Consider the following 56,191-nt stretch of genomic DNA (forward strand, 5'->3'; position numbering starts at 1 on the left):
GACGCCGATGCCGATGCTGATGCGGATGCTGACGCTGATGCGGACGCCGACGCGGATGCTGACGCCGATGCGGATGCTGACGCGGATGCGGATGCTGATGCGGACGCAGACGCTGATGCAGATGCCGACGCTGATGCAGATGCGGATGCCGACGCTGATGCGGATGCTGACGCCGATGCGGATGCTGACGCCGATGCAGATGCAGATGCGGACGCAGACGCTGATGCGGATGCCGACGCTGATGCGGATGCAGATGCGGACGCAGACGCTGATGCGGATGCCGACGCTGATGCGGATGCCGACGCCGATGCTGACGCCGATGCCGATGCTGACGCCGATGCCGATGCTGATGCGGATGCTGACGCTGATGCGGACGCCGACGCGGATGCTGACGCCGATGCGGATGCTGACGCGGATGCGGATGCGGATGCGGACGCAGACGCAGACGCTGATGCGGATGCCGACGCGGATGCAGATGCGGACGCTGATGCGGATGCGGATGCAGATGCGGATGCAGATGCCGATGCGGATGCCGACGCCGATCTCGAGCCAACCGATGATGTCGTAACGGCTCAGGTGAACATTTTGCCGACGGTGACGGAAGATGTGCCACTCGGCAGTGATACCTATTTGGCTGTCGTCAGCCTCGCCGGTCTCGATCTGCAGCTATTTGCAGATGCGATCGAATTCGATGTCGAGACGGGTCACAAACAGGATCTGGGCTTCGATTTCAGCGGAATTCTTGGAGCAGGGGTTCTTGGTGATTACAGCTTGGTCGTGCAGAAATGGGATGCCGCCACCCAACAATGGACCGGTATCGATGGTACAGGCCCCGCCACGATCTTGTCTCTCTCGCTGTTTGGCGGAACGAGCGGAACCGTTCAGGGGCTGGATCCAGGAGAATATAGAGCCTTCATGGGGTTCACCGGCCTGCTTGGCGTGGGTGTTGGCGGTACCCTTACTCTGGAAGGGACGGATTACGACTTCACCGAAGTCGGAGGATATGAGGCCGTCGAGGTTACCGGCAACGTCATCGACAATGACAACGTGCCAGCCGGGACAAGTGTCCAGAGCGTGGATGGCCAGACGATCGATCCGGGCGGAACCACTATTCAGGGCGACTTCGGGGAGCTCGTGATCCTGCCGGATGGCTCCTATACCTATACGCCCTTCGAGAGCGGTGCGGGAATCGGTCAGGTGGACCGGTTCGAATATACGGTGGTCGATGCCGCCGGCAATACCGGCACCGCGACGCTCTACGTCCAGATCGGCAGCGACGGTGTCACCATGACATGGAACGACACCGATCCCGGCCTGCCCGCGACATTTGAATTCGCTGCCACCGGCGACGCTGCAAGCGCTTCCGTGGTGTGGGATAATGTGAGCAATGACGAATTCTTCAATGCCAGCGGCTCCAACCTGCTTTCGGGCGGCCTTGGGCAGACCAGCAACTATGTCAGCAACAGCTTCGTCATCACCGACAGCATGGAAGTTTCCGGCAGCGTCAGCGTGTCGGTGCTCCTTGCGGCGCTGTCCAACGGCGTGCTCTATCTCGAACGGGAGACGACCCCCGGCACTTGGCAGACGGTGGCGAGCGATTCCTTCAGCATCGTCCTTGGCGGTCTCGGCATCGTGGCGTCGCTTGATCTCGCCACAATCGACTTCACCGCGGGGACCTATCGCATACGGTCGACATTGAGCGGAACGCTGGTCAACGTCTCAGCAACCGTCACCACCAATGTCGATGTCACATATACCGACCAGTATGAGGTCGGGAGTATAGCCGGCGACGATGGTAACCTTCTCACCAACGACGAACTGGGGTCTACCTTCACGGCGTTCCAGATCTTTGACGGCACGAGCTTCGTCAAGGTGACCGGTGCAATGAGCATACAGGGCACCTACGGGACGCTCACCGTCGATGCCGACGGCAATTACAGCTATGCGCCGGACACGACGCTCGCGCATTTCACCGAGACGCAAACGGACACCTTCACCTATCAACTGGTGCATCCCTCCGGCGCGGTGGAGCAATCCGAGCTGGTGGTTACCGTTGAGCCCTCCGGTGCAGGTGTGCCGGATCAGGCAATAATGTTCGTCGCGGATGACGTCGCCGGGCTCGATAGCATCGACGTTGCGGCAAGTGAATATCCTCCGGCTTCCGATCGGGAGAGCGATGATGATCTGTCGCAGCTGATCGAGGAGGATGGCGGCGAACTGACCGTCCCGCTCGATGGCCTCGCCTCCCTGTCGGAGCCAGACGATGCGGACGCAGACCTGACCGCCGCGGAAGAGCTTACGGATATAACAGGTATGCCCGATCCGCTGGAGCTGCCCGTCGATCCGCTTGGGCATCTCGCAACAGAGGACGAATGGAATTCCAACACTTCGCATGTGGTCTGAATGATTTGAGGGCGGTAGGTGGACATGATGGTCCGCCTGCCGTTGCGAGGAGCATCTATGCCTGTTTCCGACATGATGGCGGAATCCTGCCCTGATACCAACGCTGCCGGTCTCGATATCGCGAGCTGGAGCGAAGCATTCCAATATGTGGCGCGTCATTATGGCGTGCCGTTTTCTCCCGGCGGTGCACGGCAGCTTGTCGAGGCGCTGCGGGCCAGCGACACTGAAGATTGCCTCACCCGCATGGCGGACAAACTCGGTCTGCGGATAAAGCATGCTGCACCGGCGCCACGGCTGCTGACCAGCTGGCGGCTGCCGGTAATCCTGCAGCTTGCAGACGGGGCGGTGGGCGTCGTCATCGCGCTTGCAGCAAACAAGGAAGCCTCGGTTATTTTCAGCGGTGACGGTGGCTGTGCCACAACGCTGCCGCTGGACATGCTGCTGTCCCAGGCCGATTTTGTCATCGTGGCACGGCCGCAGCGCGGGACGGTCGACGAGCGTGTGGACAGCTATATCGCGCCTTACCGCGAACATTGGTTCCGTACCATCGCGTTCCGGGACATCGGCTCCTACGGCCATGTTATGCTGGCCTCGCTGGTGGCCAATGTCCTGGCGCTTGCGGGTGTCATGTTCTCCATGCAGGTTTATGACCGGGTCGTGCCGGCGAAATCCTTCAACACGCTTTATGTGCTGTTCATCGGCGTACTTCTGGCTGCCCTGTTCGATTTCATCATGCGCCGCCTGCGCACTCGCATCATCGACATCGTGGGCAAGCGAACCGACATGCGCATTTCGGATCTCGTGTTCGGTCATGCCCTGCGAGTAAAGAACCAGGCGCGGCCCACATCCACCGGCACCTTCATCGCCCAGTTGCGTGATCTGGAGCAGGTGCGCGAACTCCTGACTTCCACAACGGTGGCTGCGGTTGCCGACCTGCCGTTCTTCTTCCTCTTCCTCTTCATCTTCTGGATGATCGGCGGGCCGCTGGTGATTATTCCCGTCGTGGCACTGATGCTCCTGATCTTGCCGGGCCTACTGGTGCAGCGCAGGCTGCGGTCGGCCGCCAACGAGGCCATGCGGGAATCCTCCCTGCGGAACGCCATGCTGGTTGAGGCCGTGCAAGGCATCGAGGACATCAAGACGTTGCAGGCCGAAGATCACTTCCAGCAGCGCTGGAACCACTATAATGCGGTATCGGCCGATGGGCAGCTTCGCCTGCGCTCCATCACCAACGGCCTTGCGGCGTGGAGCCACACCGTCCAGACCGGAACTTTCGCCGCCGTCGTTTTCGTTGGTGCGCCGATCGTGATGGAAGGCGATATGACGACCGGTTCGCTCGTTGCCTGCTCCATTCTGGGGTCACGCATGATGGCGCCGATGGCGCAGCTAACGCAGATCCTCGGCAGGTTCCAGCAGGCGCGGGTCGGGCTCAACAGCATCGATTCCATCCTGCGGATGCCGTCTGATCATCCGGAAACCGAAACGCGGGTCAGCGCGCCAAACCTGCGCGGCGCCTACAAGATCAGGGGTGCCGCCTTTCATTACGGCAGCGGGGCCGGAAAACCGGCGCTCGCGATCGGCGATCTTACCGTTACCGCCGGGGAAAAGGTTGCGATACTGGGCAAGAACGGCGCTGGAAAGTCCACCTTGCTCCTGGCGATGGCAGGCATGGTGGAGCCGGCGGCCGGCGAAGTGCTGCTTGACGATCTGGCGCTTTCACAGATCGATCCCGCCGATGTCCGCCGCAACGTCGGCCTTTTGACGCAGGACACGCGCCTTTTTCACGGAACGATCCGGGAAAACGTCATGCTGGGCGCGCTGCACGCACCGGAACCGTTGCTGCTCGAAGCGCTTGCCATGACCGGCGCCGACGACTTCGTGCGCAGGCTTCCCCGTGGGATGGATCATCCGATCCTCGAGGGGGGCAGGGGCCTTTCCGGCGGGCAGAAGCAGGCATTGCTACTCGCGCGCCTGCTGATCCGCGATCCGGCCATCGTGTTGCTGGACGAGCCGACCGCGGCGATGGACGAGGCGACCGAGCGCCAGTTCATCGGCCGCTTCCAGTCCTGGAGCGCGGAGCGAACGGTGGTCGTCGCCACCCACCGTATGCGCGTTCTCGAGCTGGTTCAGCGCATCATCGTGGTCGAAAGCGGACAGGTCGTGCTTGACGGAAGCAAGGAGGAGGTTCTCAACACCCTGCGCGGTGTCAATAAGGTAGCTCCAGCGAACGGCATTCGCCGGAAGATACCGGAAAAGAAGGCCGCCGGCACCGTGGCCGGCTTCCCCTTCAAATCGACGGAGGAGGTTTAAATGGCGGCCATCGGCGATCGCGATTTTTCCGGCCGGGGCGGATGGGCCTTCGGTGATGACGACGGGCGAAATCTGACCCGTTCCTCCCGCGTGGTGCAGCTCTTCGTCGCCCTTTTGACGGCCCTGCTGGTCTGGGCCTATTTCGCCAGGCTGGACGAGGTGTCCTCCGGCGATGGCCGGGTGGTTCCGACCAGCCGTGAGCAGGTCATCCAGTCGCTGGAGGGTGGCATTCTCGCCGCACTGCATGTGCGGGAAGACCAGGTGGTTGAACCCGGGCAGATTCTTGCCCAGCTTGATCCGACCAGAAGTGAATCGGATGTCGAGGAGAGCGCGGCTAAATATCGCGCGGCGCTGGCAGCGGCTTCCCGCCTGGAAGCGGAAGTCAACGGCACTCCTCTTACCTTCCCTGCGGCTCTCAGTGCCTATTCTGCACTCACAGCCGCGGAAACCGAGCTCTATACGGCACGTCGGCGGGCGCTGGAGGAATCCCTGCACTGGGTGGAAGAATCGCTTGCGCTTGTGCGCAGCGAACTGAAGCTCAACGAGGAACTCAGGTCCGTTGGAGCAGCAAGCAACGTCGAAGTCATCCGCCTGCGCAGGCAGATGGTGGAACTGGAACTGAAGAAGGTCGAGATCAAGTCCGAATATGTGGTGCGCGCCCGCGAGGAGCTGACCAAGGTGAATGCCGAGGTCAATTCGCTGTCGCCCGTGGTCACCGGCCGTGCGGACAGTCTCGCCCGCCTGACCCATCGCTCGCCGGTGCGTGGCATCGTCAAGAATATCGAGGTTTCGACGATCGGTGGCGTTGCGCCGCCCAATGGCAAGCTCATGGATATCATCCCCCTCGGGGACGAGCTTCTTATTGAAGCGCGCATCTCGCCGCGCGACATTGCCTACATCCATCCCGGCCAGCGCGCCAGCGTGAAGATCAGCGCTTACGACTATGCGGTCTATGGCAGTCTGGACGGGCAGGTGACGACCATCTCGCCCGATACGATCCAGGACGAGGTTGACCGGGAAATCTATTATTATCGCGTCTTCATCAAGACGGAGAAGGATGCGCTGGTCAACACCGCAGGCCGGGAATTCCCGATCGTGCCGGGCATGGTCGCGACAGTCGATATACATACCGGCGAAAAGACGGTGCTGGAATATCTCGTCAAGCCCTTCAACAAGGCCCGGGAGGCTTTACGTGAACGTTGAGACCGGAGCGATTCTTGCGACGATGCCGCAGGACGTGAAGGAACGTCTCTCTGGCATAAGGACCTTCCTGCGCGGAAAAGTCCAGCCTTTGGAAATGCCGTTTCCAGCCGTAACGCTGTTCTTCTCCGTTTCGGATGGTGACAGGCGAGCGCGTGTCGTGAATGCTTCCGGCCCATCGCTGGAATCGGCATGGCAAAAGGGCGCCCACCTGCTTCTTGCAGCGATGAAAGCGGATGGTATCAAGGGGCACTGGATCCGGGTGGACTGGCTAGAGGTTGCGGAAGCGACCACATGGCCCCGTCTGCGTGCTTTGCTCGCCAAGGTCAAGCGCAATTACTTCCGCTTTGGTATCGCGCTTGACCCGGCGTTCCATTTCGCCTTCACGGAACAGGAGTTGAACGCCAATGCGATGCTTTACGGCGGCAATACCATCGACAACGCCGTGCTCAACGAGAAGAATTTCAGCCTCTATGCCAAAAGCCGCCATGAAGACATGCCGCCATTGCGGTTTTCGGATGAGGAAGCGATTTTCCTTTTTACCACCAAGGGCGTTTTCTGCGACGAGACCGGCCGGTTGCATCCGCTCGACAGGGAAGGTCTCGATGCCGGGAGGCGCAGGATTGAGAGGCTCGACGGCGGCGTGGTGCTGTCGCTGCTGCGGGATTCATCCGCTTATCTTGCCCGGCAGGTCAATGAGGACGGCTCCTTCATCTATGGTTATCATCCCTGCTTCGACCGGCGCATAGAAGCCTATAATGCGCTGCGCCACGCCAGTACAACCTATGCCATGATCGAGGCCTGGGAGGTTACGCACGACCCGAAGCTGAAAGGCGCAATCGAGCGTTCCCTGAAATATCTCGCAGGCACGCTCGTAAAGCCGGCCACCCTTCCGGATGGCGAGGAGGCCGCGTTTCTTGTCGAAGCCGACAATGAAATCAAGCTTGGCGGCAATGCCGTCGCGATACTGGCGCTCGTCAAATACGCAACTGTCAGTGGCAAGGATGAATGGCGGGCGCTGGCGGAAAGGCTCGCGCGCGGCATCCGGCACATGCAGGACAGCAGGACCGGGGCGTTCGTGCATGTCCTTAGTTTCCCTGATCTGGCCGTCAAACAAAGGTATCGCACCATCTATTACGAGGGCGAGGCGGCATTCGGGCTAATGCGCCTTTATGGCCTCACGCGTGACGCCGTTTGGCTCGCGACCGTCGAGAAGGCGTTCGAGCATTTCATCGCGAAGGATCATTGGAAACACCATGACCACTGGCTCGGTTACTGCGTCAACGAACTCACACTGCACCGGCCGGAAGAACGTTACTTCCGTTTCGCTGTCCGCAACATTGCCGGATATCTCGATTTCGTCGAAAATCGCATCACCACCTTTCCGACATTGCTGGAACTCATGATGGCGGCGCGCCAGACCCTGTCGCGGATCGCTGCCGATCCCCAATTACGTCGGCTCCTTGACGAAATCGATCTTGCGCATTTTGAACGTGCCCTTGAAAGGCGCGCGCACCACCTGCTCAATGGTCACTTCTGGCCGGAAATGGCCATGTATTGCCGCAAGCCCGACCGTATCGCGGGTTCCTTCTTCATCCGCCACCACGCATTTCGCGTCCGGATCGACGATGTCGAACATTATCTGTCCGGTTTCGTTGCCTATCGTAGTTACCTCAGAGAACGGAAAGCGTTCCGCGAACTCGTCCGTCAACAAGCGGCACCCCGCAATCGCCTTGGTCGCCAGACGGAGAAGCCCGTGGCGTTACCGCAGCAGAGGGAATGGACGGCGGCCGATGTCGAGGCCGCAACGGGCGGAACCTGGCTTCGCCACCCACCCGAGGGCTGGACGGCAAAGGGACTTTGTATCTTCGCGCCGGCCATGCAGCCGGAAAGCATGGTTGTTTTGCGCGCCCGCGAGGGCGACACGGGCGTGCCGGTGCAAGCCCTTGAAGGACTGCCTAAGCCGGCCTGCCTTGTTACCACCGACCCTGGGCTGGTGATTGACCGCGATGTCCCGGCACTTCAGGTGGCGAATGGCATGCAGGCCGTTCTGGCGATGGGAGACTACGCCCGCAGCCGGATGACGGGCAATGTGCTGGCCGTGACCGGCAGCGCCGGCAAGACCACTGTTGTCGCCATGCTCGCGCATGTGCTTTCCGCCTGGGGTGGCGTCGGCAAAAGCCATCACAATGCAAACCTGCCGGCCGGAGTCGCCTGGAACCTGGCGTCGATCCCGTGGGACACCCCACACGTCGTTCTGGAACTCGCGATTGGCAAGATGGCGGTAAGCGCGCGCATGGCGCGCCCGAAGGTTGCCATTTTCACCAATGTCCTGCCGGCTCATCTGGGAGAAACCAGCACGGTTTTTGACATTGCAAAAACGAAAAGCGCGATCTTTCTCGGCATGGCGCCGGGCGACAAGGCGGTTCTCAACCGCGACATGCTGGAATGGGACACGGTGCATGATGCTGCCCGCGGGCGGGGGCTCGATATTCTCACCTACGGGACATCGGATACGTGTCTATTTCAATTGTTGCATTACGATGTCGCCAGCGGGCAGGCCCGTGCCCGGATCAAAGAGCAGGAGATTTCTTATCGCGTCGGGGCGGCCGGACGGCACATGGCGCTGAACGGGCTTGCGATCCTTGCTGCCGTATCGGCGCTGGGCCATCCTCTGGAGCGTGCAATTGCCCAACTCGACAGTTTTGCCGCTTTGCCAGGACGTGGTGAAGAGATCGATCTGTCGCTCGGCGGGCGACGGCTGAAGGTGATCGATGACGCCTATAATGCCAATCCGGGTTCGATGCGCGCGGCGCTAGAGCGCCTAAACGGTCATGAAGGCGGCAGACGGCGGATTGCAGTTTTGGGCGAAATGGCAGAGCTCGGCTCTGGTGCGGCGGCCTATCACACCGAACTTGCTACGTTTCTGCGGGAAAGTTCAATCGATCAGGTCTATGTTACGGGTGAGCTTTACACCGATTTCTGGGATGCTCTTTCGCCGGCAAGGCGTGGTGTCCATGCAGGCTCACGGCAGGCGCTAAAGGAAATCCTCCGCGACCGGCTGGCAGATGGCGATGTCGTTCTTTTCAAGGGCTCGCACAGCACCGGAATGCATGAGCTTGTAGCGTGGCTGAAGAAGACCGCTGATGGCAGCGCCGCCGCCTGAATCGATCGGCTGAGCAGGACCGGGTACTATTTGAACTGTTCAAGGTCCATCTCATGGACGGCACGGCGGATTTCGACCCCAGACCTGCCTTGGGCAATCAGGGCGGCGGCGAGGCGACCATGATAGGCCAGCAGATGCCGCTGGCGATCTGTCGCCTGAGCGTAGATATGATGCGGTTCGAAGCCGGCGGAACGCAGTCTTCGGACATAAAAAAGCTGGCTGAAAAACGGTACGACCCGATCCTCAGGATCCGAAATGACGTAGATGTCTGGTCTGGGATTCGTCGAAATGCGCTCGATCTCCGTGACGGGATCATAAAACTCAGCGGCGTTGTAAAGCAGTTTGCCGGGGATCTTGCGGCGCCGTTCCCAGAAGGCGGAAACCTGCTTTACGGAAAGCAGACCGGAAGTGATGACAGCTGCCGAGACGTCCTTGCGCCTGTTCATAAGGCTTGCCACGATCTGTCCGCCGGCGGAATGGCCGGTCAAGATGAAGGACGATATGTTGTACTTTTGCCTGATCTGGTCGAGTGCGCCATCCATAAGAGTGATTTCGCGCGTATGGCGGCGATTGTTGTGATCGCCCGAGGACCCGTAGATGCCGGGTCGTGCCATGAAGATGACCGGATGTCCGGCCTTTTTGGCCCAATCCGCCATCTCAGCCGCGATCGTGGCGGGGGACTGGCGGATGTAGGAATCGGTGATGAAACGCACGCCCTTCGCATTGCGCAGCATCACGTCGCCACCGAAATAAACGAGGACTGTCGGGTTCCCCCCATCGACCAGCGCCTCCGGATAATAACGAATGCAATCTCCCTTGCCTTCCGCCTCGACCCATAGTCCGCCGGGAACGGCGGCACAGGCCTCCGGTGACGTGAAAGAGCCGTTTAACGCCTCATAGGGGCTGAAGGCCTCGTCGTTAAGGAAGACGGTGAGTTCGCGCGGCTTCGGCAGTTCGAAAGGGCCCAACCGCGGTGCATCGGCCAGCGCCGATTGCGATGCCCCGGGGATTGCCAGCGCGAGCAGCGCCCAGCGCACGATCCACCAGGCAAGCCTCGGTTCTTCCTTGGTCATGGATACTCCTCCGCCGGCTTGTCCCTCCCTCTGATGAAGCTAATGACGTGTAGGCGACGGGGAGGGATGATCTCCTATTGAAGCCACTTGCAATTAAAAAAAGTATGTTAAAGCGTTTCACAATTTAACGGAACCACATCCGGCGTTTTCGAGATCTTTTTGGCATTCGGCGGACCGGGTGGTTTTGACCAGCCTGTCGATACGACGCCATGTGTCGTCTTGTGCCGAAGATACAATCTAAAGCCAACCATCATGAGAAAGGCCGACGAACCTAGGGTGCCGGCCTTTCCTTTGAACATAATGGAGCGTGCGCCGTCAGCTATAGCGCATTACATCGCCGGCAGAATGGCAATATCGCGAACTTCGTTGTCGAGTCCCGTAATCGGGCCGACTTCTGTCGCTGCGCCTGTCTCCAGATTGACCGTATAGAGTGTCTTGGATGCAGCAAGATATGCGGTGTTCTTGCCATCTTCCGTGCCCTGTATATCGAAGGCATAGGTTGCAGGCTTGTCCTTGAGGCCGAGTTTGCCGATCGCCTTGAGCGTGCCATCATTCGGCTTGGTCTGCTGGATCAGCGCGCCGATCGTGGCATCGACATTGTACATTGCCGTTTTTTCCGGCTTGCCGATGGAATTGGTGTAAGCGGCTGCGACGATATTCGGGGTCTCGCCCTTGTGCATGTCGCCATCCTCAAAGGCGAGCACGCCATCGACGGTGACTGCACCCGTATCCGGATGGACGCGGTGGTTGGTCGTGCCAGTCATGAAGCGCAGACGATCGGCCATAGGATTGAAATCGACGACGACAGGCGCCTCAGTGATGGTTAGCATCTTGTCCATTTTGGCGACGTCGGTCGCGGCACCCGTTTCAAGATTGATAGAAACGATGCGGTGATCCGGAGTGACGCCGATTACCGTCTTGTTGCCAGGGCGGAAGTCTATGCCAACAAGCTTGTCGACGCCGGTCACGTCCATCTTCTTGGTGACGGCGGGCTTTTCCGTATCGAACATCACAAGGGTTTTGTCGCCGGTCAGGCCGAGGACGGGGGCAGCGATTGCAGTTGACGCCATGGCGATAGAAGCGGCGGAAGCGATCAGTGCGAAACGAATGGTCTTCATGTCTTTCTCCCGGGTTGAACATGTAAGAAGTCGTCCGGCACTCGGCTCTCGACGCTTCCTGATTTTAAGACACGCCATCGATGCCGTTTGGATGCAGATCGCAAAAAAATAATTTCGACATGCATCCATCCGACCATTCAGGGGGTATAGCTTTGGAAGCCGACCCCCTTCGTTGTCGGCATTGGGAGGATGCTGATGGACGCTGCGGCGAACGATCTCGATACGGCACTCGCCGCCTGCGCAAAGGGTGATCCCAATGCGCTGCGTTTGATCTTTGATCGCGAGGCGGGACGCCTGATCGCAGTCGCCGAGCGTATCGTCAAGCGCCGCGAACTTGCCGAAGAGGTCGTGCAGGATGCCTTCATTCGCATCTGGACCCATGCGCACCAGTACGATGCTGAGCGTGGTTCCGCACGAGGTTGGATCTACGCCATCGTTCGCAACCGTGCGCTCAACCTCCTGCGAGATGGAAAGCGCGAGCACCCGGTCGAGGACGCGGAAACCCTGCGCGAAAGCGAGCAGGCTGACGAAGTGATGGCGGCCTGGCATAAGCTCGATCGGAATTCGCGCCTCTACGACTGCCTTGGCGCGCTCGACGAAACGAAGCGGCGCGGCATCCTGATGGCTTATATCGGCGGCTACTCGCATGGCGAAATCGCGGGCCGGCTGCGCATTCCGCTTGGAACGACAAAATCCTGGATCAGGCGTGGCCTCTCGGCCCTGCGGGAGTGCTTGGCATGACCTACGACCGCAATGACATCCCCCATATTGCCGATGAATATGTTCTGGGCCTGATCGAAGGCGCCGACGCTGCGGAGATCGAAGTTGCCATGGAACGCGATGCCGAATTGAGAGCTGCAATCGCAGCCAGCCGCGAGCGCTTCCTGCCACTGGACACCGGCGTCGCGCCGGCGACCGCTTCTGAAGAGCTTTGGCAGCGCATCGAAGCAGCCTTACCAGTCCAGGATCGAACCCGCGCAATCCCTGTCAACTTAAACGCCAACGATAATAGCAGAAGCGGATGGCGGATGGCGGCGATCTCAGCTATCGCTGCCGCCTTTGTGCTCGCCCTCGGTCTTGCCTACACCTTAACCCGGACGCTCGAGCCGCTTGTGGTTGCGGTGCTGATTAACGAGGCGGGAGAGGTCCAGGCGGTCGTCGAGGATTTCGGGAACGAGCAAGCCACGATCCGGATATTGACGGACTTCAGCGTACCCAGGGACAAGACGATCCAGGTCTGGACCTTGCCGTCCAGAGACAGAGGGCCAGTATCGCTCGGCTTGATCGACGGTGTACGATCGACGCACTTGGCTGTTCCGCAACTGCCGACCCCGAGGGGTGACCAGCTCTACGAGATTACCTTGGAAGACGCTGGCGGATCTCCAACCGGGCGGCCGACGGGACCAATACTGGCTAAAGGCTTGGCGAAGCTACTGCGATAACAATCCCGCACAGATATCTCTGTGCTGCGCATGTTGAAGACTATTGCATTTCCGCAGAGCGATGAGCCTGGATGCTTGAAACGAAGATAGGGCAGGGGAGGGCCTTGTTGCAGACATTTCGTTTTGCTGTGAAAAGGCCTTCCCACGCCTTAGTCGCACGGTTTTGACGCCGAAATTCTGCGCGAGAAAGCCACCCCTAGCCTCAGCCCGTTGCCTTTACCGAATGGCCGGCGGCCCGCAAAAGCGCCATAAGCACCGGCCCCAGAGAAAACTCACCGCGCTTTGCTCGATTGGTTAGATCCCTCAGATATCCGCCAGGCGAATTGATGTGGCCGCCGCGCTCGAGAATGCAGGCTATAGTTACCGCCGCATTTTCGGGACCCATCACCTCACATGCTTCCTGATATGCCGACGGGCTGACCCCAAGCATGGATCGAACCACCACGGCGGCCGTCATAAGCTCGCGCCAGTTTCCGATCTGGCCTTCAGGGCCGTAGTTCGAAATCTCCGGGCAGGCCCGCAGGACGAGACCAATCGGAAAAGCTTTGATCGGCACATGCTGGGCCTGCTTGTTCTCGCTCGGCTTCGCTCCCTGCTCCTTTTCGGAGCCTGGTTCAAGTTCATTGGTGGAGTTGGTATTTGAATTCTGTATGTGACGCTCAAATTGGGCATCATTGCCGGTCGTTTTTGATGAAAAATCATCTGAATCCAGTCGTTTGAGGATATTCGAGCGCAAACTCTCCATCTCGGTGCCGACGCGCCTCAGATCATCGAGTTCCGGATTCCGGGGAATCGTTCCGACAAGGGCCAGATATTGTTCTTCGAGCTCCGTCCAGTCGCCGTCTGCACCTTCGTCTACAGCGGCCGTGATCAGCTTGCGGATATCCCGCCTGCATATTGTGAGGTTTTCCTTTGCTCTTCTGAAAGCGATGCGATCAGCAGCCACCTGCTGGGCAAGACATGCCAATTCCCCTGCACGCGTCAGAAGCGGCGAAATATCAAAGCCGAAGGCGTGTTCGATCGTTCCCGCGTCATCCTTGCGGGCATAGCGCTTGCCGTTTGCGCTATCTCTGCGAATGATCAGTCCCGCCTCGACCAGGAGGGCAAGATGGCGGCGCAAAGTCGCGCCTGCAATGCCATGTGCGCGAATTGACAGCTGAATGTTTGACGGAAAAACGATGAGCTGAGCGTCCTGGCGAAGCTCGTTCTCAGGGTAGAAGCTTAAAAGCGCATCGAGGACCGCAAGGCTGCGGTCATGAAGGCCGAGTACTTCTCGTGCCTCTGAGGCATCGCGGAAGACTTTCCACTTGTCTGCCGACGCGCCTTCCTTGATTGTGGTCGCGGCAATCTGCCGTTTCACAAGTTCGAGCGTTACCGGTCGCCGCCCGAAGGGCGTCGTCACTTGTCCACCTTCCATGTCCCTGCCTCTCTAAAAAAGGCAAAAGATCAACGCTCACCAAAACGGTGCCAAAGACTCTTGACTAGGTAACATGGAAATGCGATTCTCTAGCTCTCACACAACGAGAAGGGCTTCCATGACGGCAACGTTTCGGGGGCCTTTTTCTTTTGCGCGTTTTTCCTTCCTTAAAACCGTTCGAAGTCTGCTTTTCGGCTTCGTTTAAATCTTTGATCGCTCGCTGGCGAACCGCTTGGCGAGCGCGGGTAGCTCCGCTTCGATGAAACTTAGAAACTCCGCGCCGGCCGGAGTGTGCGCCGAAATGCGGATATCTTTGCTCGTGCGCAGCAGGCTGCCAAGCGTCTCGCCTGCGGCTCCTGTAATCGTCTTGCCTGCCCTCTGAATTGGCGCTGCAGGTTTCAGGGCATTGAGGGCTGCCAGAAACTTCTGATCTGATCCCACCCGCTTTTCCGAGGCGGAGGACAGGGCCTTACGCAGTTCTTCGTGGAGGTCAGGCTGTTCCGAGAATGCTTTTGCAAAGTCCGCCCATCGCGGACGACCGACCTTTGCCGCCCGGCCGATCGCCTCGATGATGTCGACAGGAACGGCGCGGTAAACCGCCCGCATTCGCGCCAGTTCCGGGTCATCGATTGACAAGGCTGCCTTGATATCACGGGGCTTCACACCGGCATCGTCCATGCGCTGCGCAAAAAGCGCGCGTTCAATCCAGGTCAGATCCTGGCGATCGGCATTTTCAATACCTTGCGCGATGACGAGTTCGACGTCTGAAATCTCGACTTCGATTGCCTTGACCGGAATACCGAGATCCCTGGCTGCCTGTAGTCGGCGATGGCCGTAAATCACCTGATATCGCTCAGGGGAGGAAGGCGACTTGCGGACCTGGATCGGAACCTTTTGACCCTCTGACCGGATGGAATTCCTGAATGTCTCGAAGTCCGACGCGTCGTCATCAGGGAGACGATCGGGAAAAGGAGATGGGTCGATCTTCGAGGGATCAAGTTCGCGGATTGCGCCGCCGCCCGCCTCAACGAGGGCTTTCAGACGATCGCGTTCCGATTTGATGTCATCGATTGCCCGATGGGCCGCACCTATTACGCCGGCACCAACGCGCGCGGGTGCTGCCGGTTGCTGCGGGGCGGGAGGGTTATCAGTCGACAACCGGTTTTCAAGCTCCGCCGACAGAAGGCCAAAATTTGCGACGATGGATTTACGCGATGACTTGTTTGTCATGTGCGTCCCCAACTGGTGTTGATGAGTTTCACGATCGCTTCGTTGACAGCGTCAACTGCCTCACGAGCACGCTTGTGCGTATCGCGGCCGATCTGGCCCATTTCGAGTTCATAGATGGATCGCTTTGCAAGTCCCGCTGCCTCGACAGCCGTGCTTTCGATCAGGGTCGGCAAAAGCACATCGCTACCGAACAAATGGCGCATCAAGGCCACCACCTGCGATTGCGGCGCGTCATTTGGATCGTGGCGGGTCACGAGATAGCGAATGAAATCCTGATCGAGCTGCGCGCCATTTTCATTCAGAACGCTGATCAGATCGCCCATCATCAGCAGGAACTGGCTCATGGAGGCAACATCGAGCATGGCCGGGTGCACGGTGATGATCATGCTGGTTGCGGCGTAGATCGCGCTTAACGTCAGGAACCCGAGCGACGGCGGAGTGTCGAGAATGACGACGTCGTAATCCTGGTCGACCTCGGCAAGTGCGAGCTTCAGACGCTCGAAGAAGATTGCTCCTGAACCGGTTTTCTGCGCAAGAACCCTCGGTGTCTCATGTTCATATTCCATGACCTCGAGGTTACCGGGTATCAGATCGATGCCCTCGAAATAGGTCTTGCGAATGATGTCGCGGATCGATCGGCGCTCAGCGTCGTCATAGCGCAGCGCTGCATAGATGGTCTCATTTGCGCCGACGTCAAACTCCGGCTGTGCGCCGAAGAGAGCCGAAAGTGAGGCCTGCGGGTCAAGATCGAGGGCAAGGACACGATAACCCTGCAATGCCAGGTAATGAGCAAGATGCACGCAGGTCGTCGTCTTGGCACTACCGCCCTTGAAGTTGGCGATCGCAACGACCTGGAGATGCTCGCCCTGACGACGGCGCGGTAAAAACCGCAGCGCCTCTGAAGGCTTCTGGCTTGCGAAGAATTCACGCAACTCGTTGATCTGGGCAAGCGTATAGACCCGATGATTGTTTTCCAGGCGACCAGGGATCGGGCCTCGCCCTTCACTCGACATGAGTTTGAGGGTGGAATCGGGTATGGATGTGAGCTTGGAGACTTCATTTGTCAGGAAGGGTCGCAAACTTTTTTCCGACTTCGGCGGATACATGCGCGTGCGAAGTTCCTGCAATTGCTGCGACAGAAGGCTTGCGTGGCGCGCGATCTTGCTGCCTGCATCTTCCTTCCGAATATTCGCTGTTTCTGCTCGTTCCGCTATCGCCATAATTTCCTCTTGGCGGGCCATTGCCGGTTTGCCGACCGTTGTCCGCTAAGGATACATCACGATTCTGTATTCGCGTCCAGATGAGCGAGGCGAAATGATACCTGACGACACCCGCGTGGATCAGACAAACTCAAACTTTCTGAAATAATATCAGACACTTGTTTCATAATACTGAACCGAGAGGACCTAACTCGATTAGGCCCTATCTTTGCCCTTTGGAAGCGCCGCGACTTTTTTTGTACCGCAAAAGGCAACTTGCAAAGATCCAAGGTCCGAATCGGCGCCCGCTTGAGATTGCAGACCTGGATGGCCAAAACAACATCATAAACATAAGACCAACGCTGCCTGGTTGAATGAAAAAGGAAACAAGAGGGAGTCCAGCAGTTTCGCATGCCGGCGAGCCTAATACGATGATCATCACGAAATTGAATCGATCCGCAAAGATCGATTCATAAATGTCGTTGGACGGCGGATTCCTTTTACGGGAATCTTGGTCATGATCACACACCACTTCCATCTCTATTTCGAGCGCAAGGACCGTTCTTTAAATATGGCGCGCTTTTATGTGTTGTCGATTGAACGCGATCTGTTCGGTGACGTGTGCCTGATGCGGCGCTGGGGCCGCATTGGCGTGAGGGGACAAACCATGGTCCAGAGATTTGGACAGGAAATCGAAGCTGTCGCCATGTTTCTGGAACTTGCCCGCCTTAAGCAATCAAGAGGTTACAAGACATTACCGCTCGCACCGCAGGCTACTTAAGAAGTCCAGCCCTCAAAAAGCAATGATACCGCCGCACCGCGATTATCGGTCATTGATCGAGGCTGATCACAAACGTCCCGGCCGAGCAAAAATTCTGCCGATCGTATTAAGCAGGAGTTGAGCGGCAAGAATGGACGTCGAACCGGTGTGATCGTAGTCGGGCGCAACCTCGACGAGATCGACACCGACGATTGTACCGCGCCTGGCGAGGCCGGCAATCAGCTCAAGCACTTCATAATAGATGAAGCCTCCATGGCTCGGCGTACCGGTGCCCGGCGCGATCGACGGATCGAAACCGTCGATATCGATCGTCAGGTAATATCGTTTGCCAGCCGGGATACGCTCGAGAACAGCATCGACGCCAAGTTTGCGGATCTGGCGTACCGACAGGATGTCAGACCCCTGCGCGCGGGCATAATCGTAGCCTTCCTTGGCGGTCGAAGAGACGTTGCGGATGCCGAGCTGCGTCATGCCTGTGACCCACGGCTTTTCCGAGGCGCGGCGCAATGGGCTGCCATGACCGAGGCGTACGCCATGACGCTCGTCGACGAAATCGAGATGTGCGTCGAATTGCACGACGTGGATCGGCTCCTGCTCGCTGAAGGCGTTGATGCAGGGAATGTTGACGGAATGGTCGCCGCCGAGGATGACCGGCAATGCGCCGGCGGCAAGAATCTTGCGGACGCCGAACTCAATATTGGCGTGGCTCGTGACCGTGTCGGTATGGACGATGTCGGCGTCGCCGAGATCGACGATGCGCACGCCTTCCAGATAGGTGACGTCATCTTCGTGGTCATAGGCTCCGGCATGGCCGAAGGCGAAAAGGGTGGAGGCCTCGCGGATGCCCCGAGGCCCGAAGCGCGCGCCGGAACGCCACTGCGTACCGAAATCAAAGGGTGCCCCGAGGATCGCGACATCCGCTTCGATCTGATCCCAATTCTCCACATAGGGGCTCTTGGCGAAGGTCGAGATGCCGACGAAGGGCAGGTTCAGCCGACCGTTGTCGTAGCCGTGGGCAGTCATGGTCATTCCTTTCAGGCACTAAAGCGCGCGTTCGCGCCAGGTTTGCAGAAATTGGGAGAGGCGCGCACTTTTAGGCGTGCTGAAAAGCGTCTGCGGCGATCCTTCCTCGATGATCCGGCCGCCATCCATGAAGACAACACGATTGGCGGCGTGAGCGGCAAAGCCCATTTCGTGGGTCACGATCACCATTGTCATGCCCTCGGCCGCCAGCGCCTTCATGACCGACAGGACCTCGCCGACCAGTTCCGGGTCGAGCGCCGACGTGGGCTCGTCGAAAAGCATGACCTTGGGCTTGACTGCCAAGGCTCTGGCGATCGCAACACGCTGCTTCTGTCCCCCGGACAGGCTTTCGGGCCGACGGTCCGCAAATGCCGCCAGACCGACCTTGCCAAGCATTTCGCGGCCGATTTCCTCAGCTGCGGATCGCGAAAAGCCGTGCACCCGACGAAGGGCGAGGGTGACATTGCCGAGAACGCTCATATGCGGCCAGAGATGGAAATGCTGGAACACCATGCCGATGGGGCTGCGTACCTCTCTCAGTTCCCGGATGCCGGCGCGTTCCCGGCCAAGCGGCGTTTCACGCCATCCGAGCATCTTGCCGAAGATCAGGACCTCGCCCGCGTCATAGGCGTCAAGAAAGGCAAGCGAGCGCAGTAATGTGCTCTTGCCGGACCCGGAAGGGCCGATGATGCAGGTGACATCGCCGTTGTGTATATCGAGATCGATGCCACTCAGGACAGTCTTGTCGCCGAAACGTTTTTCGAGTCCACGAACGGAAATCGCCGCTGGTCGCGTCATATCAGGAACCTTTCACGGCGAGGCGACGCTCAAGAGCGCGTCCGAGCCTCGACAGGAGTTCAACGAGCGCCCAGTAGAGGAGGGCGATGGTGAGGTAGGGGGTAACGACGGCAAAGGTGATCGAGCTGATGGTTCCCGCAACTTTCGTCAGTTCTCCCAGCGTGATGACCGAAAGGACAGCCGACTCCTTGAGAAGCGCAATCGCCTGGCCCACACAGGGCGGCGGCGTGAGGCGAAGAGCCTGCGGCAGTTCGATATAAAGGAAGCATTGCTGCTGGCTCAGGCCAAGCATTTCGCCCGCTTCACGCTCTCCTTTGGGAACGGCATTCAGCCCCGCCCGAAAAATCTCGGCAAACGGTCCGGCGCCATAGACACCCAGGCCCACGATACCGGCCACGTAAGGGCTGAGCAGAAGCCCGAATTGCGGACCGCCGTAATAAAGAAGAAAAAGAACCAGCGCGAGCGGGGCGACCCTGGCAAATTCCACATGGGCCCTGACCGCCAGCGACAGCGGACGAAAGCGGCTTGGAAGGGCTGCTGCGAGCACGACGCCGAGGGTGATGGCGATGACCATGCCGCAGAACGACACCGTGATGGTCGTGGACAGTCCGGCGAGGTACAATGGTACATCATTGATGAAGCCGGTCATTGGCCGCCACTCCGATGCGACAGACGTCGTTCCAGCGACAGGCCCACGGCTGCGAGAAGCACACCGATCGTGACGTAAAGAATGAGCGCAGAGGCATAGGCGTCAAGCGGTCGAAAGGTGGAGGCGGCGACCTGCTGGGCACGGCGCGTCAGATCGCTGACGGCAATCACCGAAACGAGAGAGGAATTCTTTACAAGGGCCTGCATCTCGCCAATGAGCGCCGGCAGCATGGTGCGGAAAGCCTGGGGCGCCTCGATATGCAGGAAAATCGTGCTGGGAGAAAGGCCAAGCATTTTTGCCGCCTCGACTTCGCCCGGTGGGATAGCCTGAAGGCCGGCCCGGTAGATCTCTGACTGGAAGGCCGCTGTGTTCAGCGCCAGGGCAACAATCGCAGCAACGGTTGGGCTGAGCTCAAGTCCCAGAAAGGGGATAATATAGAATATGATCAACAACTGGACGAGTATCGGCGTTCCCCGCCAGAAGGAGATATAGACCCCGGCCGGCACGCGGAGCCATCGATTGCCCCGCACGGCCGCTGCTAGCATAAGGGCGAGCGGCGCGCCGAAAAGAAGCGCCGCCAGACTGATTGTCATCGTTGTGGTCAGGCCATCGAGAAGCGCCGGCCAGATATGTGCGACTGTCTTTTCCATGATCTGCCGTTTCCGCTCGTTTATTCAGCGGCGGGAAGAGCTTGTGGAAGTTCCATCGGTGCGCCGAACCATTTCTTCTGAAGCTCGGCGAGCTTGCCGGATGTGTTCAGCTTCACCAGTTCACCATCGATCAGCGCATTGAGTGCGGCGCTGTTTGCATCGTTCCGGCCCGCCCAGGAAAAATAGGTCTTGGGGCCGAATGTCGGCAGCACGACTTCAAACACATCGGGACGCTGGCGCGCCGCTTCGAGAAGGTTTGGAAGCGAGTTGACGACAGCCTGGATGCGCCCGGCTCCAAGATCGGCATAGGCCTCCGAAAAGTCGGTATAGGTCGAGATGGTCACGGCGGCCTTGCCGTTGCCCTTCAGCTTTCCGGCAAAGGTCTCAAGCGCGGCAAGCTGTGCCGAGCCAGCCTGCGAACCGACCGCTTTTCCGCCGATGTCTTCCGGCTTGGTGATTGCGGTGTCACCCTTGCGCTTGAGAATGGCCATGGTGGCATCCGCAATAGGTGCAGAGAGGTGATAGGCCTTCATGCGTTCCGGGGTGACGGTGACTGAGGTGACGACATAGTCAAAACGGCCTGCCGCGAGACCCGGCAGAATGCCTTGCCACGGCAGGTCGAGCCGCTTTAATTCGACATTCGGCAATGCCTTCATGACCTCTGCCATGATGTCTGCCGAGTAGCCGACGATCTTGCCGTCTTCAACGAATTCGAATGGCGCAAAGCGCGCCTCGGTGGCGACAGTCAACAGCTTGTCGGATTTGATCTTTTCGAGAAGGTCCGCTGCCCGCGCAGTGGAGGTCGAAAACGCGGCAACGAGCGCTGCGCCAATTAGAAGAGCTTTGGAGGTCGATAGACGCGTCATGATTCCGTTCCCGTTTTTTCATTGGTGATGAAGGGAGGAAATCATGGACAACAGCGCAAAAAAATAAGAAAGAGATGGAGTTCACATCAGAAAATATGATGTAAGGCGTGCATATGCTTCTGGCCCAGTCCGACCTTCGATCTCTGACCGTTTTCCGCGCCGTGGTGGAGCACAAGAGTTTTCTCGGTGCACAGATAACGCTCGGGCTCAGCCAATCGGCGGTGAGTTTTCACATCAAGGCGCTGGAAGACAGGCTCGGCTTCAAACTCTGTCGTCGTGGGCGAGGCGGGTTTGAGCTAACCGATCGTGGCGCTATCGTGCATGAGCAGTCAAAGTCGTTATTTCTGGCGCTCAATGCCTTCGAAAGCGATGTCGGCAGCTTGAAAAACCGCATTACCGGAACATTGAGGCTCGGGCTGGTCGACAACACGATCACAGATGCGGACCTTCCCATCCACCGCATCATCGCCCGCATCAGCGACAGGGCGCCGGAGGCGCGGCTGGAACTGGTCATCGATTCGCCGGATGCGCTTTTGTCCGAAATTGCAAATGGCGGCCTCGACATCGCCATTCTGCCGGAAACCGAACCGTATCCGGGCCTGAAGCTGTCGCGCCTGCGGGACGAGACCCATTCCCTCTATTGCGCAAAGGGCCATCAGCTTTTCTCTGCGCCCGACAAAGAGATTTCGGTGGAGCAGGTGGAGAGTTTTGATTTCGTTGTCCGACCTTATGCCAACATGCGGGAGCTGCAATTTTTTCCCAAGGCGCGCGCAAGGGCATCCGCCTCCAACATGGAAGCGCAGGCAATGTTCGTCATGTCGGGCCGCTACCTTGGATATTTGCCGGACCATTATGCGGCGGACTGGGTGCAGAAGGGTATTTTCAGGCCGGTGTTGGCAGAGGAGGTGCGGATCAAGTCGCCCTTCATCATCGCCACCCGCCTCGGGGAGAAGCCGTCCACCGTCCTCGACTTTTTCATCCGCGAACTCGCCGGATTTGCCTCCGAAGCCCTGCACCGAAGGCCGCTCGCCGGAGAGCGGTAATGCGAGACGTCCAACGGGGAGGGGGTCACCCCGATTGCCAACGTTCCAACTCAGCAAGTGTGTAGCGCGGAGTTATGTGCTGCGGGCAATTCCAGTCGAATGCCTCCACTTGGAGGAGGACGAGACGTTCAACCCGGGCGTGATAGTCGGGCATCGTTAGCCTCTTCGCCAGCGACGGGTCGTCCGCGGCGTCGATGATCCGCATATGAGCGAAAATTTTCAGGCGACGACGGTTCGCATAGTCCATCAGGAATAGCGAGACACGGTCATTCGCTGCCACATTGCCTGTGGTGATATATTGCCGGTTACCGCGAAAATCGGCAAAGCCCAGCAGTGTCGCGTCGAGTGCGTTGAGAAAACCGGCCGGCCCGCCCCGGTACTGGACGTAAGGCCAACCCGTTTCTGAAACGCTCGCGAGGTAGAAACCATCGCGTTCGCGGATGAAGGCTGCTTCTGCAGGACCGAGGCGCTGGCTTCCGGGCGTCTCTTCGGCGCCACCACGCGAGGAAATGCGCGCCCATTGCTCGGCACTTCCATAGCGAAGCTGCGCAGCCGCCACGGAGGACGTGGTCGCAATATCAAGATATTTGCTCATTTTCCATTTGTCTCCAAAGGGCCCAAACCAGATCAGTCTTGCAAAGCCCAATCTGCAACCTGCCAGCGGATTTCTCCACGGTCGGCAACAACATGGCCTAAACCAGGAAACGGCATGTGCGTGGCGGCAATGAGCGCGCCGTCCGAAGCGGCGCGAGGGAAAAAGCGGTCACGCATTGCCTTGGCGGCAGCCTGGTCCTGCTCGAACAGAAAGAACACGTCGGTCGCTCCCGGGTGTACAACCGGGAAGATCATGTCTGAGACCATGATCAGGCTCTTTCCCCCATCTTCGACCCGAACGCCGATATGGCCAGGGGTGTGGCCGGTCAGGTCGACGATGGAGACGCCGGGTACAATTTCACGCTCGCCATCAATCGCCTGAAGTCTAGGGTAAAGGCGCACAACCTCTTCCGCCATCTGAAAGCTCGTTTGGAGAAATTCGGGAGCGCCGCTGCGCTTGGCGGGGTCCGTCCAATGCTTGACGTCGCGCCGATCGATATAGACTTCCGCGTTCGGGTAATTATTCTTGCCGTCGGCGATCAGGCCGCCCATGTGGTCCTGATGCATGTGGGTCACGATGACCGCATCGATCTGGTCAAGCTGCAGACCAAGCCTGCCGAGTGCTTGCGGAAGGTTACCGGTTTGCCCGATCGAGCCCGCAGCACCGGCATCAATCAGGATGCGGCGCTGGCCATCATCGACAAGATATTGGTTGAATAGAAACCGCACGCCACTTGGCCTGGCGGTGAACTGGGCGACTGCTGCCCGCTCAACCTCGGCCGGGTCACGCCCGGGGAAAAAATTGTAGGGCATGTCTGCATAACCGTCCGTCAGCGCCGTCACTGTAAAGCGACCGATGCGGATCTGCGCCAGCGGCGTTACGCTGGCAAGCGTCGTGGCAGGTTGCGGTGTTGCGGCAAGCGCTTGGGCGCCTTGGAGCAGTCCTGCCCCGAGGAGGCCAAAAGGAAGAGCGCTGGCGAAGGCACGACGCGAAAGTTTGGGCATGACGTCTTTCTCCTTGTTCTCGCGATGAGGGAAGGTCCTCGACACCATGAAGCTAGAATATCCAAAACTGTTATTGTATCCTACGACTTCAGGAGATTCCCTCTCATTTTATGGAAGGATAGGATGGACCGGTTCGATGCGATGTCAGTACTGCTCGCAGTGGTCGATGCTGGCAGCCTCTCGGCGGGGGCACGGCGCCTGCAGGCGCCGCTCGCCACCGTCAGCCGCAAGGTCTCCGACCTCGAAAAACATCTTGGCGCGCGTCTGGTGCTGCGTACCCGCCGAGGCTTGTCCTTGACGGATGAAGGACGGAACTACGTCGCCGCATCTCGGCGCATCCTGGACGAATTGGACGCGGCGGAGCGGCAAGCCAGCGGCGACTACGGCGCGCTGCGCGGAGGACTGCATGTGACCGCGCCAGTTGCGTTCGGCGAACGCCATGTTTTGCCAATTGCGCTGGAATTCCTCAAGGAACAACCCGAAATCGATATGCGGCTGACGCTGACGGACCGCCAGATAAGTCTGGCAGATGAGCATGTTGACGTCGCTCTTCGCATCGGACATTTGGCCGACAGCGCGCTGATCGCAACACGTGTCGGTGCAGTTCGCCGGATCGTGTGCGCCAGCCCTGACTATCTCACCCGCCGGGGCGTTCCACAAGACCCCGACGACCTCGCCCACCACGACGGTATAAGCTTTCAGGGCTTCGCAACCGCGCCTGAAGTGCGTTACCGCCGCGACGCGACCGTCTTCAATGTCGAGCCTCGCCCGAGACTGGCGGTCAATACGACAGAGGCCGCAATTCAGGCGGCCGTATCGGGCATCGGCGTCATCCGCGTGCTCTCCTACCAGGTTGCGGCCCAGTTACGTTCCGGCGCCCTGCAGGAAATACTTGTGGCGTTTGCGCCCGAACCGCTACCCGTGAACGTCGTCTACGGACCAGCAGATCCTTTGCCAACGAAGGTTCGATGCTTCCTGGACTGGATCACGCCCCGCTTGCGCGATCAGATAGGCCATTAACTCCGATCCCGACCGACGACCGATTTCCATCATTCCATGGGATCAACCGCACAAGGCCGCCTCATTTCGACGGAAGCGTCCGTACGGTCAGTTTATTGCCGTCAGGGTCGCGAAGATATGCAACGAACGCACCGTTCGGGCGCGCCGTGGGCGGGCTCTCGATTGCGGTCCCGCCATGTGCAACACCGGCGGCATGCCAGGCCAGAACATGGTCGGGGGTCATCGCCGCGATACCGATTGTTCCACCGTTGGCAGCAGTCGCCGGTTTGCCGTCAATGGGTGTCGTGATCATCAGCCGCCCACCTTCATGGATGTATATCAGTCGGCCCCTGGCGTCCATCTCGCCGGGCTTGCCGCCCAGAGCGAGGAAGGTAGCATCGTAGAAATCTCTTGCGCGTTCCAGGTCGTTGCTGCCGATCATGACGTGGGTGAACATGCTTTGTCTCCTCTGGACTGTCCGTTCGTTTTCGTGACTTTAACGGTCGAAGTTGCTCAGATATTTCGATGGTGACGTTCCGAGCGCCTTTTTGAACATGGTAATAAACGCCGACACCGATTCATATCCGAGATCACCCGAAACTTGCTGTACTGTTGCCCCCGCTGCCAGGCTTCGGATTGCGACGATCAATTGCAGCTGTTGGCGCCAACGGCCAAAAGAAAGGCCAGTCTCGCGCTGAACGAGACGCGCGAGTGAATTCTCGCTCATTGCCACTCGTGTTGCCCACTGCGCCATCGTACTCCGATCAGCCGGATTATTCGCGAGTTCCGACGCAATCTGCACAAGCCGTGATTCATCCGTCAGCGGCAGATGAAGATACTCTACCGGCATCCGCGACAAGGCCGAAAGAAGCAGCGTCGTTACGAGTTCCTGATGAGCCATCGCAACCTCAGACTGATCGGCCATGTCGATGATCAGTTCCCTGACCAGTGGCGACAGGGAAAGCGTGCAACACCGGTTCGGCAGATCGGCAGCCCCAGGCTCAACGAACAGGAAGAACAAACGCGCGTTGGCTGTGGCGACATTGCTGTGAGGCATGCCCCCCGGCACCCAGACGCCGCAGTGCGGCGGGACCATCCACATGCCGCTTGGAACCCTGCATGTCACACCGCCGCGCAGAGGCATGACGAGCTGACCCTTGCGGTGTTGATGTTCGGGCGCCTCGCGTTCGTTTTGCGATACGTCGATCCTCACAGCGCGCGCAGGCGCAGGTGAGTTTTCGAGATCATGGTCGGCCAAGGCACCGGAGAGGGATATTTTCGCCTGGTGGGATTTAGTTATCATCTGATGGTATATCTAAATTCTTCCGAGCGCTTTGTCGATAGGGTCATCCGGCAACGAGGCTGGAGAACGATATGGCACCTCAAAAACTCGACGACCGCTTTTGGTCTGACATTGTCCGGACTGAAATTCGTCGGTCCCTCAAAGACCCACGCATTCTTTGCATCCTCCCTCTGTTTCGAACGCGGACAAAGTCGCCCGCTCACCTCATTAAAAAGATCTTGAACGGTTTCCTTCCGAAAGCCGGGGCGCTTCCTGGCCGTCATCCACGGGTCGTTTCGACCGATGCGCGCCAGGAACAGGCCGAAGCCTACCTGTACGCCTGCCTTGCAGCACCGTTCTTCTGCTACGTTTCGCCAGCGATCTATGGTCTGCCAACCTGTGATGATCAGGCCGTGCAGCAAAGCATCTCCAGTGCGGGAGACGACATTTGAGCGCCCGACCAGTTGTTACCAGCGCAAACGTGATCTTCTCGCTGAAGACGTTCATTGCAGCCATGCTGGCATATCTTCTAGCTCTCAGCTTTGATCTGAACCGGCCGTATTGGGCAGTTGCAACCGTTTATATTGTCGCTCATCCCCTGTCCGGCGCGATCTCATCAAAGTCGGTCTATCGGCTTCTGGGAACAATTATTGGGGGCGGTGCGACAATCCTCTTGGTCCCGAACCTTGTGAACGAGCCGATATTGCTCTCCGGCGCGATCATCCTATGGGTTTCTGGGTGCACCTTCTTCAGTCTGCTCGATCGCACGCCTCGCAGTTATGTTTCGCTGTTGGCGGGTTACACCGTGCTTCTTGCGGGATTGCCGCTGGTCAACACTCCGGCAAACGCTTTCGATATTGTCATTTCCCGGACAGAGGAGATTGGGCTCGCGATCATATGCGCCTCGATCGTCAGCCACGTTGTTTTTCCGGTTCATGTAGGAACAATGCTTCTCAACCGGATCGACGGCTGGATCGCTAGGGCGCAGAAGCTTTTCGAAGCCATAACGACCAGCGAGTTGAACGCAAGCCAAGGCAGGATGGAGCGCCACGCGCTGGCCGCAGAGGCGACCGATCTGCGTTCGTTTGCGGTTCATCTTCAGTATGACGGATCGAGATACCGAAGCAGAGTAGCATTGGTGAATTCGCTGCATCATCGGATGGTATCGTTCCTGCCGCTGCTGAGCGAGCTGGAGGATTTGCGAAGACTACTGAACAGGCTGGACCCCTCCTGCCACGAAAAGGCATTGGCGATGATCAAGGAGGCGGATTCTGATCCGGAAAGGTCTTGCCTGCCGATGGCGATCGATGCAGTCGCCCCTTTCGCCGCGGCTGCGACATGGGAAAAACTTCTTCTCGTCAATTATGCCCGGCAGCTGCGGACTGTTTCTCGGCTCTCTGGGGAGTGTCTCACTCTTCGAGAATCCATTGAAGATGAAAATGGAGTGCGAGCGGCCCACGCGCCTCAAACGCCCGCACCGCATCGTGATATCGGAATGGCATTGTTGTCGTCGTTTACGGTCGCGATCTGCCTTGGGACGTCCCTCTTTTTCTGGATCGAAACGGGCTGGTCCGACGGAATGACCCTTGCCCAGATATCAGGCGTCCTTTGTTGCCTGCTTGCCACGATGGACGACCCGGTCCCTGCCATGCGCAAATTTGCCAATGTCACAATCGGTGCAGCCATCGCCGCATTCATCTACGGCTTTGCGATCCTTACCGTCATAGACGGGTTTGCGCCGCTCGTCGCTGCTCTGGGGCTGTTTTTGATACCGGCGGGCCTATGTCTCGCAGTACCCTCACTTGCGCTTGTTGGCATGGGGCTCAGCATCAATTTTCCTCTTCTTCTCACCCTCCAGGCATATCCAAGAGCCGACTTTGTCACATTCGCGAATGCGACCGCCGCGACCATACTGGCAATGGTCTGGACAATTGTTCTCTGCGGTATCTTTCGATCTGTGCAAACCGAAACGAATGCCAGAAAGCTTTTTTCCGTTATCCGGAGACATGTCGCAAATATCGCCGTTAGCGAACACCCCAACCGTCTCGTCACGCGACATCAGATGATTGACGTTGCCGGCCTGTTCGCTTCACGGGTGGCGAAACTCCCGCCATCCTCAGAGGTTAGCGATTGCGACCTTTTAAGGGATATCAGGGTGGGGCTGCATCTGGTCGAAATGCAGGAGCTCATCGCGAAGGTTTCGGCTGATCTCCGCGTCATTGCGGAGCCGGTGTTCCACGCAGTTGCGTCTCTATACAGTCGCCTTCCGGCTGACCGCGACGCCTTGCTGGAAAAAGCCTTGCGGGCGCTCGATGAGTTGATCCTTTCCACCAAGGCCACCACCGAGAGGGATGCCCAGCTTCTGCTGGAAGCCGTAGTCCTTCGTATTTGCATTGCTCCGGAGGCTGGCGCACCAGTTCCCCGAATGCTCTCGTCGAAGAGGGAATTCGCGTGAGGGGACAACTCGATCTCTATGGCGTCTTTTTGCCGTCGTCCGCAGCGCTCCTCCTGTTTGCTTATGTCGGGCTGCGAGTTCTCACGACCCTTCTCGGCAGGACCGGGTTTTACCAGGCGGTCTGGCACCGCTCTCTGTTCAACCTTGCACTGTACATTACTCTTTTCGGCGGATTTTCTGCCGCTATCGGCTGGCTCTAATGACAATCAAAAATCTGACGTTGACCGCGGGTCAAGTTCTTCTCACGCTGTCAATGACGGCATGTGCTGCCGTGCTCGGTTGGCACCTCTGGTCTTTCTACATGGAAGCGCCATGGACGCGTGACGCTCATGTCAGGGCTGACATCGTTCGGCTTGCGCCGGATGTTTCCGGGCCTGTCAGCGAGGTTCTGGTGTCGGATAATGCACAGGTTGAGAAAGGAACGCCATTATTTCGCATCGAAACGGATCGCTTCGAACTTGCACTACGCGAGGCACAAGCGCGGGTACTCGGCACCAGGGCGGCTGCGGAGATGGCGAAAACCGATTTCGAGCGGTATCAATTGCTTGCCGCAAAGGAAGCAGCCAGCCTCAAGGAAAGACAGCAAGCGGAAAGTCGGATGTATGAGGCTGAGTCCGCCTATCGATCTGCCCTGGTTGCGCAGGATCTGGCAAAGCTGAACCTTGAGCGGACAACTGTGAGTGCTCCGGCATCCGGCGCGATTACCAACTTCTCCCTGCGCAGGGGTAACTATGTCCTGGCTGGAACTGCAGTTGGCGTCCTTGTGGAAAAAGAATCCATCTACCTTGCGGGGTATTTTGAAGAGACAAAGCTACCGAGAATCCACATTGGTGATCCGGTGACGATCAATATCATGGGCGAAGCTCAATCGGTCACCGGACATGTCGCCGGAATTGCTGCGGGGATCGAGGATCGGGAACGAAGCGATACTGCCGGCTCGCTTGCAAGCGTTGCACCCACATTCTCATGGGTCCGCCTGGCCCAGAGAATTCCGGTGCGGATCGAGATCGACGATGCCCCGAAAACCATTCGGCTGGTCGCGGGCAGGACCGCGACGGTCTCGATCGGGGAGATGAACAACTAGGCGGTGCCTCGTTGCCATTTCCGCTGCGGGATCGCAGCCCTATAGCTCGCTAGCGCCGGATGCTCTGCGAGCGTGCCGGACCTTTGGTGTTTCCACCACGCGATGGAACCCCAAATCGTAGAGATCGTTCGCCCCATGACCCGAGGGGAGTGCTATGTTCGAAAATTTCAGGCTGGAAATGATCGCGGTACCGGAAACAACGCTTCGTGTTCGTCACGGGGGAAGTGGTCCACCGCTACTTCTGCTTCACGGGCATCCGAGAACCCATACAACCTGGTACAAGGTCGCGCCCATTCTGGCTGACAAATTCACAGTCGTTTGCCCCGATCTGCGAGGTTTTGGAAAGTCTGGCAAGCCATCAGACCCCTATGATTATGAAGCGTCTTCCAAGCGGGCCAAGGCTCGTGACTGTGTTGCACTCATGGAACATCTCGGTTTCGACCGGTTCCTGCTGGCAGGTCACGACCGTGGAAGTTATACCGCATTCCGCACCGCGATGGACCACCCGGGAAAGGTTGAGAAGCTCGCCATCCTCGACGGGGTTCCAATCCTGGAAGCGCTGGAGCGATGCAATCGTCGCTTCGCCACTCAATGGTGGCACTGGTTTTTCTTTGCTCAACACGACAAACCCGAACAGGCCATCTTGGCTGATCCTTTGAAGTGGTACGGCGGGAGCGAGGCTTTAATGGGTAAGGAAAATTTCGCGGATTTCCGCGCGGCCGTTGAAGACCCAACGACCGTTCACGGTATGCTGGGCGACTATCGGGCAGGCATTCACGTAGACCATCTCCACGATCTTGATGATCGAACCTCCGGAAGAAAGCTGACATGTCCGCTTCATGTTCTGTGGTCGCTGCGGGATGACCTGGAAATGTTATACGGGGATGTACTGGCGGTGTGGCAGCCTTGGTCAACTCTGCCCGTTTCGGGTCTAGGGATAGACAGTGGACACCACATGGCGGAAGAGGCCCCATTTGAACTGGCCGCTGAGCTCACCTCCTTTTTCGCAGCATAAAGATATCAATGACCTTTATGGCGAGCGACTTTGCGCGTTATCGTAACAATGAAGCGGGGCGCCTCGCAGCCGGGAGCAGACATCGATTGCGGCGACCTCTTATCGATATTCACCACCGGCAATAATTGATCCCTTGTTGAACGGACGAGATTCCGGTCGCTAATCCAGATCGAGACCTTGGTGAGGAACTTGTCGCAGAAATATTTCAGATGCGCGGCTTGGGTGCTGGTTCGCGATCGGAATCGCCGGAGTTTGGCTCTCCTTTCGGTTCGATCAGGAGAACCTTGACTTCACTTCTGGCCCGGGGACGATGGACAACTCCCTTGGGAACAACAAACAACTCGCCGGCTTTGATAATACGAGAAGGCGCTCCTTCGATATCCATCTCCATTTCCCCTTCCAACACGTAGAAAAAATCGTCTGTCGTGTCGTGTTTGTGGAAAGGATATTCGCCAAGAAACTTAACGACCATCACGTCATTTTCATTGTAATCCGCAATCACATGCGGGTCCCAGTGGCCTGAAATGCGATCAAGCTTTTCGTTGAGATTTACTGTTTCCACCGACGTTTCCTAACTGAATTTGCGTTGGCTGACCGTCAGGGGAAAAACTCACCCAACGGCAGTTGCAAATGCCTCGTGACACACGAACTGACACTGGTCTTGAACGATTGTGCAAGGATGACTGGGCTCGTAAGTCTCAAAGGCAATTTGGAAGCCGGGGCACTGAAGTTTTTGTAGGTGAAACCAACGCTGCCGCAGGTATGACAATACACCGCTGGGGATGACGCAACAGCGATCAAACCAACTACTCAAACCGTACCACTGATTTTAACGGGATTTTCGCAACCAGTACGCCGTCGCTTCTGACGACCTCGAACTCTGCGCCATCGATGACCTCATTCTTTAGAATTTTCTCAGCCAGCATTTCCCTGGCGGCTTGGACGGCCTCGATACAGGCACGCTCGTCGTTAGAAAGCATTGCGCCTTCCGTATCCACAGAGAGGCCTTCGGCGTCCCGGACGTGGAAGAAATACCGCGGCATTGCAGAGTTCCTGTTTCCTCATCAAGTTTTATCAACCTCATGCCGCTGCGATTGTTCCCTCGGAAAAGTTGCATAGCCGATTTTGCTTCTGGAAACCCCGCGAAAGGCTAACCGGGAACCACTGGTCCGTAGCGCGGTTCTGCTGTGAAGCCAGGAGAGCTTGTTGTACCTTGTCGGCTTTCAATGCAGAAGCCCGACACGAGAGCGAAAGGCAAAATCGCCTCTGCCGCCGATATCTGGCAGGCCGCGACAAAATCGAGGACATTGCTGTGTTACGTGTCTTTAGGGGCAAGAAGCTGATGATAGTGCAGCAGCGCGCGCTTTTGACCATGAGATGTCGCGCGCAGATCGCTGCCGCCGGAGCAACGATTGTTGGACTGGTCTCCTCTGTAGGAACGGTCTTGCAGACGCTGCAATCAGGTGATGTCGACGCGGCAATCATTGATGTCGAAGTCGATGACGAAACCCTGGTGCATCTGGCTACGCTTCTTGACGCAATGAAGGTGCCATTTGTATTTGCGTCTGCCGCAAAGTCGAATTGGCAAGGTTACATCTTGAGCGATGACAGGTTGCACCTTCGAAAGATTGCGGACGCGCTTCTCGGCTCACCCGGAAAGTCGTCTACTCTTCATTGACCATTGTTCGGAGTTGAGAATTTGTCTCCAAGGGACCGGGGGGGTAACAACCCAGCGCGCGTCAAATTTCCGCAGCAGCGCCCGCCGCATCGTCGCAAGCAGCTCTATCTCGATCGAAGAACTGTCGTCCGCTACGGGAAATTCCCGTAGAATTTCACTGATGGTCGTTTCTACAAGGTAGACCTGAAGCGACTCATCGGAGGTAAAGCGTGCAGCCCAGCGGACGAGGATACGTCGGAGCATGCAATAACTGAATAGTGTCGGATGGGGCACACAACTGTCCTCCACACAAATAGGCGGGAGCACGTAGTAACCCTCAGGTGCCACCGCCTATGGGTTCGGATGGTAACAATACGTTAAGGGTACTCTGATCCAGGACAAAGTCGACCACTATTATTAACAACTTAAAATCAACCCTTGATTGCTTCGACATAGCCGCAATTCTAAACAACTGACGATACGATTAAGACAGACGAAGAGGGGGGTATGTACCACCAACACCTATTCGATCGACCAAATTTGCGAAACTTCACATGTTCGCGGTGTGGCTTCTGCGAGAGCTTGCGGTGACGCGAGAACTGCTGGTCTCGACCCATATGCGTTTCATTCCATCGGCCACGTGGAGGTGGACGGTGACGCTTTCCGCTGGTGCCGGCGTCCTTGCGACTAGCGATCGTCAGCTGATCCGAATGCTAAAAAATAGCCGCATGTAATTGGGCAGCCGCCAGATCGCATGCGGCTTTGGCATTGTCGGTACGGCTCAATGCGCGGGCATGGATAAGCATGGCTCGGAAAGATACTAAGCCCGTGTCGGTTGGGATGGTGATTACGATAAGCTTCGGTCTTACATATCTTGGCGCGCTCTCACCATGAAAGGTACGTCGCTTTCCTCACGGGGTATGCGAAAGGCTCGCCATTTTGCAAAACGAAACCCATACGATACATGCAGCCGCGCACCTCGGCAGAGCCATAGGCGCCTTCATAAAAACCGACGCGGTCGTGTGTTGGGTAAGATTCGAAACTACATCTATCCAGTGCTGCGCGGTAGGCGCTCTCAAGTACATGATCACCTGTCACCGGGACGGCACCGTAAAGATATGTCCGCGCTTCCGCGACCCCCGCAAAGGTAACGCTTAAAATCACGCTTAAAGCCAGCTTGAGTTTCATGACACACCTCCGAAAAAATAACCGTGACGAGCAACGGAAATTCGTCCGGTTTGTTCCCTGACTTCGCGGTATTCCCGCGATTGTGGCCAGCAGTTAGCTTGTCTGCCAACGGTCGAAGTGCACTCGACTTTCCCTGTTCTCTCGGGGCAGCCGCGGAAGTGACTTCTGCGATGGACTACCCAAGCGTTCATGGCGGTATTTTCAGTGGCCATTTCCCATGTTGTCGTAGCGTAGCGTAGCCGCCTCGACTTTGTCGCCGTTGACCGCTGCCCACGAGCACAATGCTTCAAACGGCTCCCGCAGCGAATGGCCGAGGGGCGTAATGGCATATTCCACGCCCACGGGCTGCGTCGGCAGGACGGTCCTCGTTACGAGGCCGTTCCGCTCAAGCCTCTTCAGAGCGTCGGCCAAAGCCTTGTGCGTGATCCCGTCGAGACGACGCTTGATCTCGTTGAAACGTGAGGGCTTGGGACAGATCACCGTCAGGATCAGAATTGTCCATTTATCCGCGATCTTGTCGAGCACGGGACGAACCCGCGCCATCTCGTTGAGGGCAACTTGGGATAGTGCTTCAAGATCGGTATATTCGTCCATATCTAGGCTACTTCAGGTGCGTAATTGATACCAGATATCTAACGTATATCATGGCGAGACCATCAATTGAAAGGATTTACGATGGCTCGAATGAGTAACAAGGTTGCCCTGGTTGTCGGGGGCGCCAAGGGTATCGGCTTGGCAATTGCAGAGCGGCTTTCGGCCGAAGGGGCAAAGGTCTTCATCACCAGCCGCCGGAGCGAAGATGCCGAAAAGGCGGCCACGGCTATTGGTCATGGCGCGGTCGGCATTGCTGCCGATGCCGCGACCCCTGAAGATATGATTGAGACTGTCGAAAAAGTTCGACAGGCACACGGCCGTATTGAAGCGCTCGTCCTGAATGCAGGTCTTTCCGAGCCTGCGCAGATCGCCGAGATAACGCCTGAACACTTCGACCGCCATTTCGACGTCAACGTGCGCGGAATGGTATTTGGGTTCAAGGCAGCTCTACCGGCAATGACGGAAGGCGGATCGGTCGTCCTTGTGGGATCGATTGCCGATAGCGGCGGATACGCCTCATACGGCACATATGCCGCGACCAAGGCGGCCGTGCGTTCCTATGCAAGGACCTGGACGGCAGAACTCGCACCCGCCGGCATCCGCGTCAACGTCGTTGCACCCGGCCCTACTGATACGGAGATGATGGCTGCGGTTCAGCCAGACATGCGTGCGGCGATTGTCGCTCCGATCCCGATGGGGCGGATGGCCCGGCCTTCCGAAGTGGCTGCCGCCGCCCTGTTCTTACTCAGCGATGACGCGAGTTATATTGCTGGCGCCGAACTGTGCGTCGACGGCGGCCTGCGGCAGGTCTAAGGTTAATTGAAAACGATGTACCCGATCTGAGCAGGTCGGGTACGTCCACGTCTGATGACAGCTCCATCAGCCTAGTCGGACTTCGGCCTCATTATTTCTTCGATTACTGCTTCCGTATGATCTGGCCGATGTTCGTTCACGAGCCTGATGGTCTTAGAAGGACGGCAGCAGAGCTTCTTGCCCGTTCGGCAAAGTCAGCCTGCAACTTGGACTGTGGATCGAGGCTAGCGAGGTAGTCTTCGATACCCGTCATTGCGCGCTCCCGAAAGCCCGGATCAGCCAGATTTGCATGATCTACCAAAGCCCGGATCACCGTTTTGAGCGCGAGCCGCTCCGCACCCTCGGCCGTGCCGTACTTGTCTGGCGGTTCGTTAAGAGGCATATGATGTTTCCTCGTCTTTTATCGCAACTCGGTGCTCAGTACTCGCCACGCTTCCGCCTGATCTCGCGCAGCATCTTGAGATTTTCACGGGCTTGCTGCGCATTGATAAGGGCTCTTTCCTGATTCATCAGTTGTTCCCGATCGCGATGGTACTGTTGCTGGTTCATACACCCGTTATAATGTCGCGAACCGTAGCACGCTCGGTTGTCTTCATAGTGTTGATCCTGAGCGGAAGTGCACCCGGCCAACGTTAGTGCGATAAGGCCACCTCCGCAGATCGTCATCATGGCTTTGAGTGTAGACTTCTGGAATGTCTTCATCATTTATTCTCCTGTTAATCAATCATCTGGTCGGTGCGATTTTCAGTCCCGTCCAATAGGCGGCAAATGAAAATATGTCGGCGTTCTGTGCGACGGCCTTGTCGATCGGCAGGCCGCTGCCGTGGCCAGCACGGGTTTCGATGCGCACCAGCCGCGGCTTGCGGCCAAGATTGGCCGCCTGCAGGGCCGCGATGTATTTGAAGGTGTGAGCGGGAACGACACGGTCGTCTGCGTCGGCCGTGGTTGCCAGGATCGCGGGATAGTCCTTGCCGTCCCTGATCGTGTGATAGGGCGAGTAGCTCAGGAGGTTGCGGAAGGACTTCTCATCGGCAGGGTTGCCGTATTCGCCTGTCCAGAGTGCGCCGCCTGTGAACTTGTCAAATCGCAGCATGTCCATGACCCCCACACCAGGAAGTGCGACGTCAAACAGATCAGGGCGCTGGTTCGTAACGGCGCCGACAAGCATGCCACCGGCGGATTCACCCTGAATGGCAAGTCCTTTCTGCGATGTGATCCCTGACTGCTTCAGAAATTCGGCGGCAGCGATGAAGTCGTCGAACGAGTTCTGCTTTTTGTCGAGCTGGGCGGCGCGATGCCAGGCCTGTCCATACTCGCCGCCGCCGCGAATGTTTGCGACCGCCAGCACGCCGCCCTGTTCCACCCAGGCAAGCCGCATGGGATCGTAGATGGGTGACTGGCTGAGGCCGAACCCGCCATAAGCGTAAAGCAAGGTCGGAGCAGGCTTGGTGACATCCTTGCGCCGGATGATGAACATCGGCACTTCGGTATTGTCCTTCGAACGATAAAAGCGTTGCTCAACACCGATCTGGTCAAGGTCGATCGGTACTTTCGGCTCCGCCCAGGGGGTCACCACCTCAGAGGCCATGTCGTAGTGATAGATAGCTATTGGCGCATCGTAGCTGGTGAAGACGAAGAAGGCTTGACCGGCATCGGCTTCCAGAAATCGGGCGCTTCCGACGCCCGGTAACGTCACAGTGCCGTCAGGCTTTCCGTCGAGCGTGAAGCGTCGCAGCTCCGACTTGACGTCGATCTGATAGTTCACCAGCAGTCTGTCGCCTGCAAGAACGGCGCTGTCCACGACCGCGCCATCGGCAGCCTCGGCTATGATCTCCTTTGGCTCTGCGTTCTTTTCGGCGAGATCAAGCGAGACAATGCGCACACGCCCGGCCCCTTGTGTCGTGGCGAGAAACAGGGTTTGGTCATCATTGCCGATGACGTACCACGCGGAATTCATGTCGGCGATGACCGTGCGCGGCTTCCAGTCCTCAGACGCAAGATCGATGACGGTCAAAGAACTTTCGTTCGTGCCGGGTGTAGACGAGATGGTGAGGTAGCGTCCTCCAGAAACCCTGTCTGCGCCGTGCAACAATTCAGGGCGATCAGGGGTGGCGTAGATAAGGCGATCCTCTGCTTGCTCTGTCCCCAGCCTATGAAAATAGACGGCGTGGTTGGCCACCACAGCGGCGGTTGCTCCGTTCTCCGGCTTTGGAACGCGCGAATAAAAGAAGCCCGATCCGTCAGGCGCCCAGGCAATGCGCGTGAAGCGCGCCCACTCAACAATGTCTTCAAATATATGCCCGCTATCGACGTTTAGCACTCTGATGGTCCGCCAATCGCTACCACCCTTCTGCGTGCCAAAGGCTAGCAGGCGTCCGTCGTCGGACGCGTTCCATCCGGCCACGGCATCCGCACCGTCCTTTGACCAATTATTGGGATCGATGAGCACGCGAGTGTCGCCAAAGACGCCTTCACGAACATAGAGGGATGGCTGGTTTTCATTTCCCTTGATGACGTTGAAGAAATAGCGATCTCCACGCTTTCTGGGGACGGTGTAGCGATCATAGTCAAGCAGTTCCGTCATCCGCTTGCGGAAATGGTCACGTCCGGGAAGCGCGTCGAGATAGGAGCGCGTAACGGCATTCTGTGCCTCAATCCAGGACCCAACCGTGGGGTCTTCTGACTTATTATTCTCCAGCCAGCGATAAGGGTCCACAATCGTTTGACCGAAGTGCTGCTCGCTGACGTCCACACGCTTTGTCTCCGGATAGATCGTGTCTGGCGTGTTTTCCATCGGTTGATCAGCAGAATTGCCGTCTAGACATGTAAGCAAAAGGGCAATGAACGCGGCGGGTGTTCGCATCGGTGACTCCAGTAAGCAGGGTTGAAAAATATCCTTGGTTGAGATTTCATAATGTCACTAAGTGTCATTATTGTGACTCGAAAATCTCGCCATGGGGAAAAGCGAAACCGTTCGCCGCTGTGGATGAGGCGCTGAATGTCGTCTATATCCTTGGTGAGAAAGCCCAGGAGCATGGATGAGCAGAACAATCCCGGAAGATGCGCATATCGAAGTGGCGAGATGCGCCGCCATTTTGTTCCTGCAAAAAGGCGTCGCCGACACGACTGGCGACGAGATTGCCGATGCGGCAGGTATCTCGAAGCGGACGCTTTGGCGCTATTTCCGTACGAAGGAAAGTTGCGTTGAGCCGCTGTTCGCGCTCGCGTCGCAACGCCTTGCGGCCAGACTTCGTGGCTGGCCAAACGATGTCTCGGTGGAACAGTTTCTGCAGACCACCTACGATATGAGCAAGATCGACGGTCAGGAGATCAAAGACACCAGGCTGCTCATCCACCTTATCGCTCATCTGGATGAAGAACCGGCTCTTCTCGGCCCGTGGCACATGGCGACGCGCAACACAGAGGAGACGATGGCTGAGGTAATTGCCGGCCGGCTCGATCTGTTGCCGAAGGATTTTGATGTGATGCTGTGTGCCGCCACGGTTGCCGCGGCGATGCGAATCGTTGACGAGACCGTCAGCCGCGGCGCAGTAAAATACGGACAGGTGCCGACTGTCGCGGAGACGAACGACAGATTGGCTCAGGCGATCCGAAGGGCAAGCACCCTGCTGTTTTGCGATCCCGTGACGCCGCGACCAAGATGAATATCGGAGCGTTTCGGCTAGCGCACCTCCCTTAGGCGTTCTCGTTCGCACATCAAGATCAACGCCATCTGCAATCTCCTTGAGAGGACCGCTTCACGTTTTGAAATAATCGGTCACCGAAAATGAGTTCTCTTTGGACGAGTATCCAGTCATGTGTTCTTTCAAATCGTGTGAGTCATTGCTTGCCGATACGCGAAGCAAAGAGTTGGCAGTATGGATAATCTGGTTGCATTGAATCGTCTTTCCGAAAACACGGTCTTCCGTAAGGGCGATGTTTTTGTCCTCTTCGGCGAACTGTTCGGTCGCGGATATGCCACTGGCTTGCTGGACGAAGCCAGACGCGCTGGAATGGAGATTGTGGGGATCACCGTTGGCCGACGCGACGAGAATAACGCCCTACGGCCGCTAAACGCCGAGGAACTGTCTTCGGCGGAGGCTCAGTTGGGCGGTAGGATCATCAACATACCGCTTATGGCGGGCTTCGATCTCGATGCGCCCGCAGGTGGCCCGACACCCACCGATCTTCTGGCCAAGATGACGCTTGAGAGCTGGGAACACGACAAGCTCGACTGGGACTATGTCGGGCAATGCCGAGACATTGCCACGGCGCGTTTCAAGGCGTCGCTGTCAAAGGTGATGACCGCTCTGGACGGAATGATCGCTGATGGCCGCAATGTTTTCTTCGCCCATACAATGGCTGGCGGCATTCCGAAGGCTAAGGCGTTTCTGGTCGTCGCCAACCGAATCTACAAGGGAACCGGGCCCCGCCACATGTCGTCGCAGACCTTGCTCGACAGTGACATGGGAAAGCTCATCTTGCAGAATTTTGACGACGTCTCTGCAAACACCTTTCGCCACCTCATCGACTTCAGCACACCGATCCGCGAGCGCATCGAAGCCTCGGGCGGACAAGTGCGATACACGGCCTATGGTTATCACGGATCGGCAGTCCTGATTGATGGGAGCTATCGCTGGCAGACCTATACCAACTACACCCAGGGATATGCGAAGATGCGGCTCGAAGGTATTGCCGAGGACGCCTGGGCGAAAGGGATCACGGCGACCGTCTATAATTGTCCTGAGATTCGGACGAATTCCTCCGATGTATTCACAGGCATCGAGTTGCCCCTCATACCGTTGCTGCTTGCGTTGAAGAAGGAAAACGGAGGCGAATGGGCCGACGAACAGTGGAAAGCCTGCGAGCAACTGCTGGTGGATGGCGCAACCATGAACGACGTTTTCCGGAAAATCACAGACATGCAGGCAAGCGAGGTCATGCGCCCGTTCTATGACTTTTCGGCATGGCCCATGGCAAACAGCCAAGCACAGGCCGATCTGACCATCGGCACATCAAACGAGATCACCCGGATGCATCGGGATGGCAAGACGATGATTAGTGATCTCCTGAGCAGTCTCGTCGTGACGGCAACAGGGCAGCTAATCTTCGGTGAGTCTTCTCAACCGGCAGGTCCGGTCCTTTGGCTCAACCACGATATCGTTGCGCGGCGACTTAACGCTTCCCACGCGCCTTCTAGATCTTCTGCGTCACTTGTCGGTCAGGGAATTGAATCCTCTCACCCCGAGATGGCGTGACGGCTTGCCCGGCGCGGCTTGGAAGACGGATTTTCACGCATCGAGAAAGTCAGCTACAACAACGCCCCTTAAATAGGTCAAAAGAACCCAGGCGGCCCTTACCGAAAACAAGACGTGGCTTACAGGAAGGCGACCGTCTCTCTTCTTGGATTGATAAAAGGCACACGTTCGGTCCGGTTCGAAGGGCTTGCGGTTCCGCCACCCCGAAGCGATCAGCTTACGAAATCACCCTTGCGCAAGCGGTCGGCTCGGCAAGCCGAGCGGCCGATCCTAGCGAAGGGATTTGCTTGAATGCCGCGATAGAGCCTTTCGCTAGGTGAAAGGGTGTAGATCTGACTCTCGCCATATGACGGGCTGATCGAAACCCCGGGGAGGAAACAGCGGTAACCTTTAAGCAAGTTGGAAAAAAGACGAGCGTTTACATCCCCGTCATGATTAATAGGCTGGCCGCATCTTTTGAGCAGCGTAATCGTTCTTGTTCAAAAAGCGGCTGGAGGAAGTCATGAATTCAGTTACGGCGACACCGGACAGTTGCGGCGCCGAGCCCATACACATACCCGGAGCAATCCAGGAACATGGTGCGCTTTTAGTGTTATCTGCGCGGGAGCTTACCGCGTTGCAGGCAAGCGACAATTTGCGGGATTACATCGACGCATCAATACCGATCGGAGTCGTCCCAAGCAGAGAGATATTGCCATTTATCGATGCATTGGCCGCTTGGCATTCCGGTGATGAGAGCGGTTTCAGATATGTCTGGGCCCAGAAAAAACTCCACGTTTCGGGACATCGTTCCGGAAACACCATTATCCTGGAGGTTGAAAGAACCGGCGAGCGCGATTCGGCTGACGCGCTGATGAGCGAGTTGATCGGTCTGGCACAATATCTCAACAGCGCCGCGTCACTGGAAGATGCGCTTTTACGGACGGCACAGCTGGTATCATCGATCACCGGTTATGATCGCACGCTTATATACGACTTCGGGCCAGACTGGAGCGGGCATGTCGTTGCGGAAGCCGGGAACGGGGCTTTGCCATCTTATCTCGGGCTTCGCTTTCCAGCGGCCGACATTCCGCCGCAGGCGCGGCAGCTCTACACTATCAACCGTTTGCGCATGATCCCCGATGTTGATTATAGGCCTGTTCCGGTCCTTCCGCAGGTGAATGCGGAAACGGGGGAAGTGCTCGATATGAGCTTTTCACAGCTTCGCAGCGTGTCCCCGGTTCATCTCGAATATATGCGTAATATGGGCACGGCCGCTTCCATGTCGGTATCGATCATCATCAATGGCGCCCTGTGGGGTCTGATTGCCTGCCATCATGCCACACCGCATTCAGTGTCACTTGCTGTGCGTGAAGCCTGTGATTTTGCAGCGCAATTGCTGTCGATGCGGATAGCCATGGAGCAGAGCTCGAAGGATGCGTCCCGCCGCGTGGAACTCAGCCATATTCAGGCGCGTCTGCTGAAGCGAATGACAGCCGCCGAAAAATGGGTTGATGGCCTTATTGAAGGCGACGAGCAAAAAGAAGATCTGCTGGAGCAGGTGGGGGCGGATGGTGCTGCGCTCGTTCTTGGCAACGACCACGAGTTGGTCGGCAAAACGCCGTCACGCCAGCAGGTTGAAGAGTTGGTCGTCTGGCTCAACGCGCAGGAGATCACTGATATCTTTGCGAGCGAGAACCTGTCGGGCGACTATGCTGCCGCGGCGAACTATGCCGCCGTCGCAAGTGGTATTATCGCGATGCGCGTCTCGGAATTGCACGACAGCTGGCTTATATGGTTTCGACCGGAAGTCATGAAAACGGTCCGCTGGGGGGGAGATCCCCATAAGAAGGTGCAGGAAAGCGGGCGTATTCATCCACGCAGATCTTTCGAAACCTGGAAGGAGCAGGTGCGCAACACATCATCTCCCTGGTCAGAACCAGAGATTTCGGCAGCAAGGGAGCTTCGAAGCGGGATTATTGGCATTGTCCTGCGCAAAGCTGAAGAAATGGCTGATTTGACGAGGGAATTGCAGAAAACAAATAAGGAACTGGAGGCTTTTTCCTATTCCGTTTCACACGACCTGCGCGCGCCTTTCCGCCATATCGTCGGTTTTGCGCAGTTACTGCGAGAGCGCAGCGACGCCCTGGACGACAAATCACGGCACTATCTGCAAATGATCTCCGAGGCGGCTTTAAGCGCCGGTAGGCTTGTGGACGATCTTTTGAACTTCTCGCAGCTAGGCCGCACGCAAATCTCCTTGAAACCGGTGGACATGGAAAAGGTGGTCAGCGAGGTTCGCCGCTCACTTGCCCCATCCATGGCTGAGCGCCAGATAGAGTGGCATATCGGCGCCTTGCCCGTGGCGCTTGGGGATCCGACCCTGCTGCGGCAGGTTTGGTACAATCTCATCGACAACGCGCTTAAATACTCCCGCCATGAACCGGTCGCAATTATCACCATTGCTGCCGTTGAAACTGAAGACAGCGTCACTTATTCGGTTGAAGATAATGGCGTTGGCTTCGACATGGCTTATTACAACAAACTTTTCGGCGTGTTCCAAAGGCTGCAACGCGTCGAGGATTTCGAGGGAACAGGTATCGGTCTTGCCTTGGTAAGACGAATCGTCGAACGCCATCACGGTTCGGTCAGCGCCCAGGGAACCGTAGGCGAGGGAGCCTCGTTCTCCTTCACATTGCCGGTTACGAAAATTGAAGAGGAAGAAATTGCCTGAACTGAGACCTATTTTATTAGTGGAAGATAATCCGCGCGATCTGGAGTTAACGCTTACCGCTTTGGAAAAGTGCCAACTGGCGAACGAGGTTGTCGTGGCACGGGATGGCGCTGAGGCGCTTGATTATCTCAATTTTACGGGCGCCTATCATAATCGCCCGACAGGTGACCCGGCAGTTGTTCTCCTCGACCTCAAGCTTCCAAAAGTGGACGGGCTTGAGGTGCTGCAGATTGTGAAGGGCAGCGACCATCTGCGACACATTCCTGTGGTCATGCTGACCTCATCCCGCGAAGAGCAGGATCTGGTAAAAAGCTATGAACTTGGCGTCAACGCCTTCGTTGTCAAGCCGGTCGAGTTCAATAAGTTCTTCAAGGCCATTGAAGATCTTGGCGTTTTCTGGGCACTTTTGAACGAGCCGCCACCCGGCGCGCGTCGCAATGGCGGGTGAGGCAATGCTGCAAATGGAAGCAAGCAGGCTGCTCCTCCTGGAGGACAGCTCTGTCGATGCGGAGCTGATCGAAGAACAGCTCTCGCGCATTTCGCCGAAACCCATAATTACCAGGGCGGTAGGCAAGGCCTCGTTCATCGCGGCATTGGAAGAACAGCAATTCGATCTCATCCTTGCGGACTTCTCTCTGCCGGATTTCGACGGAATGTCGGCGCTCGACGTGACGATGCAAACGTCTCCCGACACGCCGTTCATTTTCGTGTCTGGCGTCTTGGGTGAAGACGCCGCAATCGACGCATTCAGGCGTGGTGCGACCGACTACGTCCTCAAACAGCGATTGGTGAGATTGCCCTCCGCCGTCGAGCGGGCTCTGGCGGAAGCCCGTGAGAAGCAGGAGCGGAAGCGGGCGGAAATGCATAAGGAATTGCTCGTCCGCGAGCTTAGTCATCGTGTCAAAAACACCATGGCGATGGTCATTTCTATAATTCGCAGAACCGCAAAAGGCAGCACGTCCATCGAGGATTATCAGGAGAGGCTGGTGGCCCGCGTGAGTGCGCTTGCAGAAAGCCATGCCCTGCTTTTCCAAAGCAATTGGGGTGAGACCGATCTCAGGGATGTGGTAACGCGGGCAATTGCGCCACATAACGCCTTTGCGAGCCGCGTAGAACTCGAAGGCCCGAACGGCGTGCGGTTATCGCCGAAATCTGCCCTGGCGCTTGGGATGATCTTACACGAGCTGGTGACGAACGCGCAGAAATACGGTTCCTTGTCCGGGGTAGAGGGGAAGGTGGAGGTTTCGTGGAAAAAGCTGCCAGGCGGTGATGGACAGGAACGCGTCGATCTACAATGGCGAGAAAGCGGCGGCCCTCTGGTTTTCGTTCCGCGTGAAACCGGTTTTGGCACGACGTTGATAACAAAGGGCGCACAGTACGAATTGCAGGGAGAAAGTAACATCTGCTACGATCGCGCAGGCCTTCAATATAAGGTGGTTTTTCCGCTGGATTAAGTCACCAGACGCGGTGTTCAGGCTTGAAGTCGAGATTTCACGCGCGCTTAGACTGTCAACGACAATTCATTGGCGAGAACGTCCGAGAGATTGTCAAAATCGCAGGGTTTGGAGACGATCGTCAATCCATCCAGCTGCGCCCGAATGCCAGGAATTTCCGCATATCCGCTGCAGATAATGAAGGGGATGTTCGCCGCCCTGAGCTCCTCAATGACGGGAAAAGACAACTCGCCGCGCAAATTGAGGTCGATGACCGCGCCGTCGAGATCGGTGGTGTTTATTTTTTCCAGCGCAGCACCGATGTGCGACACCGGCCCCACAACGTTAACACCAAGGTCAGATAGGAAATCTTCCATATCCATTGCGAGAAGCGCGTCGTCTTCCAACACGAGTATCTGTTTTCCCTGAAAATCGTAGCTCATCTTTATCGCAGTCTCGTATAAGGCCGTACCGTGCATCTCAATCAACACTGCAAAACTCATAAGTCGCAAACTGGTTCCGCCGGCGCAGAAAAAGAAAACTGTCGCTTCACGCGTTGTCATACTCTAGTTTGCACAATTAATTAGCGCCTACCGGGAATGTGTTGCTGTGATTGGTTTTTCACCGTTTGCCCAGCGAAGCCTTTTGATGCTTGCTGTTGGTGTAGCGATTTTGATTGGCATGGTGTCCGTGTCGTTGTGGCTAGTACAGGTGAACAACCGGTACTCACAGGAAACAGCGGAACTCCGCCGGGTCCGCGCCGCGGTGTTGGATGTGCTGACGACGATGCAGGACATAGAGACCGGCCAGAGGGGATATCTGCTTACCAACAATGCCGACTACCTCGGTCCATACGAGGAAGCGCTGCAGGGTTTGTCGCAGAGACAGTCCCGCCTTCTGGATCTCCTGAAGGATAGGGAGCAATATAGGCAGCCGCTTTCCGACCTCGGGCGGGCAATTGACGCGAAGCTTGCCGAAACCCGTGAAACGATCGATTTGCAGCGCACCGGCCGTATCACGGAGGCAGCCGAGATTGTCCGCAACAACGACGGCAAGCGCTACATGAACGAGATAAGGAGCGTTCTGTCCGATCTGCAATCGGATACAGACAATCGCCTGCGCATTATCGTCGCGGATCAACTTGGAGCCGCCAATACGCTACGCTGGGTAACGATCGGCGGCGCACTGGCGATCCTCGTGGTGGTCGGCGGTTCTATCCTGCTCGTTTTCACCTATATCAGGGCCCTCACCAGGTCGCGCGAAGACGTGGATGAGCTGAACCGTCATCTTGAAGAACGTGTTGAGGAAAGAACGCGAGATCTCCGTCGCGCCAATCAGGAAATCCAGCGCTTTGCCTATATTGTCACACATGACCTTCGTGCGCCGCTCGTCAATATCATGGGCTTCCTCTCGGAATTTGACACTTCGCTGAAGCCGGTCACGAGTTATGTTCTTGCGGATGGCAAGACGTTGCCGGAGGACGTTGTCCGCGACGCGCGCCTGGCGGTTGAGGAGGATATTCCCGAAGCCATCGGCTTCATCCGTTCTTCTACGCGCAAGATGGATCAGTTGATCAATGCAATCCTGAAAATATCGCGCGACGGCCAGCGGAAACTCCAGCCGGAAAAGGTTGACATAGAGACATTGCTGTCTTCGCTGTCTGAGACGGTCCGCCACCAGATCAATGCCAATGGCGGCGAGATCGAGGTCGATACGCCGAAATTGACGATCGTGACGGATCGTATTTCGCTCGATCAGATCCTTGGGAATCTCTTCGACAATGCGGTGAAATATCAGATGCCCGGTCGTCCGCTGCGGTTGACGGCGCGGGCCTACCCGGCCGGGCGTGGTGCAATTTGCATCGAGGTCGGTGACAATGGCCGCGGTATCGGCGAGCAGGATCTCGAGCGGGTTTTCGAACTCTTTCGCCGTGCAGGCAATCAGGACCAGCCGGGAGAGGGCATTGGTCTGGCGCATGTTCGTTCGCTAATCAGAAATTTAGGAGGTGACATTAAAGTCGAGTCTAAACTTGGTGAAGGCAGCACATTTATCCTGCTGTTACCGAGTGACCTCAGACGTGTGACAAAGGAAAGTGAAAGATGAAAGCCACCGGTCAGGAAGTAACGATTGTGATGATCGAGGACGACGAAGGCCACGCCCGGCTGATCGAGAAAAATGTCCGGCGTGCCGGCGTAAATAACGAGATCGTACCGTTCACCCTGGGCGCCAAGGCGCTCGACTATATATTGGGCGAAAGTCGGGATGGGCTTGTCAGCAAAGACCGTTATCTTCTTATCCTGCTTGATCTCAATCTGCCCGATATGTCAGGCATCACCATTCTCGAGAAGATCAAAAGCAATGAATATACGCGCCGCTTACCTGTGGTGGTTCTGACGACAACAGATGATGAGACAGAGATTCAGAAATGCTATGATCTCGGCGCAAACGTTTATATAACCAAGCCGGTGGATTATGAGGGCTTCGCGACTGCCATCAAAAATCTCGGCCTGTTCTTTTCCGTAATTCAGATACCTTGAAGGCATGATGGCTCTGCGCGTTTTGTATGTCGATGACGACCCGGCTCTGGCGCGGCTTTCAAGCCGCGTTCTGGGTCGCCACGGGATGGAGGTGGTTCACGCCAACTCCGTCGCCTCGGGCCTTGAACTTTTTCAAAACGGGCAGTTTGATGTGGTCGTTCTCGACCATTATTTCCAAACAGCGACGGGGATGGAATTTCTCGCCGCGATCCAGACGATACCGGCAAGGGCTCCGGTTCTCTACGTGACCGGGTCGAATGAGGCGCAGATCGCCATCGATGCGCTCAAGGCCGGCGCTGCGGATTATGTCATCAAGAATGTCGGAGATGATTTTTTCCCGCTTTTGCTGACCGCAATCGAGCAGGCATTGGAAAACCATCGCCTGCGCCAGACGAAAGAAGAAGCAGACCGTTTGCTGGTGAAAGCCAAGGAGCACGCGGAAATGATGGTGAAGGAAATGAACCATCGTGTGGCAAACAGCCTCTCGCTGGTGTCGGCCATGATCCGTCTGCAAATAAACACCGTGAAATCGCAAGAAGCACACACCGCGCTGCTGGAGACGCAAAGCAGGATCTCTGCCATCGCGGGGGTTCACCGTAGCCTCTATAACACCGCCAATGTGGGCCTCGTATCCCTCAATTCCTATCTGACCTCCATCATAGGTGACCTGTTCCAAGCGGTGCCTGGTGCGTCCTCCATCACGGTGGAGACGTCGCTTTGCGAGGTCGATCTCCAGGCGGATCATGCCGTTGCACTTGGTGTCATCATCACCGAGCTGCTCACCAATGCCGTGAAATATGCCTATCCCGATCAAACCGGGAAAGTGCGTGTCAACCTATCCGCACAAAACGGGCAGTACGTTCTCATTGTCGAGGATGATGGCGTCGGCGTGAAACAGGAAGCCACGCCGCGTGGCACCGGGCTTGGCACGAAGCTGATCATGGCGATGGCGCAAAACATAGGTGCTCGGGTCGAGCAGACTCATACCCATCCCGAACTCGAAAAAGGCACCCGTTTCGCGTTGGTGTGGAATGAGAAATAGCGGGTCTGCAGCTTGCCATGTCGGTTTTTTGCCGTTCGCCTTCCATGGTTCTTTTGCCAAGCGGACGCGGTAGTTTCCCGACCTCTGCAATGTGGTATTCAAAAGCCGGTCGGAAATCTTCTTTCTCATCGGTGGCAGTACCCGCATCAATGGCTAAGGAAGCGCCAGCCGGGGAGAGAAACGACATCTACCCGGCCTCGATCAGATTACTTCCTTCCAATGACCTTTCCGTCCGGAAGCCCAGCCTCAAGAGGCCGCTCCTCACCTCTGCCGCGTTCATGAACAAATCCCAGACGAGGCCGCTGCGATGATTTTCCATCATCGCAACAACCGGTCCCTGATTGATGGCCAGATGCGTCTTTGAAACCCACCCGGTCGCCGGCTGGAAGGCGTCCATTAGACCGAAACGGCCCATCAGCGTGCCATCATGCCATTTCAGAAAGCGGATGGCCGCTTGTTTCGATCGAACTGGGAGGAACGGCATGCTGGAGAGCGCAGCCGTTGGCGCAATGATCCCATGATCATCTGTCGGGGAATTGACGACATAACCCTTAGGCCCGTCACAGGCCGAAAGACCCCACCCGTCTTCCGGTGCGTAGCGGGTGCTGCAATAGCGGTAGTTGATCAGGCTATGCGCATGGACCTGCTCGAAATAATCGCTGCAATAGGCATCGCTCAGGCTGCGCGGATCCAGAGTGCAGAACGAATATTGCGACAGGAAAAGCGGGCCGCCATAGGGCTCGCCGAGAGGGAGCCTGACACCAAGATAGCTGGCACCGTTCCTGATTTTGCCGTTGCGCGCCCAGCCGGAGTGGTAGGATTCCGTCTCTATCGCATGTGTGGCCGATCCCGCCGCAAGCACATAGCAGACCAGAGCCTCGTTCCAACCCACGATCGGCAGATTCTTCGCCCAGCCGAACCGGGGACTCCAATGCCAGAAAAGGGGGCCGGGCTTTCCCTGGGTAAACCAGTCCCACTCCACCGCCTCCACGATGTCGGTCACGGACCGACGCAGATCGACTTCGCCTGATGTCTTTTCACCAAAGAACTCGCGGGCGCAGATAAGCGCCTGAACCAGAAGGGCAGTTTCGACGAGATCGCCACCGTCGTCAAACTTCGCAAATGGAATTGTCTTGCCGCCGGATGTGCGGACAAAATGCGGAAAGGCGCCGTGAAATCGCCTCACCGCACCCAGAGATCGCAACATAAGGTTTGCTCGATCGACTGCCGCCTGCCTTGTGATCCAGGAGCGGTAAACGCCGACGATGAGTGCTAGAAATCCGAAACCAACCCCCGATATAGACGTGATTTCGTGGATTGGCTGCCCGTCCGATCCCATGCGGTCCCTGGGAAGTCCGCTCTCGGGATGGCTACCTGACCAGAAATAATCGAAGGTACTGTGATGCAAGCCGTCAAGTTCAGTAGAAAATTCGTCCGTCAATTCCAACCTCGGATGATCCGCAGCAAAACCAGAAGAAGACCCGAAAATCCAGCTTATCCGACTCGGCCATTCGTTTCAGATACACACGGGGAAGTGGCCGAAATCGGGCTTCTCGGAGAAATCCGGAATGGCTTCTGCCTGGTGTTTCGGGAACATCGTCGGATAAGCTTGGTTGAAGTCTGCGACCACATCCGATCATATAAGATAGTTAGAGATCGAAGCATCCATGATCCTGTCAGTTTCCGACCTCAGAAAGACCTATCAAACGGCCGAAGGCACGATACCTGTTCTCAATGGCATCGATCTTTCCGTAGACGCTGGAGAGAGCCTTGCACTGACAGGTGAATCCGGCAGCGGAAAGAGCACGCTCCTGCATCTTGTTGGCGGCCTCGATCTTCCTGACAGCGGCACTATCATGGTGAATGGCCGCAGGATTACCGACCTCAACGACAGGGACAGGGCGATATTTCGCCGGCATGAAGTCGGTCTGGTTTTCCAGCAATTCAATTTGATACCGAGCCTTGATGTCGGCTCCAATGTCTCCTTCCACGCAAAACTCACGGGCCGTTTTGATGAGACATGGGAAAAGACGCTCACCGACGCGCTTGGCATTGCTGCGCTTCTCGGCCGTTATCCCGAGCAGCTGTCGGGCGGTCAACAACAGCGGGTCGCGATCGCGCGGACCCTTGCGGCACGACCACCGCTGATCCTGGCCGACGAGCCGACCGGCAATCTCGACGAGGCGACTGCTGATACCGTCGTCGACATCATGCTGCGGTTGACAAAATCGGCTAATATCGCACTTCTTCTCGTCACCCACTCCAGCCGCCTTGCCGCAAAACTTGATCGGCGCATTGTGCTTAGCGCCGGGAAGGCTTCGCAATGAACCCGACCGCCTTTAAGGCACTGCTTTCGCACTGGCGCCACAGGCCGCTGCAATTCTTGACGCTTGTCATGGGCGTGGCGCTCGCCACAGCCCTTTGGTCGGCCGTACAGGCTATCAATGCCGAGGCGCGTGCAAGCTACGACAAGGCCGCCTCGATGCTGTCTCAAAACCAGCTGGATCAGCTGGTGGCCAAAGAGGGCGGCACGATACCCATCGATATTTATGCAAAGCTTCGCCGGGCCGGCTTTGATGTCTCTCCGGTCATTGAAGGCCAATACCGGTTCGGAACCACGCGTATCAGACTTGTCGGGATTGACCCCTTGACGATGCCATCAGACCGAGCGCTCCTTCCCCCCTCGGACCGATCCGGACTGATCGACTTCATGACGGCGCCGGGTGTTATGATCGTATCGCCGGCGACAGCGGGCGCCTTAAAAGAGACAGCAGGTCTTTCCGTCAGAACGACCGCCAATGTTCCCGACGGGGCAGCGTTTGTCGACATCGCAACCGCCGACCGCATTCTCGAACGCCACGGCAAACTCAGTCGGATTATCATTTCCCCGTCACACGGCCGGAATGTTAGGGATATCGCGAACATCGCACCCGAACTGACGATAAGAGAGGCGGGCGGCCGGCCGGATGTTGCGCGGCTCACCGACAGTTTTCATCTCAACCTCACGGCATTCGGCTTCCTTGCTTTTGTCGTGGGCCTGTTTATCGCCTATTCCGCGACCGGTTTGTCCTTCGAGCAGAGGCGGGGAACGTTCAGAACCCTGAGGTCGCTTGGCGTCTCGCTTAGCGCGCTCACGATGATGCTCTTTATCGAAGTAACGCTTTTTGCGCTTTTGTCCGGCGGCCTCGGCGTCGTTCTGGGTTATGTCATTGCTTCTGCGCTCTTGCCGGGCGTGGCCGCGACGCTCGGCGGGCTTTACGGGGCGAGCGTTGCGGGCTCGCTTTCCATCAGGCCCGAATGGTGGCTGGCGGGCCTGGGCATGGCTTTGGCCGGCACGTGGGTTTCTTCGCTACAGCATCTCTGGCGCGTCTGGCGAATGCCGATATTGTCATCGGCGCACAGCAGGGCCTGGACCAGAGCATCGGCAAAAGGTCTGGTGCTGCAGGCAGCAATTGGAACATTCCTGATAGGGCTGTCCGTGCTTTTCATCTGGACCGGTGGCGGGCTCCTCGCCGGATTTGCGGTGTTGGCCACACTCCTGCTTGGTGCGGCATTTAGCCTTCCGCCTTTCCTCGCCTTTGTATTGAGAGCGGGCGAGCAGGCATCCGGGCACATACTTGCGCGATGGTTCTTTGCCGATACGCGCCAGCAATTGCCGGGACTTTCCCTGGCATTGATGGCATTATTGCTTGCACTATCGGCCAATATAGGGGTCGGCACCATGGTCTCGAGCTTTCGACAGACCTTTCTTGGTTGGCTGGACCAGCGGCTTGCGGCAGAGGTATATGTAACAGCACGAAACGAAACCGAAGCCGCACGACTACGCCAATGGTTTCCGGATCATACAAGAGCAGTCCTTCCGATTTGGAGCACGCGGGGCGAAATCTTAGGTCAACAGGTCCAGATTTTTGGTGTCGCGGATGACCCTACCTACAGAGACCATTGGCCTTTGATTGAGGGCAGGCCGTCAACCTGGGACGACATCGCAAGCGGGCAGGGCGCGCTCGTCAACGAGCAATTCTGGCGATCCGGAAAAGCGTCGCTTGGGCAAAAAATCAACTTACCGGGGGGCTGGAGCGCGACCGTCGTCGGCGTATTTTCAGATTATGGCAATCCGACGGGCCAGGTCATCATCGGTATCAACGCACTAGTTCAGCATTATCCGGACGTTGAAAAGCTGCGTTACGGCCTTCGCATTGCGCCAGAGGATATTGCGGATTTCCGTCAGCGACTGATCGACGACTTCGGGCTGCCGGAGACCAATATTGTTGATCAGGCCTCACTCAAGCGGCAATCAACAGCCATCTTCGAACAGACCTTTGCGGTGACCGGCGCGCTGAATGTACTCACGCTTGCCGTGGCGGGCTTTGCGATGTTTTCAAGCCTTTTGACGCTCGCCTCTTTGCGGTTGCCGCAACTGGCTCCGGTCTGGGCGCTTGGACTTCGCCGTCGTGATCTGGCATGGCTGGAGTTTGTCCGCGCGCTGGCTTTATGGCTCCTTACCTTCGTTGCCGCCATCCCTGTGGGGCTTGCATTGGCGTGGGTCCTTTTGGCAATTATCAATGTCGAAGCATTCGGGTGGCGTCTACCGATGATCCTGTTTCCCTTGGAATGGCTGAAACTCGGCCTTGTGGCGCTTATTGCCGCGATCATATCGGTTTTTATCCCGGTTCGGCGATTGGCGACAACGGCCCCGGCCGATCTTTTAAGGGTATTTGCCAATGAACGCTAAGCGCTTCGTCCCATTTCTTTACGCGTGTTTTGTTCTCATTCCGGCAGCAGCCCTTGGCCAGGGTTTTGCAGGCCTCGGGTCGAATGCAGAGGGCTTCAGCGTCCCACGCCGAGGCGTGCCGCTGGTTTTTCCGCAAGACCATGGACCACATTCAGATTTCAGGATCGAGTGGTGGTACGTCACCGCAAATCTGCAAACGGCAGATGGCGAACGGCTGGGTGCACAATGGACGCTTTTTCGGTCGGCGCTTCAACCCGGTGCGCGTGCCGGATGGGCCGATCCGCAGATATGGCTGGGCCATGCCGCGGTGACAACCGCTGGCCGTCACTATGTTGCCGAAAGACTGGCGCGCGGCGGCGTTGGGCAGGCCGGCATTAAGGCCGCGCCTTTCGAGGCGTGGATCGACAATTGGCAGATGAGGACGGAAACGACCGGCCTGGCCGATCCTCTCGACAAAATTGATTTGAACGCCAGCGGTCAGGGTTTTCAATACCAGTTGAGGCTTCAGGCGAACGGACCCTTGGCTCTTCAGGGAGACAGAGGTTTCTCCGTTAAATCGGCAGCCGGACAAGCAAGCTATTATTATTCCCAGCCATTCTACGAGGTCAGCGGTAGCGTCAACCTTGATGGCCACACCCAGCAGGTGAAAGGGAAAGCATGGCTCGATCGTGAATGGTCGTCGCAACCACTGGCCTCCAATCAGACAGGATGGGACTGGTTCTCCCTTCATCTCGCCTCTGGCGAAAAGGTGATGGCGTTCCGCTTGCGGGACGACAAGCAAGGATATTCTTCTGCCAACTGGCTTGCGGCCGACGGAAAAACAGTGCCTATCGATCCGGCAGATGTGCAGCTTACGCCATTGCGAATCGCAACTGTCAACGGCAGGCCTGTCCCGGTGGAGTGGAGCCTGAAGATCCCAAGTCGTGGCCTGGACATCAAAACATCAGCGCTTAACGACCAAGCCTGGATGTCGACCTCAACTCCCTATTGGGAGGGGCCGATCGAGTTCACGGGGAGCGTTTCAGGGCAGGGTTACTTGGAAATGACCGGATACTGAAATCCGCTTTTCAGAGTTGGCCCAGCAAATACATGGTGGACGTCAAACCAGCAGCCCCACGCCTGAAACTTTTTCTACAGTTATGGGAACAAAATCTTTGCTGACACATTTCACAGGCGTGCAATTTTCAGGACGCTGAATGACAGACGACACTCATTCCCGGCAGGACGCAAAAGACGCCGGAGAGCGTCTTGTCTCAGCCCATGCATCGGAAGATCCGTTCGCGGCAGCCTTCAAGGCAACCCGCATGCCGATGCTTATCACCGATCCTCGACAGCCCGATAATCCAATCATTTTCTGCAACAAGGCCTTCTGCAATCTGACGGGTTACGCCATTGAGGAGCTGATAGGGCGCAACTGCCGCCTTCTTCAGGGTCCGCAGACAGATCCGGAGGCGGTCAATAAGCTTCGTGAGGCAATCGCGTCGCAAAAGGATCTTGCGCTTGATATCCTGAACTACCGCAAGGACGGTTCGAAGTTTTGGAACGCCCTCTTTGTAAGTCCGGTGCGTGATGTTTCCGGTGAAGTGATATATTTTTTCGCCTCGCAACTCGACTTCACCAATATCAAGAGCAAGGAAGCTGAACTCGCCCGTGCCCGGCATATCGCCGAGGAAGAAGTGGCAATGAGAACGGCTGATCTGACCGAGGCGCTACGCGCTAAGACGGCACTGGTCCACGAAGTCGATCACCGGGTGAAAAATAATCTTTTGACGATTGCCTCAATCGTTAAGCTCCAGGCGCGAATGACAGACAGCGAGGTCGTCGAGCGGACACTCATGTCCGTGCTGAACCGCGTCGAAGCGCTAAGCACCGTTCAGCGCAAACTCCTGAACGATGAGGATGTGGGCCATTTCGATGTGGCGGATTTCGCCAACACCTTGATGCTGGACAAGATCGGGGCCCTGAAACGGACCGATATCACTCTCACGACGGACCTTCACGAGGTCGTGGTGCCAGCAACCAAGGCATCCCCTCTGGCGTTGATCATCAACGAACTCATTGGAGACGCGATTGGCCGGGGACTGAAAGAAGGCGGTGGTGAACTGCATCTGGAAGTAAAACGGCTCAACGGTCACTTCCTCATCCGGGTGGTTGATACGGTTGTCCCGGTGGAGGTGGATAGCGAACAAGCCGCCTTCAGCAAAAAGATGCTGGAAGCGTCACTAAAACAGTTGCGTGCAACGATCGTAAGGACCGTCGATAATCGCCGGACCGACGTTCAGGTCACGCTTTCTGTAAAAGACTGAAAGGATATCTGGTGAAAATCTTGATTGTTGAAGATGAGGCTTTGCTGGCTATGGAGCTTGAGAGCGAGGTGGAAGAGGCCGGCCACGAGATCGTCGGCGTCGCCGCTGAAAGCAAGCAAGCCCTATCGTTGATCGAAAAGACCTCGCCACAGTTCGCCTTTGTGGATATTCAGTTGCTGGATGGGCCCACAGGTGTCGACGTCGGCCGGCATCTTGCGTCCCGTTCTATTCCCTACGTCTTCGTTTCCGGAAATCTCAAGCGGATCCCTGAGGATTTTGCGGGTGCCCTTGGTGCGATCGAAAAACCTTACACCATGAACGGACTGCAAAATGCGCTGGAATTTATCGACACCATCGTAAATGGAGAGCCCCAGTCCGTCACCGTGCCGCCAAGCCTCGTTTTGTCACCCAATTTGCTCGCCGCTCTGTCAGCGTAAAGCGCATCCGGGATTAGGGATTGACCTTGAACTCACCATCTGAACGCATTGAAGCCGTTCGCAATTCTGGTTTGCTTGATGTTCAGGGCCAATCCGAATTCCAGGATATTATCGAGGTTGTGAAAGCCGGGCTGAAATGTCCGGTGGCGCTGATTTCCATTCTTGATGAGCATCGGCAAGTCTTCATCGCCCATCTCGGCCTTCCGGAAAAATGGGCCGAAGCGGCGGAGACGCCGCTGACGCATTCCTTCTGTCAGCACGTGGTTCGCGACAAGATACCCCTTATCATCGGCGACGCGACACTCCACGACCTCGTCAGGGACAATCTCGCCATCGCCGATCTCGGCGTGATTTCATATATGGGTGTTCCGGTCACCATGCCGGATGGCCTGGTCATCGGTGCGCTCGCGGCAATCGACGGAGAGCCGCGAAACTGGGCCGAAAGCGAGCTGGAACTGCTGAGCCGGATCGGGCGTATCGCATCCAATCAGATTGCCACCTTCCTCTCCGAGCGTCGATGGGAAACACTCTTTCAACAGCTGGAAGAGGGCATCGTCGTCGGCTCCGTCATCCGCGATCTTGAAGGATTGATCATCGACTGGCGGTTTGAAACCATCAATCCGGCCTGGAGTGTCCTCCTTGGCTTGCCCGGAGATAATGTCCCCGGCCAAACGATGCG

At 57.2% G+C, this 56,191-nt stretch carries 54 protein-coding genes (1 of these 54 cut by a window edge); 31 read left to right on the forward strand and 23 right to left on the reverse strand.

The features are described 5' to 3' along the window. From ACFVTJ_RS23485 to ACFVTJ_RS23505, 5 genes are all read left to right on the forward strand, one after another. Positions 1-568 (forward strand): hypothetical protein (locus ACFVTJ_RS23485; RefSeq protein ID WP_386910969.1); only part of this gene is annotated, 568 nt, incomplete at its 5' end. 26 nt (positions 569-594) lie between these two features. Then, entirely contained in the window at positions 595-2,403 is a 1,809-nt protein-coding gene (locus ACFVTJ_RS23490; protein WP_386911031.1) for a BapA/Bap/LapF family large adhesin, read from the forward strand. 57 nt (positions 2,404-2,460) lie between these two features. Beyond that, the gene (locus ACFVTJ_RS23495; protein WP_386910970.1) at positions 2,461-4,713 is read left to right on the forward strand and encodes a type I secretion system permease/ATPase; all 2,253 of its coding nucleotides are present in this window, start codon (positions 2,461-2,463) and stop codon (positions 4,711-4,713) included. Continuing rightward, entirely contained in the window at positions 4,714-5,916 is a 1,203-nt protein-coding gene (locus tag ACFVTJ_RS23500; protein ID WP_386910971.1) for an HlyD family efflux transporter periplasmic adaptor subunit, read from the forward strand. Beyond that, a complete protein-coding gene (locus ACFVTJ_RS23505) occupies positions 5,906-9,079 on the forward strand; it encodes a Mur ligase family protein (protein WP_386910972.1) in 3,174 nt (1,057 codons plus the stop codon). The genes ACFVTJ_RS23500 and ACFVTJ_RS23505 overlap by 11 nt, the downstream gene beginning before the upstream one ends. A gap of 26 nt (positions 9,080-9,105) precedes the next feature. On the opposite strand, the gene ACFVTJ_RS23510 is transcribed toward ACFVTJ_RS23505, so the two are convergent. Both ACFVTJ_RS23510 and ACFVTJ_RS23515 read right to left on the reverse strand, forming a co-directional pair. Beyond that, a complete protein-coding gene (locus ACFVTJ_RS23510; RefSeq protein WP_386910973.1) occupies positions 9,106-10,152 on the reverse strand; it encodes an alpha/beta hydrolase family protein in 1,047 nt (348 codons plus the stop codon). Between the two features lie 329 nt (positions 10,153-10,481). After that, positions 10,482-11,270, reverse strand: a complete 789-nt coding sequence (locus ACFVTJ_RS23515) for a DUF4394 domain-containing protein (RefSeq protein ID WP_386910974.1) — start codon at positions 11,268-11,270, stop codon at positions 10,482-10,484. Between the two features lie 195 nt (positions 11,271-11,465). Here ACFVTJ_RS23515 and ACFVTJ_RS23520 point away from each other — a divergent pair, with 195 nt between their 5' ends. Beyond that, the gene (locus tag ACFVTJ_RS23520; RefSeq protein ID WP_386910975.1) at positions 11,466-12,011 is read left to right on the forward strand and encodes a sigma-70 family RNA polymerase sigma factor; all 546 of its coding nucleotides are present in this window, start codon (positions 11,466-11,468) and stop codon (positions 12,009-12,011) included. Beyond that, a complete protein-coding gene (locus tag ACFVTJ_RS23525) occupies positions 12,008-12,712 on the forward strand; it encodes an anti-sigma factor domain-containing protein (protein ID WP_386910976.1) in 705 nt (234 codons plus the stop codon). The genes ACFVTJ_RS23520 and ACFVTJ_RS23525 overlap by 4 nt, the downstream gene beginning before the upstream one ends. A 202-nt stretch (positions 12,713-12,914) precedes the next feature. On the opposite strand, the gene repC is transcribed toward ACFVTJ_RS23525, so the two are convergent. The 3 genes from repC to repA all read right to left on the reverse strand — a co-directional run bounded on the left by repC (position 12,915) and on the right by repA (position 16,579). After that, on the reverse strand, positions 12,915-14,129 hold the full coding sequence (gene repC, locus ACFVTJ_RS23530; protein WP_386910977.1) for a plasmid replication protein RepC: 1,215 nt from the start codon (positions 14,127-14,129) through the stop codon (positions 12,915-12,917). Between the two features lie 201 nt (positions 14,130-14,330). Then, a complete protein-coding gene (repB, locus tag ACFVTJ_RS23535; RefSeq protein WP_386910978.1) occupies positions 14,331-15,359 on the reverse strand; it encodes a plasmid partitioning protein RepB in 1,029 nt (342 codons plus the stop codon). Beyond that, a complete protein-coding gene (gene repA, locus ACFVTJ_RS23540; protein WP_386910979.1) occupies positions 15,356-16,579 on the reverse strand; it encodes a plasmid partitioning protein RepA in 1,224 nt (407 codons plus the stop codon). The genes repB and repA overlap by 4 nt, the downstream gene beginning before the upstream one ends. Positions 16,580-17,075: 496 nt before the next feature. On the opposite strand from repA, the gene ACFVTJ_RS23545 reads away from it, so the two are divergent. Then, positions 17,076-17,339, forward strand: coding sequence for a WGR domain-containing protein (locus ACFVTJ_RS23545; RefSeq protein WP_386910980.1), 264 nt, complete (start codon positions 17,076-17,078; stop codon positions 17,337-17,339). Between the two features lie 66 nt (positions 17,340-17,405). Here the strand turns inward: ACFVTJ_RS23545 and speB are convergent, their stop codons facing one another. From speB to ACFVTJ_RS23570, 5 genes are read right to left on the reverse strand one after another with little or no spacing between them, the layout of a single operon-like run. After that, positions 17,406-18,362 (reverse strand): agmatinase, encoded by a 957-nt coding sequence (gene speB / locus ACFVTJ_RS23550; protein ID WP_386910981.1) that lies wholly within the window; start codon positions 18,360-18,362, stop codon positions 17,406-17,408. Positions 18,363-18,380: 18 nt separating this feature from the next. After that, positions 18,381-19,160 (reverse strand): amino acid ABC transporter ATP-binding protein, encoded by a 780-nt coding sequence (locus tag ACFVTJ_RS23555; protein ID WP_386910982.1) that lies wholly within the window; start codon positions 19,158-19,160, stop codon positions 18,381-18,383. A 1-nt stretch (position 19,161) separates the two neighbouring features. After that, on the reverse strand, positions 19,162-19,809 hold the full coding sequence (locus ACFVTJ_RS23560; RefSeq protein ID WP_386910983.1) for an amino acid ABC transporter permease: 648 nt from the start codon (positions 19,807-19,809) through the stop codon (positions 19,162-19,164). Continuing rightward, on the reverse strand, positions 19,806-20,459 hold the full coding sequence (locus ACFVTJ_RS23565; protein ID WP_386910984.1) for an amino acid ABC transporter permease: 654 nt from the start codon (positions 20,457-20,459) through the stop codon (positions 19,806-19,808). The genes ACFVTJ_RS23560 and ACFVTJ_RS23565 overlap by 4 nt, the downstream gene beginning before the upstream one ends. Positions 20,460-20,479: 20 nt before the next feature. Then, entirely contained in the window at positions 20,480-21,325 is an 846-nt protein-coding gene (locus ACFVTJ_RS23570) for a transporter substrate-binding domain-containing protein (RefSeq protein ID WP_386910985.1), read from the reverse strand. Positions 21,326-21,438: 113 nt separating this feature from the next. Here ACFVTJ_RS23570 and ACFVTJ_RS23575 point away from each other — a divergent pair, with 113 nt between their 5' ends. Next, positions 21,439-22,368 carry a LysR family transcriptional regulator gene (locus ACFVTJ_RS23575; RefSeq protein ID WP_386911032.1) on the forward strand — a complete coding sequence of 310 codons (930 nt, stop codon included), beginning with the start codon at positions 21,439-21,441 and terminating at the stop codon, positions 22,366-22,368. Positions 22,369-22,393: 25 nt separating this feature from the next. On the opposite strand, the gene ACFVTJ_RS23580 is transcribed toward ACFVTJ_RS23575, so the two are convergent. Then, positions 22,394-22,963, reverse strand: a complete 570-nt coding sequence (locus tag ACFVTJ_RS23580) for a pyridoxamine 5'-phosphate oxidase family protein (protein ID WP_386910986.1) — start codon at positions 22,961-22,963, stop codon at positions 22,394-22,396. A gap of 32 nt (positions 22,964-22,995) precedes the next feature. Then, complete coding sequence (locus tag ACFVTJ_RS23585; protein ID WP_386910987.1) at positions 22,996-23,967, reverse strand: MBL fold metallo-hydrolase; 972 nt, start codon at positions 23,965-23,967, stop codon at positions 22,996-22,998. A gap of 123 nt (positions 23,968-24,090) precedes the next feature. Between ACFVTJ_RS23585 and ACFVTJ_RS23590 the strand changes: the two genes are divergently transcribed. Then, the gene (locus ACFVTJ_RS23590; protein WP_386910988.1) at positions 24,091-24,987 is read left to right on the forward strand and encodes a LysR family transcriptional regulator; all 897 of its coding nucleotides are present in this window, start codon (positions 24,091-24,093) and stop codon (positions 24,985-24,987) included. 61 nt (positions 24,988-25,048) lie between these two features. On the opposite strand, the gene ACFVTJ_RS23595 is transcribed toward ACFVTJ_RS23590, so the two are convergent. Further along, a complete protein-coding gene (locus tag ACFVTJ_RS23595; protein WP_386910989.1) occupies positions 25,049-25,423 on the reverse strand; it encodes a VOC family protein in 375 nt (124 codons plus the stop codon). A gap of 39 nt (positions 25,424-25,462) precedes the next feature. Next, a complete protein-coding gene (locus ACFVTJ_RS23600; protein ID WP_386910990.1) occupies positions 25,463-26,269 on the reverse strand; it encodes an AraC family transcriptional regulator in 807 nt (268 codons plus the stop codon). A 71-nt stretch (positions 26,270-26,340) separates the two neighbouring features. On the opposite strand from ACFVTJ_RS23600, the gene ACFVTJ_RS23605 reads away from it, so the two are divergent. The 5 genes from ACFVTJ_RS23605 (at position 26,341) to ACFVTJ_RS23625 (ending at position 30,802) form a co-directional block, all read left to right on the forward strand. After that, on the forward strand, positions 26,341-26,700 hold the full coding sequence (locus tag ACFVTJ_RS23605) for a hypothetical protein (protein WP_386910991.1): 360 nt from the start codon (positions 26,341-26,343) through the stop codon (positions 26,698-26,700). Next, positions 26,697-28,703 carry an FUSC family protein gene (locus ACFVTJ_RS23610; RefSeq protein WP_386910992.1) on the forward strand — a complete coding sequence of 669 codons (2,007 nt, stop codon included), beginning with the start codon at positions 26,697-26,699 and terminating at the stop codon, positions 28,701-28,703. The genes ACFVTJ_RS23605 and ACFVTJ_RS23610 overlap by 4 nt, the downstream gene beginning before the upstream one ends. Continuing rightward, on the forward strand, positions 28,700-28,903 hold the full coding sequence (locus tag ACFVTJ_RS23615; protein WP_386910993.1) for a DUF1656 domain-containing protein: 204 nt from the start codon (positions 28,700-28,702) through the stop codon (positions 28,901-28,903). The genes ACFVTJ_RS23610 and ACFVTJ_RS23615 overlap by 4 nt, the downstream gene beginning before the upstream one ends. 5 nt (positions 28,904-28,908) lie before the next feature. After that, positions 28,909-29,787 (forward strand): efflux RND transporter periplasmic adaptor subunit, encoded by an 879-nt coding sequence (locus ACFVTJ_RS23620; RefSeq protein ID WP_386911033.1) that lies wholly within the window; start codon positions 28,909-28,911, stop codon positions 29,785-29,787. 154 nt (positions 29,788-29,941) lie between these two features. Further along, entirely contained in the window at positions 29,942-30,802 is an 861-nt protein-coding gene (locus ACFVTJ_RS23625; RefSeq protein WP_386910994.1) for an alpha/beta fold hydrolase, read from the forward strand. Positions 30,803-31,007: 205 nt separating this feature from the next. Here the strand turns inward: ACFVTJ_RS23625 and ACFVTJ_RS23630 are convergent, their stop codons facing one another. Together ACFVTJ_RS23630 and ACFVTJ_RS23635 are read right to left on the reverse strand one after the other, a co-directional pair. Continuing rightward, positions 31,008-31,364 carry a cupin domain-containing protein gene (locus tag ACFVTJ_RS23630; RefSeq protein WP_386910995.1) on the reverse strand — a complete coding sequence of 119 codons (357 nt, stop codon included), beginning with the start codon at positions 31,362-31,364 and terminating at the stop codon, positions 31,008-31,010. A 244-nt stretch (positions 31,365-31,608) separates the two neighbouring features. Continuing rightward, complete coding sequence (locus ACFVTJ_RS23635) at positions 31,609-31,845, reverse strand: DUF6894 family protein (protein ID WP_386910996.1); 237 nt, start codon at positions 31,843-31,845, stop codon at positions 31,609-31,611. A gap of 170 nt (positions 31,846-32,015) precedes the next feature. On the opposite strand from ACFVTJ_RS23635, the gene ACFVTJ_RS23640 reads away from it, so the two are divergent. Then, positions 32,016-32,480 (forward strand): hypothetical protein, encoded by a 465-nt coding sequence (locus tag ACFVTJ_RS23640; protein WP_386910997.1) that lies wholly within the window; start codon positions 32,016-32,018, stop codon positions 32,478-32,480. An 864-nt stretch (positions 32,481-33,344) separates the two neighbouring features. Here the strand turns inward: ACFVTJ_RS23640 and ACFVTJ_RS23645 are convergent. Together ACFVTJ_RS23645 and ACFVTJ_RS23650 are read right to left on the reverse strand one after the other, a co-directional pair. Further along, positions 33,345-33,647, reverse strand: a complete 303-nt coding sequence (locus tag ACFVTJ_RS23645; RefSeq protein WP_386910998.1) for a hypothetical protein — start codon at positions 33,645-33,647, stop codon at positions 33,345-33,347. A gap of 201 nt (positions 33,648-33,848) precedes the next feature. After that, on the reverse strand, positions 33,849-34,241 hold the full coding sequence (locus ACFVTJ_RS23650; protein ID WP_386910999.1) for a winged helix-turn-helix transcriptional regulator: 393 nt from the start codon (positions 34,239-34,241) through the stop codon (positions 33,849-33,851). 81 nt (positions 34,242-34,322) lie between these two features. Between ACFVTJ_RS23650 and ACFVTJ_RS23655 the strand changes: the two genes are divergently transcribed. Continuing rightward, positions 34,323-35,054 carry an SDR family NAD(P)-dependent oxidoreductase gene (locus ACFVTJ_RS23655; RefSeq protein ID WP_386911000.1) on the forward strand — a complete coding sequence of 244 codons (732 nt, stop codon included), beginning with the start codon at positions 34,323-34,325 and terminating at the stop codon, positions 35,052-35,054. 136 nt (positions 35,055-35,190) lie between these two features. On the opposite strand, the gene ACFVTJ_RS23660 is transcribed toward ACFVTJ_RS23655, so the two are convergent. The 3 genes from ACFVTJ_RS23660 to ACFVTJ_RS23670 are packed head-to-tail and all read right to left on the reverse strand — an operon-like array spanning position 35,191 to position 37,848. After that, the gene (locus ACFVTJ_RS23660; protein ID WP_386911001.1) at positions 35,191-35,436 is read right to left on the reverse strand and encodes a hypothetical protein; all 246 of its coding nucleotides are present in this window, start codon (positions 35,434-35,436) and stop codon (positions 35,191-35,193) included. Positions 35,437-35,471: 35 nt separating this feature from the next. After that, positions 35,472-35,759, reverse strand: a complete 288-nt coding sequence (locus ACFVTJ_RS23665; RefSeq protein WP_386911002.1) for a hypothetical protein — start codon at positions 35,757-35,759, stop codon at positions 35,472-35,474. Between the two features lie 19 nt (positions 35,760-35,778). After that, entirely contained in the window at positions 35,779-37,848 is a 2,070-nt protein-coding gene (locus tag ACFVTJ_RS23670) for a prolyl oligopeptidase family protein (RefSeq protein WP_386911003.1), read from the reverse strand. Between the two features lie 244 nt (positions 37,849-38,092). Here ACFVTJ_RS23670 and ACFVTJ_RS23675 point away from each other — a divergent pair, with 244 nt between their 5' ends. The 5 genes from ACFVTJ_RS23675 (at position 38,093) to ACFVTJ_RS23695 (ending at position 44,479) form a co-directional block, all read left to right on the forward strand. After that, the gene (locus ACFVTJ_RS23675) at positions 38,093-38,719 is read left to right on the forward strand and encodes a TetR/AcrR family transcriptional regulator (protein WP_386911004.1); all 627 of its coding nucleotides are present in this window, start codon (positions 38,093-38,095) and stop codon (positions 38,717-38,719) included. 213 nt (positions 38,720-38,932) lie between these two features. Next, positions 38,933-40,312 carry an enoyl-acyl carrier protein reductase FabMG gene (locus ACFVTJ_RS23680; RefSeq protein ID WP_386911005.1) on the forward strand — a complete coding sequence of 460 codons (1,380 nt, stop codon included), beginning with the start codon at positions 38,933-38,935 and terminating at the stop codon, positions 40,310-40,312. A 502-nt stretch (positions 40,313-40,814) separates the two neighbouring features. After that, positions 40,815-43,025 (forward strand): ATP-binding protein, encoded by a 2,211-nt coding sequence (locus ACFVTJ_RS23685; RefSeq protein WP_386911006.1) that lies wholly within the window; start codon positions 40,815-40,817, stop codon positions 43,023-43,025. Next, positions 43,018-43,473, forward strand: a complete 456-nt coding sequence (locus tag ACFVTJ_RS23690; protein ID WP_386911007.1) for a response regulator — start codon at positions 43,018-43,020, stop codon at positions 43,471-43,473. The genes ACFVTJ_RS23685 and ACFVTJ_RS23690 overlap by 8 nt, the downstream gene beginning before the upstream one ends. A gap of 4 nt (positions 43,474-43,477) precedes the next feature. Next, on the forward strand, positions 43,478-44,479 hold the full coding sequence (locus ACFVTJ_RS23695; RefSeq protein ID WP_386911008.1) for a sensor histidine kinase: 1,002 nt from the start codon (positions 43,478-43,480) through the stop codon (positions 44,477-44,479). 47 nt (positions 44,480-44,526) lie between these two features. Here ACFVTJ_RS23695 and ACFVTJ_RS23700 read toward each other — a convergent pair whose 3' ends face one another. After that, positions 44,527-45,021 (reverse strand): response regulator, encoded by a 495-nt coding sequence (locus ACFVTJ_RS23700; RefSeq protein WP_386911009.1) that lies wholly within the window; start codon positions 45,019-45,021, stop codon positions 44,527-44,529. Between the two features lie 85 nt (positions 45,022-45,106). Between ACFVTJ_RS23700 and ACFVTJ_RS23705 the strand changes: the two genes are divergently transcribed. The 3 genes from ACFVTJ_RS23705 to ACFVTJ_RS23715 are packed head-to-tail and all read left to right on the forward strand — an operon-like array spanning position 45,107 to position 48,037. After that, positions 45,107-46,561: a CHASE3 domain-containing protein gene (locus tag ACFVTJ_RS23705; RefSeq protein ID WP_386911010.1), complete on the forward strand. Its 1,455-nt coding sequence runs from the start codon at positions 45,107-45,109 to the stop codon at positions 46,559-46,561. Beyond that, the gene (locus ACFVTJ_RS23710) at positions 46,558-46,995 is read left to right on the forward strand and encodes a response regulator (RefSeq protein ID WP_386911011.1); all 438 of its coding nucleotides are present in this window, start codon (positions 46,558-46,560) and stop codon (positions 46,993-46,995) included. The genes ACFVTJ_RS23705 and ACFVTJ_RS23710 overlap by 4 nt, the downstream gene beginning before the upstream one ends. Before the next feature lie 4 nt (positions 46,996-46,999). Then, entirely contained in the window at positions 47,000-48,037 is a 1,038-nt protein-coding gene (locus ACFVTJ_RS23715) for a sensor histidine kinase (RefSeq protein WP_386911012.1), read from the forward strand. Between the two features lie 187 nt (positions 48,038-48,224). Here ACFVTJ_RS23715 and ACFVTJ_RS23720 read toward each other — a convergent pair whose 3' ends face one another. Further along, positions 48,225-49,376 carry a glucoamylase family protein gene (locus ACFVTJ_RS23720; RefSeq protein WP_386911034.1) on the reverse strand — a complete coding sequence of 384 codons (1,152 nt, stop codon included), beginning with the start codon at positions 49,374-49,376 and terminating at the stop codon, positions 48,225-48,227. Between the two features lie 328 nt (positions 49,377-49,704). Between ACFVTJ_RS23720 and ACFVTJ_RS23725 the strand changes: the two genes are divergently transcribed. From ACFVTJ_RS23725 to ACFVTJ_RS23750, 6 genes are all read left to right on the forward strand, one after another. Beyond that, positions 49,705-50,364, forward strand: a complete 660-nt coding sequence (locus tag ACFVTJ_RS23725; protein WP_386911013.1) for an ABC transporter ATP-binding protein — start codon at positions 49,705-49,707, stop codon at positions 50,362-50,364. Then, the gene (locus ACFVTJ_RS23730) at positions 50,361-52,769 is read left to right on the forward strand and encodes an FtsX-like permease family protein (protein WP_386911014.1); all 2,409 of its coding nucleotides are present in this window, start codon (positions 50,361-50,363) and stop codon (positions 52,767-52,769) included. The genes ACFVTJ_RS23725 and ACFVTJ_RS23730 overlap by 4 nt, the downstream gene beginning before the upstream one ends. Further along, complete coding sequence (locus ACFVTJ_RS23735; RefSeq protein ID WP_386911015.1) at positions 52,759-53,826, forward strand: lipocalin-like domain-containing protein; 1,068 nt, start codon at positions 52,759-52,761, stop codon at positions 53,824-53,826. The genes ACFVTJ_RS23730 and ACFVTJ_RS23735 overlap by 11 nt, the downstream gene beginning before the upstream one ends. 139 nt (positions 53,827-53,965) lie before the next feature. Beyond that, complete coding sequence (locus ACFVTJ_RS23740; protein WP_386911016.1) at positions 53,966-55,075, forward strand: PAS domain-containing protein; 1,110 nt, start codon at positions 53,966-53,968, stop codon at positions 55,073-55,075. A gap of 11 nt (positions 55,076-55,086) precedes the next feature. Continuing rightward, on the forward strand, positions 55,087-55,512 hold the full coding sequence (locus ACFVTJ_RS23745) for a response regulator (RefSeq protein WP_386911017.1): 426 nt from the start codon (positions 55,087-55,089) through the stop codon (positions 55,510-55,512). Between the two features lie 26 nt (positions 55,513-55,538). Next, positions 55,539-56,191, forward strand: partial view of a GAF domain-containing protein gene (locus tag ACFVTJ_RS23750; protein ID WP_386911018.1) — the 5' portion only. The gene runs 1,657 nt beyond the window's last position; the window shows 653 of its 2,310 coding nt (coding positions 1-653); its start codon is at positions 55,539-55,541; the stop codon falls past the right edge of the window.

Source organism: Agrobacterium sp. NPDC058088 (genome assembly GCF_042885035.1).
Taxonomy (GTDB): Bacteria; Pseudomonadota; Alphaproteobacteria; order Rhizobiales; family Rhizobiaceae; genus Agrobacterium.

What these genes read in the sequence shown, in the direction of transcription:
- ACFVTJ_RS23495 (WP_386910970.1), top strand. Translation starts at nt 2,461, where the DNA reads ATGCCTGTTTCCGACATGATGGCGGAATCCTGCCCTGATACCAACGCT.
- ACFVTJ_RS23500 (WP_386910971.1), top strand. Translation starts at nt 4,714, where the DNA reads ATGGCGGCCATCGGCGATCGCGATTTTTCCGGCCGGGGCGGATGGGCC.
- ACFVTJ_RS23510 (WP_386910973.1), bottom strand. Translation starts at nt 10,152, where the DNA reads ATGACCAAGGAAGAACCGAGGCTTGCCTGGTGGATCGTGCGCTGGGCG.
- ACFVTJ_RS23515 (WP_386910974.1), bottom strand. Translation starts at nt 11,270, where the DNA reads ATGAAGACCATTCGTTTCGCACTGATCGCTTCCGCCGCTTCTATCGCC.
- ACFVTJ_RS23520 (WP_386910975.1), top strand. Translation starts at nt 11,466, where the DNA reads ATGGACGCTGCGGCGAACGATCTCGATACGGCACTCGCCGCCTGCGCA.
- ACFVTJ_RS23525 (WP_386910976.1), top strand. Translation starts at nt 12,008, where the DNA reads ATGACCTACGACCGCAATGACATCCCCCATATTGCCGATGAATATGTT.
- repC (WP_386910977.1), bottom strand. Translation starts at nt 14,129, where the DNA reads ATGGAAGGTGGACAAGTGACGACGCCCTTCGGGCGGCGACCGGTAACG.
- repB (WP_386910978.1), bottom strand. Translation starts at nt 15,359, where the DNA reads ATGACAAACAAGTCATCGCGTAAATCCATCGTCGCAAATTTTGGCCTT.
- repA (WP_386910979.1), bottom strand. Translation starts at nt 16,579, where the DNA reads ATGGCGATAGCGGAACGAGCAGAAACAGCGAATATTCGGAAGGAAGAT.
- ACFVTJ_RS23545 (WP_386910980.1), top strand. Translation starts at nt 17,076, where the DNA reads ATGATCACACACCACTTCCATCTCTATTTCGAGCGCAAGGACCGTTCT.
- speB (WP_386910981.1), bottom strand. Translation starts at nt 18,362, where the DNA reads ATGACTGCCCACGGCTACGACAACGGTCGGCTGAACCTGCCCTTCGTC.
- ACFVTJ_RS23555 (WP_386910982.1), bottom strand. Translation starts at nt 19,160, where the DNA reads ATGACGCGACCAGCGGCGATTTCCGTTCGTGGACTCGAAAAACGTTTC.
- ACFVTJ_RS23560 (WP_386910983.1), bottom strand. Translation starts at nt 19,809, where the DNA reads ATGACCGGCTTCATCAATGATGTACCATTGTACCTCGCCGGACTGTCC.
- ACFVTJ_RS23565 (WP_386910984.1), bottom strand. Translation starts at nt 20,459, where the DNA reads ATGGAAAAGACAGTCGCACATATCTGGCCGGCGCTTCTCGATGGCCTG.
- ACFVTJ_RS23570 (WP_386910985.1), bottom strand. Translation starts at nt 21,325, where the DNA reads ATGACGCGTCTATCGACCTCCAAAGCTCTTCTAATTGGCGCAGCGCTC.
- ACFVTJ_RS23575 (WP_386911032.1), top strand. Translation starts at nt 21,439, where the DNA reads ATGCTTCTGGCCCAGTCCGACCTTCGATCTCTGACCGTTTTCCGCGCC.
- ACFVTJ_RS23580 (WP_386910986.1), bottom strand. Translation starts at nt 22,963, where the DNA reads ATGAGCAAATATCTTGATATTGCGACCACGTCCTCCGTGGCGGCTGCG.
- ACFVTJ_RS23585 (WP_386910987.1), bottom strand. Translation starts at nt 23,967, where the DNA reads ATGCCCAAACTTTCGCGTCGTGCCTTCGCCAGCGCTCTTCCTTTTGGC.
- ACFVTJ_RS23590 (WP_386910988.1), top strand. Translation starts at nt 24,091, where the DNA reads ATGGACCGGTTCGATGCGATGTCAGTACTGCTCGCAGTGGTCGATGCT.
- ACFVTJ_RS23595 (WP_386910989.1), bottom strand. Translation starts at nt 25,423, where the DNA reads ATGTTCACCCACGTCATGATCGGCAGCAACGACCTGGAACGCGCAAGA.
- ACFVTJ_RS23600 (WP_386910990.1), bottom strand. Translation starts at nt 26,269, where the DNA reads ATGATAACTAAATCCCACCAGGCGAAAATATCCCTCTCCGGTGCCTTG.
- ACFVTJ_RS23605 (WP_386910991.1), top strand. Translation starts at nt 26,341, where the DNA reads ATGGCACCTCAAAAACTCGACGACCGCTTTTGGTCTGACATTGTCCGG.
- ACFVTJ_RS23625 (WP_386910994.1), top strand. Translation starts at nt 29,942, where the DNA reads ATGTTCGAAAATTTCAGGCTGGAAATGATCGCGGTACCGGAAACAACG.
- ACFVTJ_RS23635 (WP_386910996.1), bottom strand. Translation starts at nt 31,845, where the DNA reads ATGCCGCGGTATTTCTTCCACGTCCGGGACGCCGAAGGCCTCTCTGTG.
- ACFVTJ_RS23645 (WP_386910998.1), bottom strand. Translation starts at nt 33,647, where the DNA reads ATGAAACTCAAGCTGGCTTTAAGCGTGATTTTAAGCGTTACCTTTGCG.
- ACFVTJ_RS23650 (WP_386910999.1), bottom strand. Translation starts at nt 34,241, where the DNA reads ATGGACGAATATACCGATCTTGAAGCACTATCCCAAGTTGCCCTCAAC.
- ACFVTJ_RS23655 (WP_386911000.1), top strand. Translation starts at nt 34,323, where the DNA reads ATGGCTCGAATGAGTAACAAGGTTGCCCTGGTTGTCGGGGGCGCCAAG.
- ACFVTJ_RS23660 (WP_386911001.1), bottom strand. Translation starts at nt 35,436, where the DNA reads ATGCCTCTTAACGAACCGCCAGACAAGTACGGCACGGCCGAGGGTGCG.
- ACFVTJ_RS23665 (WP_386911002.1), bottom strand. Translation starts at nt 35,759, where the DNA reads ATGATGAAGACATTCCAGAAGTCTACACTCAAAGCCATGATGACGATC.
- ACFVTJ_RS23670 (WP_386911003.1), bottom strand. Translation starts at nt 37,848, where the DNA reads ATGGAAAACACGCCAGACACGATCTATCCGGAGACAAAGCGTGTGGAC.
- ACFVTJ_RS23675 (WP_386911004.1), top strand. Translation starts at nt 38,093, where the DNA reads ATGAGCAGAACAATCCCGGAAGATGCGCATATCGAAGTGGCGAGATGC.
- ACFVTJ_RS23680 (WP_386911005.1), top strand. Translation starts at nt 38,933, where the DNA reads ATGGATAATCTGGTTGCATTGAATCGTCTTTCCGAAAACACGGTCTTC.
- ACFVTJ_RS23685 (WP_386911006.1), top strand. Translation starts at nt 40,815, where the DNA reads ATGAATTCAGTTACGGCGACACCGGACAGTTGCGGCGCCGAGCCCATA.
- ACFVTJ_RS23695 (WP_386911008.1), top strand. Translation starts at nt 43,478, where the DNA reads ATGCTGCAAATGGAAGCAAGCAGGCTGCTCCTCCTGGAGGACAGCTCT.
- ACFVTJ_RS23700 (WP_386911009.1), bottom strand. Translation starts at nt 45,021, where the DNA reads ATGACAACGCGTGAAGCGACAGTTTTCTTTTTCTGCGCCGGCGGAACC.
- ACFVTJ_RS23705 (WP_386911010.1), top strand. Translation starts at nt 45,107, where the DNA reads ATGCTTGCTGTTGGTGTAGCGATTTTGATTGGCATGGTGTCCGTGTCG.
- ACFVTJ_RS23710 (WP_386911011.1), top strand. Translation starts at nt 46,558, where the DNA reads ATGAAAGCCACCGGTCAGGAAGTAACGATTGTGATGATCGAGGACGAC.
- ACFVTJ_RS23715 (WP_386911012.1), top strand. Translation starts at nt 47,000, where the DNA reads ATGATGGCTCTGCGCGTTTTGTATGTCGATGACGACCCGGCTCTGGCG.
- ACFVTJ_RS23720 (WP_386911034.1), bottom strand. Translation starts at nt 49,376, where the DNA reads ATGGGATCGGACGGGCAGCCAATCCACGAAATCACGTCTATATCGGGG.
- ACFVTJ_RS23725 (WP_386911013.1), top strand. Translation starts at nt 49,705, where the DNA reads ATGATCCTGTCAGTTTCCGACCTCAGAAAGACCTATCAAACGGCCGAA.
- ACFVTJ_RS23730 (WP_386911014.1), top strand. Translation starts at nt 50,361, where the DNA reads ATGAACCCGACCGCCTTTAAGGCACTGCTTTCGCACTGGCGCCACAGG.
- ACFVTJ_RS23735 (WP_386911015.1), top strand. Translation starts at nt 52,759, where the DNA reads ATGAACGCTAAGCGCTTCGTCCCATTTCTTTACGCGTGTTTTGTTCTC.
- ACFVTJ_RS23740 (WP_386911016.1), top strand. Translation starts at nt 53,966, where the DNA reads ATGACAGACGACACTCATTCCCGGCAGGACGCAAAAGACGCCGGAGAG.